General features: G+C 60.8%; 42 protein-coding genes (1 of these 42 running past the window's edge). 19 read left to right on the top strand and 23 right to left on the bottom strand.

All coding sequences use genetic code 11. From position 1 onward, the window contains the following. Positions 1-365 precede the first annotated feature (365 nt). The gene (locus OLX23_RS24385; RefSeq protein ID WP_264447944.1) at positions 366-581 is read right to left on the bottom strand and encodes a hypothetical protein; all 216 of its coding nucleotides are present in this window, start codon (positions 579-581) and stop codon (positions 366-368) included. A gap of 476 nt (positions 582-1,057) precedes the next feature. Between OLX23_RS24385 and OLX23_RS24380 the strand changes: the two genes are divergently transcribed. From OLX23_RS24380 to OLX23_RS24360, 5 genes are all read left to right on the top strand, one after another. Further along, positions 1,058-1,369 (top strand): PilZ domain-containing protein, encoded by a 312-nt coding sequence (locus OLX23_RS24380; RefSeq protein ID WP_264447943.1) that lies wholly within the window; start codon positions 1,058-1,060, stop codon positions 1,367-1,369. Further along, positions 1,366-1,557 carry a hypothetical protein gene (locus OLX23_RS24375; RefSeq protein WP_264447942.1) on the top strand — a complete coding sequence of 64 codons (192 nt, stop codon included), beginning with the start codon at positions 1,366-1,368 and terminating at the stop codon, positions 1,555-1,557. Before OLX23_RS24380 ends, OLX23_RS24375 begins: the two co-directional genes overlap by 4 nt. Positions 1,558-2,082: 525 nt before the next feature. Continuing rightward, on the top strand, positions 2,083-2,754 hold the full coding sequence (locus OLX23_RS24370; protein WP_264447941.1) for a response regulator: 672 nt from the start codon (positions 2,083-2,085) through the stop codon (positions 2,752-2,754). A gap of 168 nt (positions 2,755-2,922) precedes the next feature. After that, complete coding sequence (locus OLX23_RS24365) at positions 2,923-3,879, top strand: hypothetical protein (protein ID WP_264447940.1); 957 nt, start codon at positions 2,923-2,925, stop codon at positions 3,877-3,879. 101 nt (positions 3,880-3,980) lie between these two features. After that, positions 3,981-6,179 (top strand): sensor histidine kinase, encoded by a 2,199-nt coding sequence (locus tag OLX23_RS24360; RefSeq protein ID WP_264447938.1) that lies wholly within the window; start codon positions 3,981-3,983, stop codon positions 6,177-6,179. 67 nt (positions 6,180-6,246) lie between these two features. On the opposite strand, the gene OLX23_RS24355 is transcribed toward OLX23_RS24360, so the two are convergent. Next, complete coding sequence (locus tag OLX23_RS24355; RefSeq protein ID WP_264447937.1) at positions 6,247-7,059, bottom strand: hypothetical protein; 813 nt, start codon at positions 7,057-7,059, stop codon at positions 6,247-6,249. 186 nt (positions 7,060-7,245) lie between these two features. Continuing rightward, positions 7,246-8,043: a DUF1206 domain-containing protein gene (locus OLX23_RS24350; protein ID WP_264447935.1), complete on the bottom strand. Its 798-nt coding sequence runs from the start codon at positions 8,041-8,043 to the stop codon at positions 7,246-7,248. Positions 8,044-8,367: 324 nt separating this feature from the next. Between OLX23_RS24350 and OLX23_RS24345 the strand changes: the two genes are divergently transcribed. Next, on the top strand, positions 8,368-8,637 hold the full coding sequence (locus OLX23_RS24345) for a GlsB/YeaQ/YmgE family stress response membrane protein (RefSeq protein WP_264447934.1): 270 nt from the start codon (positions 8,368-8,370) through the stop codon (positions 8,635-8,637). 179 nt (positions 8,638-8,816) lie between these two features. Here OLX23_RS24345 and OLX23_RS24340 read toward each other — a convergent pair whose 3' ends face one another. Further along, positions 8,817-9,044, bottom strand: coding sequence for a hypothetical protein (locus OLX23_RS24340; protein WP_264447933.1), 228 nt, complete (start codon positions 9,042-9,044; stop codon positions 8,817-8,819). A gap of 304 nt (positions 9,045-9,348) precedes the next feature. Continuing rightward, complete coding sequence (locus OLX23_RS24335) at positions 9,349-9,933, bottom strand: TetR/AcrR family transcriptional regulator (protein ID WP_264447932.1); 585 nt, start codon at positions 9,931-9,933, stop codon at positions 9,349-9,351. Positions 9,934-10,075: 142 nt separating this feature from the next. Between OLX23_RS24335 and OLX23_RS24330 the strand changes: the two genes are divergently transcribed. Next, a complete protein-coding gene (locus OLX23_RS24330; RefSeq protein ID WP_264447931.1) occupies positions 10,076-11,257 on the top strand; it encodes a cytochrome P450 in 1,182 nt (393 codons plus the stop codon). Between the two features lie 223 nt (positions 11,258-11,480). On the opposite strand, the gene OLX23_RS24325 is transcribed toward OLX23_RS24330, so the two are convergent. Then, positions 11,481-13,025 carry a M48 family metalloprotease gene (locus OLX23_RS24325; protein WP_264447930.1) on the bottom strand — a complete coding sequence of 515 codons (1,545 nt, stop codon included), beginning with the start codon at positions 13,023-13,025 and terminating at the stop codon, positions 11,481-11,483. Positions 13,026-13,390: 365 nt separating this feature from the next. Between OLX23_RS24325 and OLX23_RS24320 the strand changes: the two genes are divergently transcribed. Then, complete coding sequence (locus tag OLX23_RS24320; RefSeq protein WP_264447929.1) at positions 13,391-13,621, top strand: hypothetical protein; 231 nt, start codon at positions 13,391-13,393, stop codon at positions 13,619-13,621. 6 nt (positions 13,622-13,627) lie between these two features. On the opposite strand, the gene OLX23_RS24315 is transcribed toward OLX23_RS24320, so the two are convergent. Continuing rightward, positions 13,628-15,043: a sensor histidine kinase gene (locus OLX23_RS24315; RefSeq protein WP_264447928.1), complete on the bottom strand. Its 1,416-nt coding sequence runs from the start codon at positions 15,041-15,043 to the stop codon at positions 13,628-13,630. Continuing rightward, a complete protein-coding gene (locus OLX23_RS24310; RefSeq protein ID WP_319641350.1) occupies positions 15,024-15,692 on the bottom strand; it encodes a response regulator transcription factor in 669 nt (222 codons plus the stop codon). Before OLX23_RS24310 ends, OLX23_RS24315 begins: the two co-directional genes overlap by 20 nt. A gap of 724 nt (positions 15,693-16,416) precedes the next feature. On the opposite strand from OLX23_RS24310, the gene OLX23_RS24305 reads away from it, so the two are divergent. Further along, on the top strand, positions 16,417-17,445 hold the full coding sequence (locus tag OLX23_RS24305) for a sensor histidine kinase (RefSeq protein WP_264447927.1): 1,029 nt from the start codon (positions 16,417-16,419) through the stop codon (positions 17,443-17,445). 405 nt (positions 17,446-17,850) lie between these two features. Here the strand turns inward: OLX23_RS24305 and OLX23_RS24300 are convergent, their stop codons facing one another. The 4 genes from OLX23_RS24300 to groES all read right to left on the bottom strand — a co-directional run bounded on the left by OLX23_RS24300 (position 17,851) and on the right by groES (position 20,800). Beyond that, on the bottom strand, positions 17,851-18,042 hold the full coding sequence (locus OLX23_RS24300) for a hypothetical protein (protein WP_264447925.1): 192 nt from the start codon (positions 18,040-18,042) through the stop codon (positions 17,851-17,853). A 461-nt stretch (positions 18,043-18,503) separates the two neighbouring features. Continuing rightward, complete coding sequence (locus OLX23_RS24295) at positions 18,504-18,689, bottom strand: DUF465 domain-containing protein (RefSeq protein WP_264447924.1); 186 nt, start codon at positions 18,687-18,689, stop codon at positions 18,504-18,506. 114 nt (positions 18,690-18,803) lie between these two features. After that, entirely contained in the window at positions 18,804-20,429 is a 1,626-nt protein-coding gene (groL, locus tag OLX23_RS24290) for a chaperonin GroEL (RefSeq protein WP_264447923.1), read from the bottom strand. Positions 20,430-20,485: 56 nt separating this feature from the next. Beyond that, on the bottom strand, positions 20,486-20,800 hold the full coding sequence (gene groES, locus OLX23_RS24285) for a co-chaperone GroES (protein ID WP_264447922.1): 315 nt from the start codon (positions 20,798-20,800) through the stop codon (positions 20,486-20,488). Positions 20,801-21,692: 892 nt separating this feature from the next. On the opposite strand from groES, the gene OLX23_RS24275 reads away from it, so the two are divergent. Continuing rightward, on the top strand, positions 21,693-21,905 hold the full coding sequence (locus OLX23_RS24275) for a hypothetical protein (RefSeq protein ID WP_264447920.1): 213 nt from the start codon (positions 21,693-21,695) through the stop codon (positions 21,903-21,905). Between the two features lie 452 nt (positions 21,906-22,357). Next, a complete protein-coding gene (locus OLX23_RS24270; protein ID WP_264447919.1) occupies positions 22,358-22,627 on the top strand; it encodes a hypothetical protein in 270 nt (89 codons plus the stop codon). Positions 22,628-22,819: 192 nt separating this feature from the next. On the opposite strand, the gene OLX23_RS24265 is transcribed toward OLX23_RS24270, so the two are convergent. Together OLX23_RS24265 and OLX23_RS25795 are read right to left on the bottom strand one after the other, a co-directional pair. Next, the gene (locus OLX23_RS24265; protein ID WP_264447918.1) at positions 22,820-23,269 is read right to left on the bottom strand and encodes a response regulator; all 450 of its coding nucleotides are present in this window, start codon (positions 23,267-23,269) and stop codon (positions 22,820-22,822) included. Continuing rightward, entirely contained in the window at positions 23,266-24,369 is a 1,104-nt protein-coding gene (locus OLX23_RS25795) for a PAS domain-containing protein (protein ID WP_319641349.1), read from the bottom strand. Before OLX23_RS25795 ends, OLX23_RS24265 begins: the two co-directional genes overlap by 4 nt. A 253-nt stretch (positions 24,370-24,622) precedes the next feature. On the opposite strand from OLX23_RS25795, the gene OLX23_RS24250 reads away from it, so the two are divergent. The 3 genes from OLX23_RS24250 to OLX23_RS24240 all read left to right on the top strand — a co-directional run bounded on the left by OLX23_RS24250 (position 24,623) and on the right by OLX23_RS24240 (position 28,597). Continuing rightward, on the top strand, positions 24,623-26,134 hold the full coding sequence (locus tag OLX23_RS24250) for a PAS domain-containing protein (protein ID WP_264447917.1): 1,512 nt from the start codon (positions 24,623-24,625) through the stop codon (positions 26,132-26,134). Positions 26,135-26,397: 263 nt separating this feature from the next. Continuing rightward, positions 26,398-27,231, top strand: a complete 834-nt coding sequence (locus tag OLX23_RS24245) for an outer membrane protein (RefSeq protein ID WP_264447916.1) — start codon at positions 26,398-26,400, stop codon at positions 27,229-27,231. 259 nt (positions 27,232-27,490) lie between these two features. Then, on the top strand, positions 27,491-28,597 hold the full coding sequence (locus tag OLX23_RS24240) for an AI-2E family transporter (RefSeq protein ID WP_264447947.1): 1,107 nt from the start codon (positions 27,491-27,493) through the stop codon (positions 28,595-28,597). Between the two features lie 599 nt (positions 28,598-29,196). Here the strand turns inward: OLX23_RS24240 and OLX23_RS24235 are convergent. After that, a complete protein-coding gene (locus tag OLX23_RS24235; RefSeq protein WP_264447915.1) occupies positions 29,197-31,518 on the bottom strand; it encodes a putative bifunctional diguanylate cyclase/phosphodiesterase in 2,322 nt (773 codons plus the stop codon). Between the two features lie 30 nt (positions 31,519-31,548). Further along, positions 31,549-33,213, bottom strand: coding sequence for a FecR family protein (locus tag OLX23_RS24230; protein WP_264447914.1), 1,665 nt, complete (start codon positions 33,211-33,213; stop codon positions 31,549-31,551). Positions 33,214-33,368: 155 nt separating this feature from the next. Here OLX23_RS24230 and OLX23_RS24225 point away from each other — a divergent pair, with 155 nt between their 5' ends. Continuing rightward, the gene (locus OLX23_RS24225; protein WP_264447913.1) at positions 33,369-35,054 is read left to right on the top strand and encodes a ShlB/FhaC/HecB family hemolysin secretion/activation protein; all 1,686 of its coding nucleotides are present in this window, start codon (positions 33,369-33,371) and stop codon (positions 35,052-35,054) included. A 112-nt stretch (positions 35,055-35,166) separates the two neighbouring features. Here OLX23_RS24225 and OLX23_RS24220 read toward each other — a convergent pair whose 3' ends face one another. After that, positions 35,167-37,980: a PAS domain S-box protein gene (locus OLX23_RS24220; protein WP_264447912.1), complete on the bottom strand. Its 2,814-nt coding sequence runs from the start codon at positions 37,978-37,980 to the stop codon at positions 35,167-35,169. A 732-nt stretch (positions 37,981-38,712) separates the two neighbouring features. On the opposite strand from OLX23_RS24220, the gene OLX23_RS24215 reads away from it, so the two are divergent. Continuing rightward, positions 38,713-39,579 carry a mechanosensitive ion channel family protein gene (locus OLX23_RS24215; RefSeq protein WP_264447911.1) on the top strand — a complete coding sequence of 289 codons (867 nt, stop codon included), beginning with the start codon at positions 38,713-38,715 and terminating at the stop codon, positions 39,577-39,579. A 539-nt stretch (positions 39,580-40,118) separates the two neighbouring features. Here the strand turns inward: OLX23_RS24215 and OLX23_RS24210 are convergent. The 3 genes from OLX23_RS24210 to OLX23_RS24200 all read right to left on the bottom strand — a co-directional run bounded on the left by OLX23_RS24210 (position 40,119) and on the right by OLX23_RS24200 (position 44,689). Next, the gene (locus OLX23_RS24210) at positions 40,119-41,636 is read right to left on the bottom strand and encodes an MFS transporter (RefSeq protein ID WP_264447910.1); all 1,518 of its coding nucleotides are present in this window, start codon (positions 41,634-41,636) and stop codon (positions 40,119-40,121) included. Between the two features lie 87 nt (positions 41,637-41,723). Continuing rightward, entirely contained in the window at positions 41,724-42,461 is a 738-nt protein-coding gene (locus OLX23_RS24205; RefSeq protein WP_264447909.1) for an SDR family oxidoreductase, read from the bottom strand. Between the two features lie 5 nt (positions 42,462-42,466). Further along, positions 42,467-44,689 carry a hypothetical protein gene (locus tag OLX23_RS24200; protein ID WP_264447908.1) on the bottom strand — a complete coding sequence of 741 codons (2,223 nt, stop codon included), beginning with the start codon at positions 44,687-44,689 and terminating at the stop codon, positions 42,467-42,469. Between the two features lie 426 nt (positions 44,690-45,115). On the opposite strand from OLX23_RS24200, the gene OLX23_RS24195 reads away from it, so the two are divergent. Continuing rightward, positions 45,116-46,171 (top strand): ATP-dependent DNA ligase, encoded by a 1,056-nt coding sequence (locus tag OLX23_RS24195; protein ID WP_264447907.1) that lies wholly within the window; start codon positions 45,116-45,118, stop codon positions 46,169-46,171. A gap of 2,316 nt (positions 46,172-48,487) precedes the next feature. Here the strand turns inward: OLX23_RS24195 and OLX23_RS24190 are convergent. The 3 genes from OLX23_RS24190 to OLX23_RS24180 all read right to left on the bottom strand — a co-directional run bounded on the left by OLX23_RS24190 (position 48,488) and on the right by OLX23_RS24180 (position 50,105). Continuing rightward, on the bottom strand, positions 48,488-48,640 hold the full coding sequence (locus OLX23_RS24190; RefSeq protein ID WP_264447906.1) for a hypothetical protein: 153 nt from the start codon (positions 48,638-48,640) through the stop codon (positions 48,488-48,490). Between the two features lie 176 nt (positions 48,641-48,816). Next, a complete protein-coding gene (locus tag OLX23_RS24185) occupies positions 48,817-49,572 on the bottom strand; it encodes a Crp/Fnr family transcriptional regulator (RefSeq protein WP_264447905.1) in 756 nt (251 codons plus the stop codon). A 329-nt stretch (positions 49,573-49,901) separates the two neighbouring features. Beyond that, entirely contained in the window at positions 49,902-50,105 is a 204-nt protein-coding gene (locus OLX23_RS24180) for a hypothetical protein (protein WP_264447904.1), read from the bottom strand. A gap of 1,030 nt (positions 50,106-51,135) precedes the next feature. Between OLX23_RS24180 and OLX23_RS24175 the strand changes: the two genes are divergently transcribed. Further along, positions 51,136-51,597 carry an outer membrane protein gene (locus tag OLX23_RS24175; RefSeq protein WP_264447903.1) on the top strand — a complete coding sequence of 154 codons (462 nt, stop codon included), beginning with the start codon at positions 51,136-51,138 and terminating at the stop codon, positions 51,595-51,597. A 460-nt stretch (positions 51,598-52,057) separates the two neighbouring features. Next, positions 52,058-53,075: the 5' portion of a molecular chaperone HtpG gene (htpG, locus tag OLX23_RS24170; RefSeq protein ID WP_264447902.1), read on the top strand. Its footprint extends 869 nt past the window's final position; the window shows 1,018 of its 1,887 coding nt (coding positions 1-1,018); it begins with the start codon at positions 52,058-52,060; the stop codon falls past the right edge of the window.

Genomic DNA, 53,075 nt, shown 5'->3' with positions numbered 1-53,075 from the left:
GATCCAGCACCATGCGGACTGCCCGCTCACGAACCTCCGGTGCAAACTTGTTCGTCGTCTTGCTCATCGTAGACCCTTCCTCTCAGGAGTTAGGGCCTCCGACAATCCCGGGGCGGTTCAGTCAGCCATTTAATCGCGACCGGCTTGGGCCGGTTAGGCTGAGTGAGCGAGCGCACCTCAGCAGCAACGGACATGACGTCGAACGGCTTCGAGATAAGTCCGGCTATGTTCTCCGCTTGGAATAGCGCCACATATTCCTTTCCCAGGCTAGCTGTGATCATCACGGTTGCCAAATCGGCGCAGGCCGGAAGTCGCCGCAGAGCCTTATGTAACTCTATTCCGGTCATCCCGGGAAGGCGATAGTCTTAGAGCGCAATATCGAAGGCCAGCTGCCTCTTTTCGATATCCGCCAGCGCAGCTTCTCCCGATCCATAGGAGATGAGTTGGATGTCGCTATCGAGATGCAGCGCCAAAGTCAGCACCTCACGAATGTCGTCGTCATCCTCTACCAGAAGCAGTTTGATCGCCAATTCCTCGCGCCCCTTGAGAACGACGGCTTGGCAACGCAGGTGCCAGCTCACGTTGTTTAGAACGGATCAAAAGGCAGGCAATGAAGCTGGTAAGTATCGTACCACCATTTTGGATGTAAACTTTACGCGAGAGGTCCGCCGGCGGAGAATGGGAATAGCGATCAATCTTCCTGGAGAAGGCGGAATACGAAAGCTTCGCGAAGAATGCTGCACGGGCAGTCTTCAGAAAAAATGCTGGCAAAGCGCGCGTATCGAGCCAGGCTCATGCCAGCGCGCCCTTCCTATCAACGCGGATCTGTGGAAGGCGACAGCTCGAGCCCGACGCTACAACCAATGTCTGCCGCGCTGGGTAACAGCGCCATCGCCCCACCACACAGCTTGGTCAATGCCGCTTCAAAAGTAGCACGAAGGCACCGGCAAAATAGACGAATGTCTAAGGAAACCATGGACCTATATCGCCGCGTCTTAACCGTGAGGTGGGGGCGAAGGGAGTAAGCTCTGCCCTCATCTGCTAAAGGAATTTGGGTATGCAGACATGTCTGTCCGCTATCGATGCTCGCCATGCAAATCGGCACGACGTGGAATATCAGGTGATCGCCCAACACCGCCGCCTGGGTGAATTTCCTCTCTCGATCGGCAACATCTCTGCCTCTTGTTTCTTGGGGACACACGTCCGATCACTCAGGAGAGGCGATCGGGTATCCATGAGATTGCCAGTAGTCGGTTGGATCGAGGCACACCTTGTCTGGGCATCCGACGAGCGCGCTGGCTTCCAGTTCGAGCGGCTGATCCGCATTGATGATTTTACAGACCTGCTCGCCGCTCTCGAGAACAAATGAGGGCGTCACCGATTGAAGCGCCGGGTACTCTTTTAGAGTGCATCGGCTGCGCCACAGCGCTGCTTGACGGTCTCGACCGGCTTGCGGAAACCCTCGATGGCGAACAGACCTACTACATTAAGATCGCCGCCATTCACGCGCTCCAATGTCGGGAGCTTTTGAACGACGCCGTCGAGCAAAAGCCCTGAACGTCGGTGTAAGGCGGAATGCCCCCTCGAACGCATGAACTTCCGGCAGCTTTCAGGCTTCGACATTATGCTGCGGCATGACCGCTAAGTCGGCGGTCTCGTCCAGCAGGTTGACTGCCCGTACGAACATCGCGCACGAAGATATGTAGGACGTCAGCCAGGATCGTACAGACAGTCGCGGCTGGCGAGACCGTGGAGATGAGATAATTCGGGAAAATGGCCCACCCGGCATCGCCGGGCGGGCCGTAAAGGTGGGGACCGACTAAGTCCGGCCCCTCGGGTCGCATCACTCCCTGGCGGCAGCCAAGGATCTCGTTCGAGCCGGCCATTTCGGCAAACCGGCTCTTGAAATCGACAGATCAGCCCATCCTGCAGGTCTATCCGCGCAGGAGGCGGCACTTGCCGTCCAGCTAGCGCTTTCGACAAACCCAGGCATCCCCCCGAACGGGGGAGGTCGGGACTTTGACCCCGTTCGGGGGGTGCAAGCCCACCTGCTTCGTGAGTATTGGGGAAGCAGGAGGAGCCGTGACCTTTGAAGAGCCCCAGACCTGTCATGTCCTCGTGATCGAAGACATCGCCGATACCCGCGAATGGCTGAAGTGCGTGGCCCGCGAAGCCTTTCCGGCGGCGACGATTTCGCTAGCTGCCTGTCTTGCCGATGCGATGGCCTGGTTGCGCGATCAAAAGGACTCCTCGGGCATCGTAGCCCTCGTCGATCTGCGTCTGCCGGACGGCTCGGGCATCGATTTCATCCGCGCCCTGCTTACCCGAGTGCCCCAGGCCCGCGCTATCGTCACGACCCTCTACGACGACGACGACAATCTCATTGCGGCGATGGCCGTGGGCGCACAAGGCTATCTACTAAAGGACCACGAGCCCGGCGAGATCGTGCGACGTTTGCGCGCGCTCGAGCGCGGCGAGAGCCCCCTCTCACCCGCTATGGCGGAACGCATGCTCGAACTCTTCCGCCGGCATGCACGGTTTATCCAGAGCCATGCCCCCGAACAGCATCTCACGCCGCGGGAGACGGATGTCCTGCGTCTAGTCGGCCGGGGCCTAAAGATATCCGAAGCCGCCGACACGCTCGGCCTTAGCGCCGCCACTGTCGCCGGCTATCTCAAGACGATCTACCGCAAGCTCGATATCGGCTCCCGCGCCGAAGCGGCGGTCGAAGCGGTTCGCCGCGGACTGGTCTGAGTCTTATCCCCCCGTTCGAGGGGAGTTCGGCCGGTCGGCGAACGTCTAGGAACGCCCCCTCAATAGGGGGATACTATGAAAAAGCTTTTTCACGCGGCACTGATCGCGGGCAGCCTGGCGTGCAGCACGGCCGCTGTCGCAGAGAAATATCCTAGGATCGCGGACGCGGTGGCATTCGCCCCCGAGGCCGATCACACCGCCGCTGCGACATCGCTCGTCTGGGTCAACAAGCCCGGAGCGGCCAAGGGCGTCCGCCGGGTGGTCATTCCCTTCTTCCAGGTGCAGTTCGTCGTCGATAGCGACACCAGCGCCAGCGCGGGGACGGCCTCTTCGACAATGAAAGTGCGCCTCGTCGGTCCGACATCCGAGCAAATGCAGGCCATGACCGATCGGCTCTACGACCGGCTCGTGCAGGATCTGACGGCAGCCGGGCTCGAGGTCGTTCCGACCGAACAGGCGCGCGCCTATGGCAATTTCGCCAAGCTTCAGGATGGCGGCAAGGTCAGCGGCACGCGCGTCGACGGACACCAGGGCGTCAATTCGCTATTCTTCGCCCCGCACGGCATGACCTTCTACTTTCTGCCGACGCAGGACATCGCCTATACGGGCGCCGGCTCGTTCGGCGGCTTCGGCACGGCCATGCTGCCGCCCAAGGAGCAGGGTCTGATGACGGAATCCGACGCCGCCGTCCTAGGTTTCCGCGCGGTCGTGGATTTCGCCCAGCTGTCGAACAACAACAAGGTACCCTTGCGGATGCTGCGCAGCACCGCGCGCACCAAGGCCTCGGCAACCATAGCGATCCGCCCGATTGCGACGCAGCTCTGGCTCATGACGCCGCAGGCCAAGCCCGGCGTGACCGACATGCAAAACCGCATGCGGTTCGAAGTACAGGCCCCGCTTCTCGTCGATACCGATGCGATCACGGCAATGACGGACGCCCGGACCGGTGGCGATCGTCGCTCCGAAGCGCTCGGCAATGCACTCGGCATGCTGATGGGCGGCGGCTCGTCCAAGCTGCGCAAGTACGACGTCAACGTCGATCCTGAAGTTTGGGCACGCGACGTCGAGGCGTCGCTGAACGGGGTCGAAGCCATGTTCGTCGCGCGACTGCGCGGCGAGCTCTGACGCCCGCACCGTTCCGCCGCTCGCGCGGCACAATGGCGATCACGCTGGCATAGTCTCGGCAAGTCGCGATAGAAGCCGCCCCGCGGGAACGGGGGAAGCGGATGCGCGATATTTCGGACGAAACGCAAAGTGGCAAGAGCTGGGATGGCCCTGTCATTTTGCGGCCGCATCTCCTCTTGCGGCTGTGTGCCCTGGCCATCCTCATCGCCACGCTGGTGGGGATAATCCTCATGCTGCGCGTGCCGTTCGTCTTAATCGACGCCGAACTTGGCGCTGGGAATTCCGTTGAAATAGGGGGAGGCCCTCGCCCGCTCGTCGTGCCCGACACCGCGACCGTGACATTCCGGTCAGCGCAAACCGGAGAGACCGTCCGGATCGAGGCGGCGCTGCTTCCGGGTGTCGCAGAGCCGCGCGGCACCGCGGCCGAGAACGCGCAGTATTGGCATGCGCGCGACCGTCTCGCGGCAATGCTGGCGCAGGGCCCCGTCGAAGTCGTCGCCGGCGGGCAGCACTTGACCGCGCAGGGGCGGGAACGCCATCTGGCGGATCTGACGCTCGGGTTCTGGATGTCGATGCTGGCCGGCGCCGCGGCTGCGCTCCTTGGCCTCTGGGTCTGGATCCTGCGCCCCCGCGAATGGGCGCCGTTCATGTTCGCGGCCAGCGGCCTGGGCCTGTTCGTCGGCTGCTTCACCACGGCGCTCAACATTTCGCCGGGCCTGGGCCTTACCGGCACTTTCGACCAGACGATGCTGATCGCCAACTATGCAAGCGGCGTGGTCTGTGCAGGCGCGCTTGCGGGCCTGTTCGCGCGCTTTCCGCAGCCGCTGGTGAAGCCGATCTGGTTGGTCCTGGCCGCGCTGATCAACCTCGCCGCCGCCGCCGTCGTGGCCTTCGACGCCCTGCCGGGAGCTGTCGACATCGCGATCCTCACGGTTCTCGCCGATAGCTTGGCCATCATCGGCTTGCTCTTCGTGCAGTGGTGGCGAGCGCGGCAACGGCCTGACATTCGTTCAGGCCTCCTGCCGATCGCGATCTGCACCGGTGTCTCAACCTTCCTGTTCTGTGCGCTCAGCATGATCGGCCAATTGGCCGGGGGCAAACCCCTGGTCCAGCCCGACATGACGGCGCCGTTGCTCCTGCTGATCTATCTGGGTCTCGCCGTCGCCATCACCCGTGCGCGGCTTTTCGCCCTGGGGCAGAGCGCGCTTTCGCTGCTAATGTCCGCCTGCGCGATCGTCCTGTTCTTGTTGCTCGACGCGCTGGTGCTTTCGAACCTGACCGAGCGGCGCGACCTGGCCCTCCTGATTGCCGTGCTTCTCGCCATCGCCGTCTATCTGCCGGCGCGCGAATGGCTCCTGCGCCGAGCCGAACGGCTGCACGGCAGGCAGACGAGTGATCTTCTCCTGTTGGCCAGCGACATAGCCTTGCCCGCTTCGCACGTGTCGGCCCAGGCGTCCTGGGCCCATGCCATCACCGTCATGTTTGATCCGCTCGAACGCGTCGAAGCGCCAAACAAGGGCAGCGAACCCACGATCGAGGACAACGGCCGGGCGCTCCACCTACCGTCTCCTCTCGACGGAACGACATCAATACTGCGGTACGGCGGAGGCGGCACGCGGACATTCCGATCAGACGATCTGAAAATCGCGGCGCGGTTCCTGGCGCTGATCGCGCGGCTGATCGACGCGCGCGATGCCTATCTGCGCGGGGCCGACGAGGAGCGCGGACGGATCGCTCGCGATCTCCACGACGACGTGAGCGCCCGCCTGCTGACCAGCCTCCATCGCACCGATACGCGCGCCATGCACGCCGACGTTCGCGAGGCGATCGCCGACATCCGAACGATCGTCACGGGACTGTCGGGTACCTCTCCATCCTTGGGCAGGGCTCTCGGCCATCTCCGGCACGAAAGCCAAGAGCGCCTGGAAGCGGCTGGGATCCGATTGCGCTGGCCGCTGGTCGACCTGCGCGGGGATGAGGATCCCCTGCCCTACGAAATCTATCGCAACTTGCTCTCGATCGTGCGGGAATGCGTCAGCAATATCATCCGCCATGCCGGTGCTGACCATGTCGATGTCGATATTTGCATCGAGGAAGGATTCATTGGGTTGGCGATTGTCGATGACGGCAGCGGCTTCGCGGGCGACAGTTCCATGGGGCGCGGAATTGAAAATGCCCGCCGGCGCGCGCGGCGGTTGGGTGGCAGTTTCGAATTTTCGACCGGCATCGGCGGGACGTCAGCTTATATCCGGCTGCCTTGCGACTTTGAGCGTATGAACAACAGGCAGCTATCAGGGTGATGCGAGCAATCGCTCATCGTCGGCTTAGTCGGCGATTACTGTCAGTCGCAGCGCACCGGCATGACGGCTAAGTCTCTGCTGATTGCTTGCGGCCCACGCCAGAGGCTGACCAGCCGATTATCACTGTCGCCGCGCCCGCTACGATGCCGAATGCGAGCAGCGCTCCCAATGGTCGGGTGCCCAAAGCTGTCGATACCAGTCTCCAGCCTTCACTTGTACCCCAAGTCTGAAAACCGACGATCTGGACGACGATAACGCCGAGCGCGACTGCCCAGGGACGGCCCGTTCGAGGATCGCGCCGCCAGAGCCAAAGGGCAATTGCTCCGGCAATGAAATTGGCAAGTTGAACGCCCCAACCGAAAACGGGAAAATCCTTCGGCCCTCCGATAATGAGGCCGGGCACGGTCTTGTTGATCACCCGGCCAAGCACTGGGCTCAGCAGCATCAGCACGGTGGACAGCATATAGCCGGAATGCAGCCTCACCTCGCGACGATGTCGAAGTGCCATGCCAACCGCGAAGAGCACGGCGCCAAACGCTAGCCAGTCGATGAAGGCGAGTGGCGCACCCCACAACGCGTAAAATGGATCGCCGGTCGCCGTGCCGACCGCCATCGAATGGATCACGCCCATAGATCCCGCGCTAAACAGAGGTACCGCCACGAAGGTCGCTTGTCCCAATCTGCGGTGCATGGCGATCTGACCGCGGTGTGGAGTCCTACTCTGTGCGAGAAGCAACAGCATCCACAGTGAGGCCGTGATCCCATGGATGTGAAATCCGACGGATGCCGTGGGCAATATGCTGAAGTAGCTGCGCCAGAAGGCGAAGAAGGTCGCGGTGAGCAGCGCAATGATGAATACCCAGGCGTGGCGATACGGCATGCATTCCCCCCGAAATCACACGACAACTTGAGCCTACCATCTTCTGGCAGTGCGTCTATCGGCGATCCGCATGATCCACGGACGGCGGCTTTGAGCGATTTTCGCCCAGCCTATTTAGTCAACTAAGTCGGCGATGGCGGGCACATCCCTCTATACCAGGAGTGCGAGCTCAATCCGTTCAAACTATCACTTCAACTTGGGTTTCAGATCCTTCTTTTCGACGTCGGGGATGATTCGAAATCGCGCAACTATCAGACTGAAAACGCCGAACATCAGCAGCCCCAGCGCGACGATGGTATGGAGCGCCTGGTTCTCTCTAAGACTGACAAGCGCCGTCCCGAGGCCCTTTGCCTCCGCGCCGTTGCCGAGCCAGGCAGAATGGATGAGCGACCAACCGATCACCAGAAATACGACGGCCCGCGCGGCATGCCCAATGCGGCCGATCCAACACACGGAAGTGGGCGCGCCTGCGCCCACTGTCCGCATGAAGCTTGCAGTGATCACCGTACGACACTGAACGACCGCTGTCGTAACAAACCCCAAGCCCACTACGCCAAGGACGATCGCGCCCATATCCCAGGCTAACAGGGTGCTGGCTGCACTGCTTCCGCTATCGGCGCTTGCCGACTGCTTTTCGCCGTGCGCAAACTGGAATGCGCTCCATGCCAGTACCGTGTGTGCGCAGCCGCTGGCACCGTAGCCCACACGCTCTACAATGGCCTTGGCGTCGAATCCTTTGTGTTCGAGGTCGCCGATTGCGGCGATAAGCTTGTAAAGGGCATAGGCCGCAAGGCCGACGGCCGTCACATAGAGCACCGGCGAGCCTAACGGCACGCCCTGAAGGAAATCGAACGAGGCGTTCTGCCCCCCCGACGTCTCTCCGGCAGCGGTTAGGGCCAGATAGCCCAGCAGCACATAGACTATGCCACGTGCCGCGTATCCTACGCGAACGAGTAGTGCGAACTTCTGCAATTTTTCGACCATTCGCTGCTCCTAGCTGGCGACAAAACGCGTTGATTCACGGAAAGGTGCCTTGATAGCTAGGGGCGCGGTCAGATGCTGTATAACAGAAACAGGTCGCCCGCGGTGGAACACCGCAGGCGCATAAGGGTTTGGTGAGCATACATTCCCGTTCGAAAAAACCGCACCTCCCCGAGCAAGCCGCAGCAGAAGGTAATGTCCGCCCGGCAGTACCAGTGCGATAGGTATGCCTGCACCAATGCCATTGAGGCTTTGACATTCGCGCAAGGAACGCGGCGGTCACCTCACGGGTTCTGCCAGTGTCCAAGAAAGCAGAAAGGTTACGTTATGGGTATCGTCATTCTTCTCATCGTCGGAGGGCTCATCGGTTGGGTCGCCAGCATTATCATGCGGACCGATGCTCAGCAGGGCGTCATCCTGAATGTTGTCGTCGGCATTATCGGCGCGCTGATCGCCGGCTTGGTCGTCACTCCGCTCATTGGCGGCGCGCCGATCACCAGCGGCGTGATCAGCATTCCCTCGGTGCTCGTGTCGCTGGTCGGCGCAATCCTGTTCCTCGCCATCGTCAACCTCTTCCGCCGCGGTTCGGTGCGCTAGCCCTGGGCGCCGTCGTTCGTGTGCCGAAGGAGCGATTCGGCTCCTTCGGCACGGTCGTGTTTTTTCGGCCAACTAGCGGTGAACGGTTCCTGCCGACCTATTCTCGGGCCGGTTCATGGGGCGCGCGACATTTCGCTGACAAATAACGCCATGAAGCCGAACAAGGAGATCTTGGCCTGCTATTTCGCAAGAATCGCAGTAAGTCGGCGCATGCCCTGGAGGATGCCGCTAGCCTTATCCTGTCCAGTCTGCTCATCGTGGTGTTGGTCCCCTTTGGGCAGGCCCTCCATTAGTCCGATAAGTTGCAGCTTACCGTCAATACGGCCATGACCGTCTTGAGCTTCGTCGCGCTGTTCCCGATTGACAAAAGTTAGCACCGTGACGACGAGGCGATCCAGGCCCAGCACGACGAAATCCTCCGCTCCCTAGACGCAGCGCGCGACCCGTTCGTTGGATCGAACATCCCACCGACGCTCAGGTTTGCCAGATCCACTATGTGCTGGAGAAGGATTTCGGCATGAGGATGAGGAGAGGGATCCGCGGAGGCTTCGGTCGAAAGGCTTCTTAAGCGCCGTTGATTGGCGTTTTTCCAGGTGAAGTTTCGAAATATCGAAGTCGGCATCTGCGGCGCACCACGGCGGCCTCGCCAAGTCACCTGACGTCAGGTATCAGTCCATCGATCAACGGCGGCTATACCGGCGGCATGCGCCCTCAATCTGTCCGCAGGCTTTCACGAAGCTTCTTTGTGTCCTTAAGCCATGTTTCGACCATGGCCCTCACTTCAGCGTGCCCTGCGCGTGTTCCAAGCATTTGCTCTGCCTTTAATCCTTGAGCGACACTTTGAATGATGGTGACCAGCGCCGCAGCAGAAACCTTATCGCCGATACCCTCGGCAGCGAGCCACCGCGACACGGCTTCAATCTTGAGTTCGCGAAGCTTCGAAGAATAGGCTTCGACCTCACTTTGAACGCTGGGGATGTGCTTCGCCATGGCAAGGAAGGCATAGGTGGTCGCGCTAGTGTCCGGCTCTTCGTGCCAAATCGCTTCCAGAGGATTTCCCGCTTTCATAGCTTCGCTGAGCCGTTCCGCGCTTTCATCGCCATAATAGCGGACTACGGCCAGCAGCAGATCCTCCATCGTGCGAAAATAGTAGTGCACGATCTGACGCTTCAATCCGACCTTCTCGGCCAGCACCCGCGCAGATAGCGCGGCATATCCCTCATCGTTTATGATCTGTGCCGCGGCCTGGATAAGCATGGCTCTGCTCACCTCGGCGGCACGTCTCGTGTCAGCCATCAAGATTCTCCATCGCGCCGGCTTACCATCAACTGGCAGGATTGACAGTAGCGGTTCGGCGCATCTACTAGCATGGGTGCCAGTAACGTGTCGGAGAGGCGTTATGGAGTGCCCTTCCCCGCTCATGCTGCTTGATCGCGGCGTGCTCGACGATCCCGCTTCATTCTACGCGCGACTTGTCGCGGACGCCCCCGTCTGGCGGGTCGGGGACACGGATGTCTTCACGGTCAATTCCTACGCCGCCGTGACCGAGGCCTGCAGGCGGGTCGAAGATTTCTCGTCCCGGCTCGCCTATCTGCTCTATCGCAGGCCAGATGGTTTGCCTGGCAGAAAGGCGCATGGCCGGGGCCGAGGCGAAGATTCCCAGATCCTGGCCACGGCCGATCCGCCGGCTCATGCCCGGCACAAGCGCCTCATCAGCGCCGAGTTCAGTCCAAAGCGGATTTCGTCTCTCGAAGTCCAGGTCGCAGAAATGTCGGCGCAGCGAATGGCGGCGGGCCTGGAAAGAGGCGCGATCGAATTCATGACAGAGCTCGCCAATCTGATCCCGATCGATGTCGTCACCGAACTCATCGCTTTCAGGGAGCGTAACACCGGGGCGCTCTTCGACGCGGCGATCATCCAGACCGATATGCTCGCCTCGGCCATATCCGAGGAGGAGCTCGAGCAACGGCTGAGCTTTTCCGGTGAAACCTTCGGATGGGTTTTTGCGCAATTGCAGGAAGCGATCGCAGACCCGGGAAGCGGTATCCTGGGCCTGCTGGCCAGTGCCATCAACGCCGGCGAAATCGACATTCCGCTCGCCATGGCTGTCTTGCTGACACTGTTTGCGGCGGGCGGAGAGTCTACGTCGAGCCTGATCGGAAACACCGTGCTGATACTTGCGACAGATCCCGAACTACAGCGACGGCTTCGCGAAAATTCGGCCCTCATTCCCAAGCTCATCGAAGAATCGCTTCGGCTCGAATCACCGTTCCGTCACCACATGAGGATCGCACAGCACGACGCCGACCTATTCGGCGTGAGCATCCCGAAGGGCGCGACGATGCTGATGATGTGGGGGGCGGCCAATCGCGATCCGGCAATGTTCGAGCGGCCCGCGACCATCGACCTCGACCGCCCGCGACGGCATGTCGGTTTCGGTAGTGGAATTCACGTCTGCCTGGGCAATACTCTTGCGCGCCTGGAGGCCCGCGTCGTCATCGAAGCATTGCTGGCTGCGACCCACGAATTCCACATGGACGATAAAAGCTGTGCTGCATGGATACCAAGCCTTGCTGTGCGGCGGCTAAGCAGCCTTCCCCTCATTCTCACGCCTCGATAGCGGTCTGACCACGCGCTGCCATTTCGAAACTCCGGCCCAGATCAACGAGCGTCAGCTAACAGGGCGGTAAAATTCGGCCTCGAACGGCGCCTTTGCCGGCAGTTGCCGGAGGCCATTCATTCTAGTCTGCGTGCGTGGCAGCTTGGCGACCCACTACAAAGGTTAGCGAACCGCGCCGACAGGTCTAATTGCAATAAGTGGCCACTTCACTGTAACCAACGCGCTAGTTGCCGTAGGTCACGATCTTGACGGGATCGCCGGGCTTCAACGGACGGTCCTTATATGCACCGTTCAAGAGATCGAACAGCGCGCGGGGTGACGAATCTGCCGTTCTATCAGCGAATGCACGGACCGTGTCTCCAGGCCCCGCCCACAAAGTTCGCAAAAACCGCGGGCGAAGCGTCGCGGCCTCTGACGGCGACAGGCGGCGGAAAGAGCCGAACAATTGCCTGATGGCGGCGACATGGGCATCCGAGGGGGGCGAGATCACAATGAAATGAAAGGCGTCACCGCCGCCGCCATCATAAGCGGTTATCGACAGCGGGACGGTACCGTCCTGTACTCTGACCGCGATCGCCAGGGTAATCGCCGGCACGCCGTTTATCCGTGTCGTGACCTCGTTCAGCACTTGAGCCGGCGTATCGCCGATCACCGCATCAGCCACCGCCTCGGTATAACCGCGCAAGCCATTACTAGGCAGACGACCACCTCCGAATTCTCCCGTCACACCGTCAGGACCAGCCAAGCGTACCGCTTGGGGACTGTTGGACAGCGAGAAGCCCGGGGGCGCTTCAAACGAGATCCGCATCACGGGATGAGCAAAGCGGCGGCCCAGAACGAAGCCTTGGTCGGGATCGTCGCCGTAAAGCAAGCCATCGACCTGCGCGAAATAGGCCGCCTGCTCTTCCGGAAGGGCATCGTCCTTCAAGCCGGTGTCCCGTGCTTTCTGACGCGCTCTCTTTATCCGGCTCTCCGTGAGCGGGTGGCTCAATGTCCACTCCGGAAGGCTTCTCGCCGGATCGCGGCTTTGGGTCGCCGTCATGAAGTCTTCTTGCCGTTCGAGGTCTTCGAGCATTTCGGCTGCGGCGTAGACGTCGTAGCCCGCTTTGCGCAGATAGTTTACGCTCAGGTCGTCAGCCTCGAACTCCTGCTTGCGGGAGTAGCGCAAACCAAAAAGCTGAGCTGCCCGGCCCGCGAATTCGGTGAGGCGATCAGAACCCGTGAGACTAACCGCAATGACGCCAAGAGTGCGCCATAGCGATCCGCGTTCCTGTCGCTGAGAATGACGTGCGACGATGTGGCCCAGTTCATGGCCGAGAACCGATGCGAGTTCAGCTTCGCTTCCGACCACTGCGAGCAAGCCCCTCGTGATATATATATAGCACCCGGGAACCGCGAAAGCATTCACAACGTCGCTGTTGACGAGCGTGAACGTACATTTCTCGCCGAGCCCCGCCCCCTTGGCGACGCGCTGCCCGATCGTGCGCACATAATGGCTCTGCTTCCCCTGATAGGCGCCGCCGAATTCGGCCAGCAAATGAGGGTGCTGCTCCGCGCCGTAGGCTTGATCGGCCTCACTGACCGCGACGGTCGGGTCATTGGAGGGCTCGCTCGCGCAGCCGGCAGGCGCAGCGGCCAAGCTGCATGCCGTGATCAGGTTACACAATCGCTTCATCGCCCACTCCGCATCGAAGGAACCCGCCCTTTGCGGCCCAGCGAGATCCGTTGCAATGGGAGCCCCCCCTTGGTCGATACGCTCAAAGTCCATGAGAGATCGTTTTCGAGGAACCGGCCCAAGTCGTTGAACGTCCGGAATGTTCGCGGTGCTGCTAGAATGCTGCAGCGCCTGAGAAACTGACCCGCAACGCCCCCCCCCCGCTTTTGTCTACCAAATAACCTTTCGGTTCATGCCGTTCTCCCTGACCCGCGCGACCCCACCCCGGTGCCCCCCCTTGCGGCATCATCGACCCCGGCCCTCGCAAGGGCCAAAGTTTCTTTTTCCGAGCGAAGCCGATTCCAAAAAAATCGTTTTCTGCTTCGGTCATCACCCTGCCTGCAAACATTACGATTTCACAAGGTAGCAACTTAGTGGTCAGGCGGCAGTTTGTCCGGACATCACAAGGAGATGTTGCAATGGCAAACGAACGTATCGACGTCGTCGAAACCCGCCGGGGCAGCGGCACGGCTGGCTGGATGATCGCACTTCTGCTCGTCGTCGCGCTGGTTCTGGGCGTGCTGTTCTTCAGTCGCATGACCAGTAGCGAAACAGCCAAGGACAATGCCGTCGCCAACGCGGCGCAAAGCGTAGGCTCGGCGGCCAAGGACGTCGGATCGGCTGCGAAGGACGCGGCCGACGGCAAATAAGCCTGGTCAAACGCCCGACAGATGCATCGCGGGCTGACAGGGTAGTTCGAGGATCACGGCCAGGCCGGGTGCGCGGTGGACCACGCGAACCCGGCCTCCGTGCAGGGCGGCGACGCTTTTGGTTATCGCGAGCCCCAGACCGGTTCCAGGTGTGCTGCGCGCACTGTCAAGGCGCCCGAATGGGCGCAAAATCCTCGCGACGTCCGCGGGATCGACACCGGGGCCGTCGTCCTCGACAGCGATGACGATCCACGGATGGCTGTAGCTAGCCTTAACTTGGATGACCGCGCCATCGCGGCTGTGCTTCAAAGCGTTCTCGACCAAGTTGGCGATCGCTTGGGTCAGCAAGTCTGCGTTGCCGCGAACTTGACAAGACTGATCACATTCGAAGCCCAAGCTGCGACCACTCGCCTCGATCTCGGCTCGGTAGGCATCGATCACGCGGCTGAGGACGACCCCTAGATCGACCGAGACGAAGTCCGCGCGCATCTGGCCTGAATCGATTTCCGCCAACTTCAACATTTCGTCGAACAACCGCAGGGCACGCGCTACCCCCTCCTCGGCCGCTTCCAGCGCCGCGGTTCGGCGGCCATCGTCTGCTGCATTCCGTGCGGCCTGCACGGCATGACGGACCTGGGTGAGTGGCGTGCGAAGATCATGGGCGATCTCCGCCGAGACGCGTTCGACCGTGGCCATCAGAACATCGATACGATCGAGCATGCCGTTGACCGCCACACCAAGAGAATCAACGTCGTCGCGGGGGGCTTTCGCCGCGCGGATACGGGCCGTGAAATCGCCCGTTTCAGCGGCGCGCACAACGCGCATTATATCGTTCATGCGCCGCAACGTCCGGTTGCTGCCGGCGACGATTAGCAGGACACCCAGCGCAAGGGCCGAGCCGCCGATAGGCAGCATGGCATCGAATAATGCCTCCCGCACGGCTTCGGTCGCGGTCAGATCTTCACCGACGGCGATACGTGTCCCTTCTCCGCCATATCGACAATCACGGATCACGACTTGAAGGAGAACGACATGGGTATCCTCCCGGTTCGAGACCGGAATGCCGGCATGAAGCCCGTGGCGCATCCGGAGCCGATGCCATCCTGCTTGGCGAGGGGCGGAGACAAGATCACCTATGGGTGGCTGGCCTGGCTTGTCGATCAAGTAGTGAAGCGAGCCCTGCCGGCGCGAACGCCAGGCAACTGCGGCCGCGGCTCCGCGTACCCCCTCGTCGTTGAGCTCTGCGAGCAGAGCATCCGTCTCGATGATGATCCTATCGCGTGCCGCCTGCTCGACGCTATTGCGAGTGGATAGCCAGGCGGCTGTAAATGCGCTAGCGAAGGCCAGCACAAGCAGCACGATGTTGATCAGCGAAATCCGGAAAACCGCCGAGCGGCGGATTTCAGCGAGCCAGCGCCACATAACCTTCGCCTCTCACGGTGTGGATGAGCGGCGGATCACCTCCACGATCGATCTTGCTGCGGAGGCGAGACACGTGTGCTTCAACAAGGTTCGTGCCCGGATCAAAATGGAATTCCCAGACGCGCTCGAGAAGCATGGTCCGGGTCACGACGGCGGGCGAACTTGCCATAAGCAATTCAAGCAGCTGAAATTCGCGAGGCATCAGCGCGATGCGGGTCGATCCGCGGTGGACGGTCCGCGTCAGACGGTCAAGCACGAGATCGCCAATGACCAGACGCACGGCGCTCACGCGGCGCGCGAGTGCTTCGACGCGCGCTTCCAGTTCATCGAGCGAGAATGGTTTAACGAGGTAGTCATCGGCACCGGCCTTCAGACCCTCGACACGATCGGCGATGCGGCCCATCGCAGTGAGAGCAAGAGCAGGGGTGCCGTTTTCGCGCGCGCGCAAACGCTTGATCAGTATCAGGCCATCCCCATCGGGAAGCATGCGATCGACGATGATAACGTCGAAAGGTCGAGTCTCGAGCAGGGCTCCCGCGCGCTCGACGTCCTCGGCATGCTCGACACTATGTCCGCGCTCGCGCATGCCCCGCAATACCTCGCCCGCGGTGTGCCCATCATCTTCAACGAGGAGCAGTCGCAAACCCATCGTCATCTCTCCCATCGGCTCGCGCACGCGCCAAGATTGTATTTTTGCAATGTAGGAACGCGCGAAAGCGACAAGCGGTTAACCGGGTGCCGCACGAGACCTTTTAAGGTCCTTGTCCTGGATGCGGCACTCGGTTGCCCCGGCCCTTAACGCAGGGTCGGGGCTCTGGTTACAACGGCCTGGCCAAAGGTTACCCCCGCCAGCGTTTCGTTATGAGTGGAAGGGGCGCTGCGGCTACAAACGGAGGACTCCGTTCGACCGAGCCGTGAGATTCAACGACAATACCGCGCATCAAAGATCGGTCGCCCATGCCTGCAATGACAACGAGCCTGCTCGATCCGTGCCGCAAGTTGGCAAGGATGCGGTGGTCTGCTCGCGGCGGCAGCCTTCATCGCAGGCCGACCGCGGGCCGGCAGCCTTGGCCGACAGAGCGGCTTTGCGATAGCTTGTCGCCCGACACTGCGAGGGGCAGCGCCCATTACCGCAAAATCGGCGATTCTCCCGCCACGTCGGTGGAAATGGCGGGTGCCCCTTAGTCTTGTGACTGGCAGGACACTTTTGGCCAACGGACTGCCCCACTGAGGGATCTGACCGTCAACAGGATGGTGCGACAGACGGCAGCGAGTGTAAATGTCATGTCCGTCTCCAACACCATCACGAGGCGGCATGAGAGCTGATTTTCCGAGGCGGTTTTCGAACGAGCATAGACAATGCTGGGCGAATAGTGGAACGCTCGTCCTTCCAGATGCATTCCATCTTGATGGAAAACATGCTGGTTCGCCTCCTTCCATTTAGAAGGTTCGGATTGATCCTCCGGTACGGCGCCGCCACCGGGATCATCGCGGTGACAGCTCTGGTGCGGTTTTCACTTAATGATCCGCTTCAGCACTTTCCGCTGCTTCTGTTTATTCCGGCAGTGTTTCTCTGTGCCCTGCTCTTTGATCGCGGCTCCGGTTTCTACGCTACCGTTCTCAGCGCAGCCGTCTCGGCATACGTGTTCATGGAACCCCGCTTTTCGTTCGCGGTTGGGCCACGCAATTGGTTCGCGATCGCCCTGTTCGTGGTGATCGGTTTCACGATGGCTGGCGTCACCGAACTTTTGCGCCGCACCATGATGCGCCTTCATGAAAGCGAGGCCGCTAAGGCCTTGCTGCTAGAAGAACTAGCACATCGCACAAAGAATGACCTCTCCATTATCCGCTCAGCAATCGCCCTCCAGAGCAATGCATCTGCCGATCCCGCCGTGCGACAGGCGCTGCAGGCCGCGAACGCAAGGGTGCTGGTCGTCGCGAGAGCCCAAGAGAGATTGAGAGGCGACAGCAACGGCGGGCGGGTGGAGCTCGCGTCTTACGTGCAGGGATTGTGCAATGGCTTGGGAGACCTGCTGCGAGACGTCCGGCCGATCGCCATCCGCGTAGAATGTGAATTCCTGACAGTGCCCAGTTCGGTTGCCGTCCACGTGGGACTGATCGTCAACGAGCTTGTGACCAATAGCCTGAAATATGCCTATCCCACCGAACGCGGAGGCATCATCAACGTCAAGATCGGAGCGGACGGAACCCAGCTGATCGTAGAAGTGGCGGATGACGGAGTCGGCTGCGCGACAGACGCGCCTCCAGGTCTCGGCTCGAAGCTTGTGAGGCTCATCGCGAAGCAGTTGTGCGGAACCGTAAGCAGACAGAATGCCCAACCTGGCTGCCGCGTGCGCGTTACGCTGGACGAGACAGGGCTGATGCAGGGTGATGCCGCATAAAGCTTTGACGCCCCCCTTTCCTTCTCCGTTTTGAATGAGAGTTTTTCGTCAAGCACCGACCTTGCGCAACAAGTGTTAAGGCGATGAAGCTCAAGTGGCCTTAAAGGACCGATCCAGGGGTGATTGAAAGACCAAGGTGATGACTTTGGAAGACCGAGTATATTCTATCGATCCATCACTCATTCAGCTCGAATTGAGTGAGCATCCATACGTTCCGACCATCGGGCGGGCTGCGGATCAGGCCACGCGCCAGCGCGTGATAACGTGAAGCGTTGCCAGTAAGGCGCATGTCGTCCTGAGTGATCGACCCAATGGCTTCGGGGGAGAGCGCCCGAGCGACGGGCACGTAGGGTCCTGCTGCACTCAGTTCACATCTCGATAAAGTGATTGAGATGACCCCTCCGTTCAGATGATCGTCCCTTGCAGGATAAATGCTGGAGCCTCATTCACGACAAATTGGTTAGTCTCTCCACCAGCATATGTAATGACGCTGCCCCCGCCCTTTACGCTGCCTGAAATGCTCACAACCTGATCCAGGTTTACATAAATCACATGATCGGGACTGTTTAGAGCGGTGCATTTAATCCACTTAGCCATCTCGGCTTCTCCTTGACGATATGGGCTGAGCCTCGTGCCATGTGCGAAACCCACGAAGCAGCGCTGTCTGTGTTAGCCATGTAGCGACTTCCTCTCGCGTTACGGCATCAAAGTATTCTGGCTCTTCGGTCGCATTCGTTCCCACGCCGCTGGCAACGGCATATCCGACGCCCCGCCATCCTGCGCCGTGTCGCTCAAAACGACCGAAGAATTTCGCACCTTGATCTGCACGAAATTTGTCTTGATCGATCATATTCCAGCTCGCTGTACCTTTTGATCGTCGGGCGATTGTATCTTTTTGCCGCTTCAGGTGACCGCTCCAGGCAGGCCAGCGCGAACCCGAAACCGAGCCGACTGGCCGGCCCTGCGCCCAGGCACCCCCATTGCAACGCTTCGTGGCCGCCTGGGTTTTGCGAGGTCGGTGCCTGGATCACAGAAGATCAGCCAGCAGGGCAAGCCGTCTAGGCAGCGGTGCGCGTACCTTCGTGCGGCAGGCAAGCGGCCATCTGATCCTTTAAGGCCAGCTTGAGCTTCTTGAGCCGTCGGATCAGGAATTCGCGCGGAAGAGGCCGACGTTCCTCGTCGTGGATTTCTTTCTCAAGTCGAGCGTGTTCCTTCTCGAGATATCGTAGATAATGATGGTTCATCGTCGAGTTCCTCATGTTCGATGCGATGGTAGTTCCGGCAGCGCGACGAGCGCGCTGCCGGGTTCATGTGACGAATGCGAGCTAAGTGTTCGGCACCGCCGATTCTTGTCCAGGTCAATACTCCATCTCGGGTGTCAGGCCCTTCGCGACCTTGTCGTCCTTGGGCGCTTCGGCAACCACCGCTTCGGTCGTAATGAGTAGCGAGGCAACGGATGCGGCGTCCTGTAACGCGGTGCGCACAACCTTGGCGGGATCGATCACGCCCGACTTCACCAGATCCTCGTACCCGCCGATGGCGGCGTTGAAGCCCCAGTTGTAGTCATCGCTTTCGAGGAGCTTGCCGACGATGAATGCGCCGTCCTCGCCGGCATTATCGGCGATCTGGCGCGCAGGGGCGCGCAGAGCGCGCCGCACGATATCGATGCCCGACTGTTGGTCGTCGTTGCCGACCTTGACGCCATCGAGCGCCTTCAGGCCGCGAAGCAGCGCGATGCCGCCGCCCGGAAGGATACCCTCCTCCACAGCTGCGCGGGTCGCGTGGAGCGCGTCATCGACCCGGTCCTTGCGTTCCTTGACCTCCACTTCGGTCGCGCCGCCTACGCGAATGACCGCGACGCCCCCGGCGAGTTTGGCCACACGTTCCTGGAGTTTCTCGCGGTCGTAATCGCTCGCCGTGTTATCAATCTGCGCGCGGATTTGAGCGACGCGGGCATCGATGTCCGAGCGCGCGCCGGCACCATCGACGATGGTCGTGTTGTCCTTGTCGATGATGACCTTCTTGGCACGGCCGAGCATGCCGAGCGTGACGCTCTCAAGCTTGGTACCCAGTTCCTCGCTGACGACGTTGCCTGCGGTGAGCACCGCGATGTCCTCAAGCATCGCCTTGCGGCGGTCGCCGAAGCCCGGCGCCTTGACCGCCGCCACCTTAAGACCGCCACGCAGTTTGTTGACGACCAGCGTCGCGAGCGCCTCGCCTTCGACATCTTCGGCGATGATGAGCAGCGGCCGACCCGATTGCACGACCTGCTCGAGCAGCGGGATCAGCGCCTGCAGGTTCGAGAGCTTCTTCTCGTGGATGAGGATGTAGGGATCCTCGAATTCGACCTTGAGCTTTTCGGCATTGGTCACGAAATAGGGCGAAAGATAGCCGCGGTCGAATTGCATGCCCTCGACCGTCTCGAGTTCGGTCGCCAGGCTTTTCGCCTCCTCGACGGTGATGACGCCTTCGTTGCCGACCTTGTCCATCGCCTCGGCGAGTATACGGCCGACCTCCTCGTCGCCGTTGGCGGAAATGGTCGCGACCTGAGCGATCTCGCTGTTGGCGCTGACTTTCCGGGCATGCGCCTCGAGGTCCTGGACCACGGCATTGACCGCGATGTCGATACCGCGCTTCAGGTCCATCGGGTTCATGCCGGCAGCGACCGCCTTCGAGCCTTCGCGCACGATCGCCTGGGCGAGCACGGTTGCCGTCGTGGTTCCATCGCCGGCCTTGTCATTCTGCTTGCTCGCCACCTCGCGCAGCATTTGCGCGCCCATGTTCTCGAACTTGTCCTTAAGCTCGATTTCCTTGGCGACCGTGACGCCGTCCTTGGTAATGCGAGGAGCGCCGAAAGACTTTTCAATGACGACGTTGCGGCCCTTGGGTCCCAGCGTCACTTTCACTGCGTTTGCAAGCGTATCCACGCCCCGCAGCATGCGATCACGCGCCTCGGACGCAAACTTCACTTCCTTGGCAGCCATTGCCAAAACTCCTTTCTCGATTTCCTTCCTGAATGTTCAAGTGATGGCAGTCGCGCCTATGCGGCCTGCTTGAGCTCGACCGGCGCCTCGATCACGCCGAGGACATCCGTTTCTTTCATGATGAGCAGGTCCTCGCCGTCGATCTTGACTTCCGTGCCCGACCATTTGCCGAAAAGAACCCGATCACCCGTTTTCAGCGTGAGCTCGACGAGCTGACCAGCATCGTCACGCGCGCCTGGGCCGACGGCGACCACTTCGCCTTCCTGCGGCTTTTCCTTGGCGGTGTCGGGGATGATGATGCCGCCCGAGGTCTTTTCCTCGGCTTCAATGCGACGGACGACCACACGGTCGTGCAAGGGGCGGAAATGCATGCATAACCTCCAGATGCAAAACATGATGTGATGATCTCCTCGCCATGTCAGCGAGGAGCGCGGCAAAAATATGAAAACCGATTTTGGTGATCAAGAGGGTGAGTGAAAAAAATTGGCACTCGCTGCGAGCGAGTGCCAAGTCCCTCCTTATCAGTGGGTTAGGACGCAAGAATCCTCTTGACGCGACTCAAAGTCCAACCAAAATCTGGACCCGCACGGACTAAGCCCCGCGCATGACTGGAGCGACATAAGGAAGGAGGCACGGCCATGTCGCAGCCATTTTCCCGTTTTCTTCATCCCTTCGATGGTGCGCGAAACCCCAGCCTAGAGCCGGAAGTGATGCGCGCCATTCTCGCATCCTGGGCGCCCAATCGATCCGAGAGGCGCGACCAGCCGGCGCTGAGAAAGCCGCGTGGCGCGAAGCGCGCGGTTCCGGTCGACGAGATTCCGACGGCAATACGTGACCTCGATGGAGGTCGAGACACCTCAGAGGGCCCGCCATAACCTTCCGATACGTCATCGTCACAATTGCCACGACCTGAGAACCGTGGAGATCCAAATCTTCCCGAACAACGTACCGCCACTCCGCTGCGGTTCAGCTGGCAGGGCTACGGTCTCGCGCGTGGCTTGCAGTGACATTGGTATTTCTGGGCCACGGCGGCGCGAAAATCTCGCCGCATTCCGATCCGTCCAGATTTCTGACGATCAACTGGCCTGCGTCTACAGTGCCGCGCCTGTTATCCGACGCCCCTATCCACCCGCGGCCACTTCGGCGCAATCTAAATCTTGCGCCTCTAATTTATTAATTCCGCTAAGACTTTCTCTAATATCAGCGCCGCCGCTTTTAAGTAGTATATTCAAAACATCAAAATCATAGATGGAGTATTCACCAATGCGCTACATTTTACGTGATAAAGATGGCGTGGTTGCGGCGCGTGCTGATGACATCAAGACGGAATTTTCAGCTTTCAATTGGGCAAGAGATTGGCTTGCACGCCATGCTGATCAGGATCGCTACCGGCTGGAGACCGAAACCGGCGGTCGTGCCAATTCTCTGATCCGTACGATTAGTGGGCAATGGTATGTGATTCCCGAGGCAACGTGACGGCGCTCAACCTAAGAGCCTCAACGGTCAAACCCGGCGATTGACAGCATCCCCCAGCCCCCCGCCGAACGACGACTGCTGATAAGGCTCTGGTCGCGGGGCGGCCTTAGGGTCGCTTTGTCGGAGCGGCGCGCGCCCGCGACACCGCGTGCCGCACCAGAAGTCGTTGCCATCGCTCGGTTCCCATTGTGAGCCGACATGACGAATATATCCATATTCGAGGTAATCGGCCGTGGCTCGTTACCTAACCTAGGTTAGCTTTCATTTGGGGACTTACGAGGCAGGATATGGACGCCATTCGAGCTGAACTAGATGACATCCAGACTGGAGCTTCCTCAGACTGCAATTCAGCACCAGGGAGGCAGACAATCGCCCTAGCCTGGACCGCAGCCCGTCGCGCTCGGGATCGCGTGTTTGCGTCTCCACTTTTTCATAATCCTGCGTGGGACATTTTGCTGGAGCTCTACATCCAACGTCACGCCAGCGAGACCTGTGTTTTCCAGGTGTGCGCCATCTCCAGCTCACCGCCGACCACCGTGCTTCGGTGGATCGGAGTTCTGGAAGCCGAAGGTCTGATCGAACGCCGCCGCGACAAGAAAGATCGGCGTCGACGTATCCTCAGCCTGACAACGCAGGGATTGAGCAAAATGGAAGAGGCATTGGATGCGGCAACCGAGAGCGACAAACGTCTTGGGCTCGCACGCCTGCGTCTCGTGGAGTGAGTCATAAACGGGCGGGCTCTGCCTCGCCTGCCATAGTCGGCCGACCGTGACGTGCCCCCTGCTTTTCGGCCAAATGTGACGAGGCCTGATTGATCATTGAACGGCTCCCTGATCTCGGATCAGAGGCGCTCGCATGGCTGGCGCCCCTCACTCGGAGCGCATGGGTAGCCATACTTGAAACTGCCCTTCCCCTCACGCCCAGGAGGCCGCAAAAGCTGGCGAGGCGACGAAGCTCGCCGGCGCGGGAGAAGTCGGGGGAGGATCGCAGACCCCTTCCTCGATATATCGCATCGCGCTGAGCAAGCCATTGCGCGAAAATGGCTTGGGGATCACACCGTGAGCTCCGCAGAAGTCCTCTGGAATCTTCTTTGGATTCGCCGTCACGAACACGACGAACGTTTTTGGCCAGCGCGTGCGGATCAAGCGGCAGACGTCCAGGCCGCTTGTACCACGAGCAAGCTGAAGATCGACGAAAGCCAGGTCCGGGTCCAAATCGTCCGGCAGCGCCTCGACGTCATAGAGCGAGGCGCCGTCCGAGACGACATTGTGTCCGGCGTCCGAAATCATGTCCTCGATGTCCATGACGAGGAGCGCCTCGTCTTCGACGATCAGGACGTCGAGTGGCGCTTGGGGCCTCTTCATAGCGCATCGATCCGCGCGACGACCGTCGCTAGCGTGCCCGGCCTCGCATCAGCCCATGTTACTGTGGCATGCAACTGCTTGGCGAGCCTTTCGACGACTGCCGTTCCCAGGCCTCCACTCGGCGCCTGTCCATCTGGCAAACCTGGACCATCGTCTTGGACGCGAACGATCACGTCGTCACTCTTTCGCTTGACCTTGACTGTGAGCTTTCCTTGGCGGCCGTTGGAGTATGCGTGCTTGATGGCGTTGGTGAGCAACTCGTTGAGCACCAACCCCATCGGCGCGGCCGCCGACGAGGGAATTTCCACCGCTTCTATATCGGTTTCGAGAGCGAGGTCGTCGCGACCGCTTGCGCCCAGAACGTCCGATAGAAGGTTCTCGGCGAAGGCGCCGAGATCGAAATGCGTGATGTCGTTGGACTGGTACAATCGCCGATGGACTGTCGCGAGCGCGTCGACCCGCTCGAGCATCGCCTGGAGCTTTGCGGCGGTGTCAGGTTCCTTGATGGTCCTGGCCTGAAGGCGCAGCAACGACCCAATCATTGTCAGGTTGTTCTTTACCCGGTGATCGACCTCATGAAGCAGCATGGTCTTTGCTTCGAGAGCGGCCTGGAGATCTGCGGTCCGCCGTTCGACCTCGCGTTCCACCTCCGCCTTCTGCCGAGCCATGGCCGAATTCTCGTTGACCCGGTCGGTGACATCGAGCTGCGATGCGAAAAAGAAATCGATGTCTCCGCGATCATTGCGCACGGGGCTGAGGTACAGCGCGTTCCAGAAGGTCGATCCATCTTTTCGATAATTGAGGAGCTCGATAGCGATATCTTGCCCTCCCTCGATCGCCTGTCGGATTTGGCAAACCGCAGTGGGGTCAGTGTCGGGGCCTTGCAGGAAGCGGCAATTACGTCCGACGATCTCCTCGCGCGAATAGCCGGTCAGCTGCTGGAAGGCTTCGTTGCAAAAGACGATCGGGTTGTCCGGCAAAGAAGGATTGGTGATCACCATCGGCATCCGCGTCGCGCGGACGGCCGCGGCAAAGGGGTCGCCCGGTCCCGCCTCGTGCTGGATGTCGTCCGTCAGATGCCAGTCGTCGCGTTCGCGCATTGTCCAAATCCTTGCGCCCTCGCGGCGGCAGGGTGTTGAACTCGTCAGCCTCGACCGCGTTCCGCTTTATTTGACGATCCAGTGGGACCATGCTTGAGTTCGCAATCGCCGATGGCGCTGGGTGATGGATCGTAGTAGCGCTGGACGCGATTTGCAGGACGCTCCTGCAAACGTTCCGCCGGTTCTGGCGGATTAGGATCCCTGATATGAACGGATTGCCATTCCTGCTGCCATCGCGGCGGATGCTTCCTTGATGGCCGCCAGCAACGAGGAAGGCGCCTCCACGTCTCCTGAATCCTCGGAAAAAAAACGCGGCCAGGCGATCGCGGCCTATGGATTCGACGATCTCATCGACGATCCTGAGCTGGCGCGGATAACCGCTTTTGCTTCGGGTTTGTGCGATTGTCCGATTGCGCTTGTCAGCATCGTCGAAGCGGCTCGCCAGCGCTTCATCGCGCGGACGGGTTTGCAGGCTACCGAAACCCCAAGAAGCATGTCGTTTTGCGCTCATGCCATGGTCGGGCAGCAGGTCATGGAAGTGCCGAACGCAGCGGCCGACGATCGCTTTTTTGACAACCCCCTCGTGACGGGCGAACCGCATATTCGCTTTTACGCTGGCGCTCCCCTCGTATCGTCGTCGGGGGAAGCGTTGGGTTCGCTTTGCGTGATCTCCCCGCTTCCCAGATCCTCGCTGACGCCGTTGCAGAAGGAGGGCTTGATCGTCCTCGCCCAAGCCGTCATGCGCCGCCTCGAGGAGCGGCGTTCAACGCTTCGGCACGAAGCCTGGGAAGGCGCCGTGCAAGCCGATCTTGCAGCGAGCGAGGAGCGGTTTCGTGTGCTGGCCGACACGATGCCTCAAATGGTCTGGTCGACCCGACCAGACGGTTACCACGACTATTACAATGCGCGTTGGTACGAATTCACCGGGGCTGTTGTCGGGGAAACGGACGGCTCGGGCTGGAACGGTCAGTTTCATCCAGAGGATCAGGCGCGAGCATGGGAGACCTGGCGGCATTCCCTCGAAACCGGCGATCCCTATGAGATCGAATATCGCTTGAGGCGCCATGATGGCGAATTTCGCTGGACGCTCGGGCGGGCGCTGCCAATCCGCAATTCTGGTGGAGACATCGTCCGCTGGTTCGGGACCTGTACCGATATCCACGACCAGCGCCTCCTCCAGGACCAGAAGGATCTTCTGTCCCGGGAACTCGGCCATCGGATCAAGAACATTTTCATGGTGGTCGCGTCGCTCGTGCGGTTGTCAGCCAGAGAGGAAGCCGACCTTAAGCCTTTCGGCGAGAAGATGAGCGCGCAGATCGCCGCACTAGGCCGGGCGTACGATTACATGCGCCCCCAGGAAGGCGTCACGCAATTCTCCCTCCAGGGAATGCTCAATGAGTTGTTCGCAGCTTACACACGCGAGGGCGATGTCCGGATCCGGATCCGGGGTGACGATCTGTCTCTTCCCGAGCGCTACATGACACCGCTGGCGCTCACGTTCCACGAGTTGGCGACTAATGCAGTCAAATACGGGGCCCTCTCCGATAACGCCGGACATGTCGACCTCGAGATCACCCGTCGCCATGACGAGGTCGAACTCGCCTGGGCCGAAATCGGCGGACCTCGCTATGAACCGAGCGAGAGGCGCGGCTTTGGCTCCACTTTAGTCGAGACGAGCATAAAGCGGCAGTTGAGAGGTGACTTCGTTCAGCACTGGCTTCCCTCGGGCCTCAAGGCCATTTCCGTCGTGCCTCTAGATTTCTGATCGGTGGCCAAGTCGCACTTCCTGCCGATCGGGGGGCGATCCGAACTGTGCTCGACGACGGACCTAGGTTCAGCCGCGCAAGCTGAGCCTTGTCACCGGTTTGAAATTTGCAGACCTTGATGGGAGCCATATCTGTCCGCCACCTGTGGCCATGAGGACACAGAATCGCAAAATTAACATAGATTAGAAACTGTTGGGGGAGTTCGGAATTCTGTCATCGACGCGGCGGTCGGTCCGGCGTGTCGATAAGGACTTCCAACTTCATGAAATTCAATCATCTGATTTCCGCGGCGGTTGCCGTGGCGGCTTCGGCTACGCCCGTTTTTGCGCAAGACCGCGAAAGCCATTTCGATGGCCTCTACATTTCGGGCGTCGCCGGCATCGCAGCGCAGGGCAACGACCGCGCCGATACGCTCGTCTTCGACACCAATCGCGACGGCACCTACGGTGACACGGTCGCGACCGCAGCGGGCGCCAATGCCTTCGCATCCGGGTTCTGCAATGGCGCCGCGAATGGGTCGATCCCTGCCGGCGGCTGCGCGAAGGATCGTGACCGGGTCGAGTACGGCGGGCGCATCGGATACGACATGCGCAATGGCGACTTCGTCGTCGGCGGCCTGTTCGAAGTGACCCGCAACAACTCCCGCGACTTCACCTCAGGGTTCAGCACGACGCCTGCCAGCTATACGATCGGTCGGCGCCTCGACCATGCCTTTGCCCTGCGAGCACGCGCTGGCTTCACTCCGGGCGGCGGGGCGCTGTTCTACGCCACGGGCGGCGGCAGCTATGCCAAGATCGATCACAGCTTCGGCACGACCAACACCGCCAACAGCTTCGCCGAGGTCAATGACGGCAAGTACGTCTGGGGCTGGCAGGCCGGCGGCGGCGCCGAGATCATGCTGACGGACAATATCAGCCTTGGTCTCGAATATCTCTACAACCGTCACCGCGACAACAAGTATAGCGTCGCGGTTGGCCAGGGCACTGCGCCCGCGACGAACCCGTTCCTCATCCAGTCGGGCGGCACGAACATTCGTCCCTCCGACACCGATTTCGACTACCACTCGCTGCGGGCCTCGGTGAGCCTGCAATTCTAATCAGCTCTGACTGATTTTCCGTCGAGGCACGTAGGGGAAGCGAAGCTCGGCGGATGCGAGGGAGTGGCGTAATCCCGCCGCTCCCTCGCCCTATACCTGCCACTCTTGAAGCTGGCGCCGACCCAGCCCCGTCACGGCAGGAGTTCGCGCGGCGCGGGTATCAGCCTCCCCTCGATGGCAGAGGTGTCGACGCACTGCCGCGAGCGCGCGGTTGGCAATCTCTGACCGCCAGCTTCGCCAAAAAAGGATTTCACCGATGATGCCTTCCAAGGCCGGACTTGAACGCGGCGGGATGACCGTGTTCCTCACGCTGATCACCGCCGGGCTTATTGTCATCGTATCGGGATTTCTTGGCGCGCTGCTATGGGCGACGCTCACAGCGATCTTGTTTCAACCGATATTCGATCGGCTGCTGCGCAGATGGCCCGAGCGGGAGAGTCTGGCCGCTGGTCTGACGATGCTGATCCTGACGGTGGCCGTCGTCATTCCGCTACTCGTAATCGCCAGCATGGTCGTCGACCAGGCCGCCGGCGTCTATCAGCAGTTGCGCTCCGGTCAGATCGATTTTGGCCAGTATTTCCGCCAGGTGCACGATGCGCTGCCCGATCGTCTGCGTCAGCTCGTCAACACTTGGGGCTTTGGCAGCTTCGAGCGGGCTCAACAACGTTTATCGCAGGCGCTCACCCAAAGCGTTAGCGTGATCGCCCGCCACGCCTTGTCGATTGGGGCCAATGCAGCCGGCTTCTTGCTGACTTTTGGCGTCGGCCTATATGTGACCTTCTTCTTGCTGCGCGACGGTCGCAAGATCGGCCCCGCGGTTGTCGCAGCCCTACCGCTCGACGAAAGGGTATCGGAGCTTCTCGCGGATCGATTCGTCACGGTTGCCCGCGCAACGATTAAGGGATCAGGACTGGTCGCTGCGGCGCAGGGCGCACTTGGCGCCGTCACCTTCGCGATCGTGGGACTTCCAGCCGCGTTGCTCTGGGGTGTGCTGATGGCGATCGCCGCCCTCTTGCCCGCGATTGGTCCCACCATCGTGTGGGGCCCCGTCGCGCTCTACCTGCTTGCGACGGATGCCTATTGGCAGGCCGCCGTCGTGGTTGCCTCGGGTGTTATCGTTATCGGGCTTGCCGACAACATCCTGCGACCACTCCTCGTCGGGCGAGAGACGGGCGTGCCCGACTGGCTCGTCCTCGTGACGACGCTTGGAGGGATCGAGGCGATGGGCCTGAGCGGCATCGTCGTTGGCCCCATGGCGGCCGCGCTGTTTCTCGCGGGCTGGCAGGCAATGACCGAGGCAAGAGCCGCGCGTGGCAACCCAAGCCTGCGACCCGGGGGTCCAGAGCCGATCGGCCAAGACGCCTGAGGCCAAGCTACACCTCTCCACCACTCGCTGGCTCTTGTTGAGCAGGTTGCAAACCAATGATGCGGCCTACTCGATGATAATTGATTGAGTGACAGCGGCTTGGGCGACGGCGCCGTTTTAGGAGGACCGAAGACACTTTGGCTATATACGCCAGCATGAACCTTGCTGATGAACGCCAATAGAATGCCAGCAAGCATGAAGAACGGGGCGATCTACATCGCAATACAAACCAAACAAAAAAATATAGCGTCGAGCTTCTGCAGGATCGCTTCCGAATTATGGCCGATCTCTCGTTTGCGTGTCGCCAGGCAAACAACCTGTTTGTCGGCGTCAAAGGCGATCAGAGGACGGCACATGAGTTGGACCTCACGCGCCCGATGAAGATCTGCATGCAATCGAGGCGGCGCCTTATGCTCGGACGGGCGGGTCAGGCGGGTCTCTGGGGACTAAGTTGGGGACACGTCAGGCTACCGGGGTAACGGAACCTGAGAGCGCCCCCAACCAAGCGTACGTATCATACCCGATATCATCGAAGTCAGTATAAAACTGCACACAGTCGATTTCTTCGGACAACGAGCACATGTGCGCGGCATGCATTATCACGCGGCTACGGCTACGGCTACGGGTCGCTCCAGCAAGGCCGAAAGCTCTCTTGCCGGAACCGCCTTGCTGATCAGATAGCCCTGGATCATGTCGCAACCCGCTGCGCGCAGGAATGCCATGCACTCAGGATCTTCGACACCTTCCGCCACGACCTTGAGGCCGAGTTCGTGCGCGAGATTGATCGTCGACTGGACCAGAACTCCGTCGCTGCGATTCTGATGTGCGAACTGAACGAAGCTGCGATCGATCTTCAGCTCGTCGAGCGGAAGCTGCTTGAGGTAGCTCAGCGTCGACTGGCCGGTGCCGTAATCATCGATCGAGATGGCGATGCCCATCGCCTGGAACGATTCCAGCGCCGCGGCGGCTTCAGTCGCATCGCTCATCGCCGCCGATTCCGTGACCTCGAAGGTAAGAACGTGAGGGGCGATGCCGCTGGTTTCTATGAGGTGACGAAGATCGGCGAGGAACGTTGCGGAATTGAGCAGTTTGGCTGAAAGGTTGACGGCTGCCGTCATCGCATGCCCCTGCTCATTCCAGGCATGCAGATCGCTGATGGTGCGCTCGAGCACATGGAGCGTCAGCCCGGCGATGCGACCATTGCGCTCCGCCAGAGGAACGAACAGGTCTGGGCGAAGCGGGCCGCGAGTGGGGTGATTCCAACGCACCAGCGCCTCGACGCTGGTGATCAGGTTGGTCTTGAGGCACAGCTTGGGCTGATAGTATACGTCAAGTTCGTGATTGGCGATTGCCTCGTCGAGCTCGCCAAGCAGCGAGAGCTCGCGATCGACGGTTTCGTCGTCCTCCGCGTGGTGCACCTGCCAGTTCTGCCCGAGAGCAAGGGCCTGGTCCGCGGCCAGCAACGCACGGGCAATCGTGCCATCGGCGTCCTCGTTCGCCCGGGCAGGCGAGAACCCATAGACGAGCGAGACGTCAACGCGGCGGCCGGCGACCTCCACCGGGCTGAGCATCAAAGCACGAAGCGTCGACAGTGCGATCTCGAGCTGCTCGGCATCATCGCACTGCCAGGCCAGCACGCGGTGCTCCACCCGGAAGACGGTCGCCCCGCAGGTTATCATGGCTATGCGCTCGCACACGCGATGGATCAAGTCCACGGTCGCCCGATCGCCGAGTGCGCTGGCGACCTTGTCATATTCGGCGAAGCGCGCCGCGACGACGCCCAATCCCGCGTTCGCCCGTACAGCGCCCCGCATCGCATGACGGTTCGGCAGACCGGTGGCGGGGTCTTCGAAGCGGCGTTTGCGCGCCCCCACAAGGATGCGCATGATATAGGCGGCCGCACTCAGGCTCGTCAGCGCGACAAGGCCTGGTACGACCGGAAATCGGCTCGCGAGAAGCGCACGTGCAATGACCGACAGGCCGAACAGGGCCAGCGGTGCTGTGACGACCGCGACGAATAGGGCCTCGCTCCGGCGCAGATGGAGAATTCCCCAGCCGCAAAGGAGCGCGAAGAGCAGAGGCAGTACCCAGCCGCCTTCCCGCGGGACGCCAGCGCGCAAAGTCTCCGCCGCAATCGCCTGGATTACCACACCGGGAATCACGCCGTAATTGGGCACGGCATAGCGGTCTCCCATCTCGATCGCCGTCGCACCGATCAAGATCCGCTTGCCAGCGATTGCCGCCGGATCGAATTGCCCGTCGCGAATGTCGATGAAAGAGTGCCGGGGGATCGTTGCGGGATCGATCGCATAATCGACCGGAAAGTTGCTATCCGCCGCGCCGCCCGAAATTCCCGCGATCATCGCCGAAAGAGAAGGGCGCGGCAGACCGTCGGTCATGGTGGCAATCGGCGCACGGCGGACGGCACCGTCGGCATCGGGTAGGATCGATACGGCGGCAAGCGCGGCATGTTCGCGAAGCGCCGGGATCGGTAGCGAGTCGGTCCAGCCCGCGCGCCCGCCGCCGGCTTTCTGACCGAACGTCGGCAGGATGACGGGGATGCCCGGACGCGCCAGTGCAGCGGCGAAAGCGGCATCGTCTTGCGGATCGGAATGCGAAGAGAAGTCCACGTCGAAGGCGATCGACGCGGCGCCCGCGCGGCGCAAGCGATCGACTAACGCGGCATAGTTGCGGCGCGGCCAAGGCCAGCGATCGATCGCCGCGATACTGCGGGCATCGATCTCGACGATCTGGACATCGCCGCTGGCCGGGTGGCGACGCAATTGCGCACTGGCGGCCGACAACGTCTGCTCGGGCGACCGAGCAAAGCCTGAAAGCGCGGCGAAAACGCCGAACGCGGCGCTGAGAGCCAGAGCGACGAGACGCCAATGTCGCGCTAGGGGACGCAGCGCGTCCGTCACCCGAACGCGCCCCACGGGCGATGCCTGCACTTACTTGCCATTGCCGTTACCTTGGCCGTTTCCCTTGCCAGAGCTGCCGAGCCCCAGGCCAAGTCCCAGCCCATTCCCGCCAACGCTTACGCCCACGCCAAGGGTCAGATCGGTGCTCCCGCTCGAGCTGCCATTTCCGTTGTTCTGGCCATTGGCGTTGCCATTGCCATTGTTGCCGCTGTTGCCGTTGCCCGAGTTCGTATTGCCGTTGCCCGAATTGCCGAGCCCCACCTCGACACCGGTGTTCCCCACGCCAATCCCCAGTCCCAGACCGTTGTTGCCGGAATTGCCGCCATTGCCGTTATCCTGGCCGTTGGCATTGCCGTTGCCATTATTACCGCTGACACCGTCGCCCGACTTCGTGTTGCCGTTGCCGGAATTGCCAAGCCCGACCTCCACACCGGCGTTCCCTACGCCGAGCCCCAGTCCGAGGCCGTTGTTACCGGAATTGCCACCATTGCCATTGTTCTGGCCATTGCCATTGTTCTGGCCGTTGGCGTTGCCGTTCCCGTTGTTGCCGCTGCCGCCATTGCCCGAGTTCGTGTTGCCGTTGCCGGAATTGCCAAGCCCGACCTCGACACCGGCGTTCCCCACGCCGAGCCCCAGTCCGAGACCGTTGTTACCGGAATTGCCACCATTGCCATTGTTCTGGCCATTGCCATTGTTCTGGCCGTTGGCGTTGTCGTTATTGCCGCCGTTGCCAATGCCCTGTCCGGGCGTCGCGCCGACGGAAGCTCCAGGAGCACCCTGGCCGGCATCGGCGATCGCGAGCTGCGGATTTCCAACCGAAGGGCTATCCAGAGCGCGATCCTCTCCCCGCCCGAGATCCCGAACCGCGACGGCATCGACGCTCGCGAGCTGAACGACGGCATTGCCGCCGACGAGGCCGCCGGTCGCCTGACCGAGATCCACTGGCTTGGCGACTATCGGGCTCGAAATCACCTGGCTGTCGTAGACCTCGCCGCTCCCGATCTCCCGCAGACCGCCGTCCGTCAAACCGGTATCGGCCGCATTGGCCTGGGGCTCTGCCGCTTGCGCGGCTGCTGGCGCGGCGTCGACCGCAGGCGGCATGTCGCGCTGCGGCGAATCGATCTGACGCGTTTCCTGCCCCTGCACGGTCAGACGGAACAGATCCGAGCTGCCGACGCTGGCCACCATGCCTGGGCGGATAATTTCGCTGGCGCCGCCGTCGAGCGTCGATGTCTCGACCGCGCCTTCGACGACCTGCAGCGAAGTCCCCTCGCCCGTAACGGTGATCGAGAAGGTCGTGCCTTTGACCACGGCCGCGAGATAGGGGGTCTGCACGCCGAAATGCGGTGCGCCCTGTTTCTCGATCTGGAAGATCGCGTTGCCCCATTCCTGAATGACCTGGAACAAGCCGCGGCGCTCGGCGATGGCCGGAACGCGCACGCGGCTACCCGGCGAGACCGTGACGAAATCGCGACCGTGAACGATCACCGCTCGCCCCCCCGGAGCGGTCGAAACCGTCGCGCCCGGCGCGATCCGCGAACCCCGAACTGCCGGCTGAGTTCGACCCTGCTGTGTAATCGTGACCGAACCGCTGGCTTCACTGACAAGCCAATCGGGCGAGGCGGCATCGGCCCATGCTGTTTGCGCGAAGCAAAGCGCCAAAAGAATGGCAAACGATTTCAACAATGCGCGCATTACGGACCCTCATCTAGAGACTAACCGTATCCCAACGGTCTCTTCCCATTGCGCCGATTGCTAGGCCTGCCACCATTGCATCGTCGTTTGCGCATATGGTTAATTTGGAGAAATTTTGACGAATTCGTAACAGCTTACCCACTAGGTCCATGGCGATGAAACGCCCCGAGAGCCTGCGCCGGATTGCTACACAGACCGCCTTGCTGGGTGTACTCTTGCTATGCACCGTGCCAGCTGAGGCTCAGGCCCAGGGCAATGACGCCGCGGGCCGCGCGGACTCGACTCTGATCGCCACCGACCGCCAGCGCATCAGCGAGATCGAGCCCGCGCCGCAGGCCTCTGTCGCCATCGAGGCGCCCGAGGCACAGATGGCCGCGACTGGACACACCGCGATCTTGGTCGGCGCGATTTCGCTGTCGGGCCTCCAATCTCTCTCTCCCGCCGACTTCTCCGACATCGTCGCGGCGCGGATCGGTCGGACCTTATCGCCCGCCGAACTGAAGGAGCTGACCGAGGCCATCGCCGCACGTCTGCGCGCTAAAGGTTTCGCCTTCGCTTCAGCCTGGATTGAGCCGCAACGGCTGACCACGGGTATCCTCGTCGTCAAAGTCGATGAGGGTCGCATTGACGAGGTACGCTTCACCCGGACTGCTCCGGCCGCCGTGCGCCGTGCGCTGGCGGCGCTGATCGACGGCAAGCCAGCACGGCTGGCTGAGGTAGAACGCCGCCTGCTCATCGCCAGCGACATCGACGGCGTACGCATAGGTGGCAGCCGCTACCTGCGCGAAGGCGGCAAGGGCGTATTGCTGGTCGACGCCAGGCATGACCGCTTCCAGGCCCGTCTCGCGTTCTCGAACCAAGGCACCCGGCCGATCGGGCGTGAACAGGTGCGGATCGAGGCCGACTTCAACGGCCTTTTCGCGTCCGACGATTCGCTGACGCTATCCTATTCGACCGCGCCCGCGCAGCCTCGCGAACTCCAGTTCGGCTACGCGCGCTATGCCAAACGGATCAGCGCCGCAGGCACCGAACTGGCCGTGTCCGGCGCGATCTCGACTACCCGTCCCGCCGCCTATCTCGCCCCCTTCGATCTGCGCAACCGTTCGTGGTACGTGGCCGGCAGCCTGCTGCAGCCGCTGCTCCGCCGGCGCCGCGCGAGCTTCTGGCTCGAGGGCGAGCTCGGCTTCCGCGAGCTATCGCAATGGCGTAGCGGCCTGCTGATCCGCAACGACAAGGTCGCGACCGCGCGGATGACCATCTACGGCAATAGCGCGCTGGCAGGAGGTCGTCTGCGCGTCAGCACGACCCTCACCCAAGGCATGGGCTTGCTCGGCGCCACTCGGCCCGGCGATCCCCTCGCCTCTCGCCGCGATGCTGACGGCACCTTCACCACCTTGTCTGCCTGGAGCGACTGGACCACCGATCTGGGTGGGAAGTTCAGCCTGAGGCTGGCAGCTGCCGGCCAGGTCGCGTCGCAGCCCCTGCTGATCAGCGAGGAAACGAGCCTTGGCGGCACAGCCTTCCTGCGCGGTTACGACTGGGGCGAGCGCACGGGGGATGAAGGCGTGATGGGGCTCGCCGAACTGCGCTATTTGATCGACCATCCTCTGGGTCTGGCAAAGCGCGCGCAGATTTATGCCTTCATCGACGGCGGCAGCCTCTCCAATCAGCAACGAGGCGCGGGTGCAGGCTCATTGGCTTCAGCCGGCGGCGGCTTCCGGATGGATGTGACCCGTAACTTCGGCGCTACTTTCGAACTCGCCGTGCCGCTCACTGGCCCTCGCTACGACACTGGAGATGATCGCCCGAAGCTGAACTTCGGACTGGTTAGAAGCTTTTGACCGAGCGCATTGGACTTGGCGGTGCAGATGAACAACGACCACTTTGGAAAAAAGTGATCGAAGCGGTGGGCGTCCGGTCTGTCGGCGAAGGGGCCACAATTCGCTCTCATGCCTAGCCATGACGTGTCACATTGCTCCCAACGGCTTCAATCACTGCATCGGCCAACTGTGACTGATTGAACGGCTTTCCGAGCCTTACAACCTCCCGACCTGGAACCTCGACGCCTTCGCCATATCCGCTAGCGATGATGGCGGGGGTGCCAGGCCGAATGGCGTCGATTGCCTCGATGAGTTCCACACCGGTCATCATGGGCATAGCCTGGTCGGTAATCAGCATATCGATGTCGTGCTGGCCCGCGAAAACCTCCAAAGCCTGCCGTCCCGAACTGGCCTCGATAACGTCGTGCCCCAAGTCCTCCAGCAAGGCGACCGTATTCATCAGGACAAGCGCGTCATCGTCCACCGCGAGAATTGTCAAGCTCCGGGTGCCCCGCCTGTCTGTCTGAACGGGGCTGTCATCAGCCGGCTCAGCCTCCGCGTTCGCGACAGGCAACCAGATCACTGCGCTCGTGCCTCTACCTACCTCACTGAGGAGCTGGAACGTACCACCGATCTGCCGGGCCATTCCGTGTACCATCGGCAGCCCGAGTCCGGTGCCTTTGCCGACGCCCTTCGTTGTGAAGAATGGCTCTGTCGCGCGCTGTAGCGTATCGGCGTCCATGCCGATCCCGTTGTCTTTGACGCCCATCCGCACGTAGCTGCCCGCAGACAGATCATCGATCATACCGTCCGCAACATCTTCGCAGGCCGCCGAAATCAGAATAGCGCCGCCGCCCGGGCTGGCGTCACGGGCATTCACGATCAGGTTGAGTAGCGCCATCTCGAGCTGGTTAGCATCCGCGCACACTTGCGGGAGCTTGAGCGGGAAACTCGTAGAAATCGGCCATTCGGGCCCTATCGAGCGCTGAACGAGATCGTTCATGCCCGACAGCAACTGCGAGAGATCGATCCGGTCGACCTGCAAATCCTGCCTGCGCGCGAAAGCCAGCATGCGCTGCGTCAAGGTCGCCCCGCGCTTCGCGCCCTCCACAGCGTTGTCGAACAGGCGTTTCGTAAGTGGGTCCGCCGGGAGCCGCTTGCCGAGGAGCTCGAGGCTGCTCATCACCGCCATCAGCAGGTTATTGAAATCGTGCGCGACACCCCCTGTCAGTTGTCCGATCGCATCCATCTTTTGCGATTGAAACAGTGTCTCGCGGGCAACCTCAAGTTCGCGCTGCGTCCGCTCGCGCTCCGTCACGTCGCGGGTAATCTTGGCGAAGCCGATCGCGCGCCCTCTGTCGTCGCGCACGGCATCGATTACGACGCTTGCGCGGAAGCGCTCGCCATCCTTGCGAACCCGCCAGCCTTCGGCGAGGAACCTGCCCTCGTTACGGGCTGTTTCCAAAGCACGTTGAGGCTCGCCGATCGCCCGATCTACTTCGGTGTAGAACCGCGAGAAATGTTCGCCGATGATCTCGTCAGGCTCGTACCCTTTGATCCGCCGTGCGCCCTCGTTCCAGCTCGAGACGTAGCCATCGAGATCGATCATATAGATTGCATAGTCGGTGACCGACTGGACGAGGTGACGGAATTGCTCTTCGCTTTCGCTCAGGGCCTCTTCGACCTGCCGGCTTTCCGTAACGTCACGGCCGTAGGCATAGACGAAGCCATTTTCGGACGTCGTGTGCCACTGGAAGCTCCGATAAAATCCCTCGTCGGTGCGAAAGCGGTTCTCGTAGTTCGACAATTCTTCAGAACCCAAAGCACGTTCCAGCGCCACTTTGCTGTGGGCGATGTCGGCAGGGTGCATGAAATCGCTGAATGGCTTGCCCACGACCTCTTCGATAGGGTGCCCCAGGATTCGCGTCCAAGCCGGGCTGACCGAGCGAAATATACCCTTCTCATCGACCACAACGATGAGGTCGCGAGAAATGGTCCATATGCGGTCCGCCCTGCGTCGTTCGCCATCGATCGCCATCACTTTGGCGAGCGCACTGCCGATCTGGGCTGCAGCGAGCTGAGCAATGTCCAAGACGTTGTCGCCATGAGCGCGATATGGATTGAGCCCAAGGACGATGGTCCCGAGAGCCGCCTCGCCGCCGTGTCCCGGAATCGCCAAGACCAGCGCATCGCGGGGCTCCCGCTTCCAGTCGCCGGAGGGCCACCCTAAACTGGGAAGCGAAATGATCGTGGCGCCATCGTTCACGCCGCTTGCCAGCTCCGCGGCAATCTTCTCGAAGACCTCGTCATCGCCATCTGGCTCAACCAGATCATCGATCGCGACGGCAATGAAGGGAAAATCTCGGCGATTTGTCTCGAACGCCGAGTGAACTGCGGCGCGAACCGACGATTTCGTCGTAGCCCCTGAAAGCTCCGTGCCGAGCCGGCTCAGCGTCTCCAGCCGGCGCACGCTAATGATGCGGGCCGTGTCCTCGCTCACGACGCAGAGCAGCCCGCCCACGCCACCGTCGGCCTCGTAGAGTGGGCTGTAGGAGAAGCTGTGGTAGGTCTCCTCGGTGTATCCGCTGCGCTCGAGCAGAAGCAACAGAGACCTGTTCCAGGTCGCCTGGCCTGCTTGCACTCGCTCGACCTGGTCGGCTACCTCATCATAGACCTCCGACCACACCTCCCGAAACGGCCGGCCGAGCATACTCGGGTGCTTGATCCCGAGCGTCGGAATGTAGGCGTCGTTGTAGAAAAAGCAGAGGTCTGGACCCCAGCCCAGCCACATTTCGAAGCGCGAGGTGAGTAGCATGCGCAGCGGTATCTTGAGCGCGTCTGGCCAGCCGCGCGGATCTCCTAGCGCGGTCTCGGCCCAGGCGTGGTTTCGCATGACCCCCGCCATCTCGCTGTTGCCGACGAATATTTCGGACAGGTCGTCATTCATCTGGCCGTGCGCCCCTTCCCCTTTACTGTCTTGCCTAAACGCCGAACGACTCGATTGGATGCGAAAGGGGCCAGGCTGTTCCTCTGAGCATCGCGTCATGTAATCTCGCGCGGACTGATGGGATAAGCCTTTTGCGGTCTGATCTCGGATTGCGGATCGGCGGTCTTCTCCACGAGCAAGACCAAAGCCCTCGGAGGGACATTCCCCCTGCCATATCCGGACCGTCAGGGACTCTCTTAGGTCGCAGCGCCGTTGCCCTTGAAACAATCCCCATTCGGGAGCGATGTATCACTTGCCAGTCTGGAAGGTCGACCACTCAACGAGCGAACCATTGACCTTCCTTTGCACCGGAAACGGAAACCTGAGATCGTGTGATCAACGAGTTGTCGTGGCCCTTGGAAAGCGGAGCACGTGGCGGCGAGCCAGACCAGCTGTGCAAATCAGTCATGGTGCAGGCGAAGCGTGAGTGCCAACGACAAGCTCTGCAGGGTCGCGTCCTTGCTGGTCAGCACGCTAAAGAATTGCACCACTTTGAGCACCGATTTCGAAAACTCGCCAACATAGGTTTGTCTGCCGCGCGTGGACTGGAACACTTCTGGTGAGTGAATGTTGTGAACCAGCGCGGCTGCGCTGCCCTCTTACGCTCGAGCTACAGTGCCCCAACCTTCAAACATAGCAAGCGACGCGACAGTCCCGCACCAAGCGCCGTTTTCCGACCAAATGGATCACGTTATGGCGGAAGCGTCGATCTGGTTGAGCTCGCATTGGCTGGAGATAGCCATCGCCATCGCCGCGGGGTCCGTCATCTTCGTGGCGCTCAATTTCCTTCGGCGCTGGGGAATGCGGCTTTGCAGGCAAGGAGCGGGAGTAAGGACGTGGTACAGCATGGGCGGCCGTGCCTTGGCTCGTACCAGCCAATTTTTCATCGTTGCTTGCGTGGCCCGTCTCGTCGCAGGTTATGCTGGCGCACCGCCGTTGATCTTTATCACGATCACTTATCTGTTCACTATCGCAGCTGTATTTCAGGCAGCGATCTGGGCCCGCGAACTGATTTTCGGCGCCGTGGAACATCGGACGCGCGACGAGAGCTTCCACGGTCAGGGGCTGGCCAGCGCGCTTGGGATCATCAGGCTGCTCGTGACCATAGCCTTGTTCGCCATCGCGACAATCGTGGTTCTCAGCAATCTTGGCGTGAATGTCACGGGCCTGCTTGCAGGGTTGGGGGTCGGCGGCATCGCCATCGGTCTGGCCGCACAAGGTGTCTTCGGCGACTTGTTTGCGGCGTTGGCTATCATCTTCGACAAGCCTTTCCGTCTTGGCGACTTCATCTCGTACGACAAAGGTTCTGGCTCCGGCACGGTTGAGGCAATCGGCCTCAAGTCGACCCGCCTTCGAGGCGCGAATGGCGAGCAGCGAATTATTGCGAACCGCAAATTGCTCGATTTCGAAATTCTCAATACGACGCGTCGCGCCCGCAATCGGTTCAAGTTCGAGTTTCGCCTGGGCTACTCCACGCCTTCGGAACAGGTGAGACACTTCCAGCTTTGCTGCGCGAGGCTGTTGAAAGCGAAGGCTACGCTTTCGTCCACGGCGGAGTAACCGGTTTCGCGGAAAATGGGCTTAGCTACGATCTCGAATTTGAATCGGTCGACGCAGATTTTGCAGCCGAAGCTCGCGACAACGTAGCAGCGGCTGTCCTGACGAGATTACGGGAAAATCATGTGAGCTTCGCTTATCCGACAATGGTCAATCTGGTTGCCGAGACGACCAAGCCCGCGGTGCCGACAAAGTCCGTGGATCAAGGATCGGAACTGTGACGTGAAGCTGTCGTCATGTGCAACTGAATGTCGAGTACCGCCAGTTTGAACTCCACTTTCGCGGCGCGAATTGCAGGAGCGCGTCCATGAACTGCAGACCGAGGTTCCAGCCACCGAAGGGAGATCCTTGCAGCACTGTACCCGATGAGACGAAGGGGGAAAACAAATTGAGGTGCGGTCGAAGCAGCCGCAGACCATCCCGCCCCCCCAAAAAAGGTTGCGGGAAAAACCGAAGTAGGGCTGGCCATCCGGGAGGAGGCTGGCGGTAGATCGGCGGGCCGTTGCTGAGGTCTCTTCGGACGCCTCCGATAATGTGCCCTGCTACGAGGGGCCGCGCACGGCTTTGCGGGCCTGCATTCTCACCACACGAAGCCGGACACGTGCGTCGCGTAGCAACGACGCCGGAACAGCCGTCGCGCCGCGCAGTCCCGCTACGCTCGATATGTTGCGAATATTGCGCCGCGTCTCGTTCAAGACCTCGCCGACCATTTCGCGGGCATTGATCTCGCCCGCCTCCGACACCAGCGAAAGGCGATGAATGGCGTAAAGTCCGAGCAGCCCCGCAAGGAGAAAATAGAAATCCCAACTTGTAAGGACGAGCGGCAGATCCAGCGCGTCGTGCGGCCCTGACCAACGCGCAATGAGCTCGAGCTTTCTGCGGGCAAAGTAATCAGCGAGAAAGCCGCCCAGGATCGGCGCAAGGCCTGCCGCAGTGGCGGTGACCATGGCACTGGAAGCGACGTAAGCGGTAGCGCTACCTCGTGGCGACAATTTGAGGGCGATGTTCGTCGAGGCAAGAGTGACTCCCGCCACAGAAGCCCCCATGAAAAGATGCAGCACGAGCAACCAGATCTTTATCATGTCTCGGTCGCCGAGCTGCGAGGCGCCGATCATCGCGACGATAGAGACGATGTAGACAGGCGCGCAAATCGCCAAAACAGACTTGTTCGCGAACCGATCACTAAGCACGCCCCAGGACTTGAGGGCCAAGAGGTTGGCGACCTGACTAGCGACGCTGAGCAGAAGTACGAAGCTGACGTCGAACCTCAATTGTCGAACGATGAAAACCGTGAAAAAGGGTGTCGCGAGGTTGACCGCGAATTGCCAGCTGCCGACGAAGACAAGCAGACGGCTGAAATTCGCGTCGCGCAAAGGCTGCGCGAGAAGCTCGAGCAGCCTGATGGGACCCGAGGGCGGCGGCATGACGGGTTCGGGCATGGCTGCCACGATCCGCGCGCTGATGAGGCCGGTGATGCAGCCCAAGGCGAACATGCCGGCAAACACGAGGTCACGGGCGGTCGATCCCTCTGCCGTCTGATCTAGCGCGATGGCCGCCCCAAGGCCGAGGGTCAGATTGATCGCAGTGAGCCAGATCGTTCTTCGCGCGAAGACATGGCCTAGCCGACTTTCGGGCGCCAGATCACGGAGCCACGCATTCCATGCGCAGGTGCCGACGGCACCAAGACCACAGAGCACGAACTGCGCGCCGAGAAAAACCATGAGCGGCGTCCAGCCGTTGAAAAGCGCGGTCCCCGCCATCACTGCCAGCATCAAACGCCCCAGGATACTGGTCACAACGGCGATACGCTTACGCTGACGCAGGCGCTCGACGAGTATGATCCCTGGGAGCTGGAGAAGCTGCGCGAGGAAAGGGGCACTTGCCAGCACGCCGACCATGAAGTTTGACGCGCCCAGGTGGAGCGCGAAAGCCGTGAGAATGACCCCCGTCGTGAGCGCGGCAGCGCCGCCGGAGAACGCCGCCTCGACAACCAGAAGGTGAAGACCGCGGGCGCCTTCGTCGTCGCTGATGTGTTCCTGCGGCAACAGGGAGGGAATCATGTTGCTGCTCCGTCAGCGAGACCTGATTGCAGTTGCCGCAAGCAGGTTCGGACTTCGGACGAGTCACGCGAGCTACACTGCACCCCATCAACTCGACTTCTGGATGCGGGGCTCGATGCGCAGGTTGACGACGTCGGCCTCGGCCGGACGCGTGAGGACGAATAAAATGGCTTGTGCTACTTGTTCCGCCTCGAGCATTCGGGCCTCCTCGACTGCCTCACGCTTTTCGTTTTCGGAGCACTCCTGCATTGGCGCCGAGACGGAACCGGGCTGAACAACGCTGACCCTGACGCCTTTCTCCGCAACTTCCTTTCTCAGCGTCTCGGCGAAGGCCTGCACTCCAGCTTTGGTCGCAGCGTAGACGCTCTCGCCAACGGCTTTGATCTCGGTCGCGATTGATCCCACGAAAAGAATGTGGCCGCCGCCGGCCGCGATCATGCGCAGGAGCGCGGGCCGAGCGCTCGCCAGGCATCCGACGAAATTGACGTCAACGAGATAGCGCCAAGCCTCGTCGCTCATCTCGTGGATCGGCTGGGCGCCCAGCGCCGCATTGGCAACCAGTATGTCGATCCCGCCGAGATCGGCATCAACAGCGGCAAAGACATCCGCGATACCATCCTGGCTCGCCGCGTCCGCGACGAGACCGCGGATGCTTCCGTCGGCGCCGTCCGCCAGCGCGAGCACTTCGTCCAATTCTTCCCTGTGCCGGCCGAAGGTGAGAACGTCAGCTCCATGAGCCAAGAGCAGCACGATCGTCGCGCGTCCGATACCCGTGGTGCCACCCGTTACGAGCACGCGTTTTCCGCGAAGATCGACCAAGCCCATCGCGCTCAATCCCAGGTCAAAATGAAGCGGCCATTGGCTGGTACGCGAAAATCGACCCGATCGTCCGAAGCATGATGCGCGCGCACTCCGTCCCCGCCAGCAGTCGAAATCGAAGACTTGGTGAGCTTTCTACGCTTAGCACGCACGAGACTGACGCGGGCGAAACACGTTTCGCCGCCGTCGAGTGTGACGGACAATGACCGATCACCCGTTCGCTCCATGGAACGAACGAAGTGGTCGCAGAAGAGAAGAAAGGGCGCGCCCTCGACCGAGTGGAATGCTCGCGTCGCGAAGATCAGAGCAGCACCGGCCCCATAGATTTCCTGACCGACCTGGCCCGCCGGCTGGCCATCCGCATAGAGGTCCTCGAGCGGGAACGAGAGCGTGGGGTCGATGTGGCCATTGCTCTCGCGCTGCTTCTGAGCCAGCGCTTCTGCCGGCAAGGCATCGGGATAGTAATACCAGGCGCGGTCAAGCGCATACTTGCAGTACTCGGCGATCAGCATCCGCGCCGCCGGTTCGAGGTCGGGGCCACTGTCATCGAGATAGCGTTCGAAGGCCGTGAAGGAATCGAAGCACTCGTAGATTGCCATATAAGGCGCGTCCTGCAGGCAGGTGACACCGAGAAAATTGCTGTAGTGTCGGGCAAGGCCGATCTCGCTCTCCCAAATTTCACAATTGTGGAAGAAGCTGCCGAGATAAACGTAGCTCTGCTCGAGGTAGACTTTCTCGTTGGTGATCCGCCACAGCCGCATGCAGGCGGCGGCGCCCCAGGCGGTGAGGTTCGCTTGATAGTTGATGTTGAACCGAAGGCCCATCGCCGCGTCGATCGCTGCGCGTGCCTCGTCGAGAAACCGCTTGTCGTCGGTGAGTTCGAACGCCTGGAGCATGACCCAGGCATAGATGCCGCCGACGTCCGTCTGCCCCCGGCCATCGACTTCGGCGACCTCGGTGATGATCGCGAAGTCGGTGATCTTGTATTGAACCGGCCAGCGGTAATCGAAGTGATGCGCGGCCTTGATCCCGTAGTCGATCGATTTGAGGAGCAGGTCTCGCGCAGGCTCGTCCCCGTCCAGTGCCAACAGGCCGAGGTTGAGCATGGGATGATAGAGATACCAGCTATCGACCGCGTCCGCATCCTTGTCATCGCCGACATTGGGAAGATAGCGGCGCAGGGTCCTCAGTTCGGGATCATAGAATTTATCGAGACCCGCCTTGAGTTCCGTCTCGAGCGGATGCGGCTCGCCGCGCCATTTACCCCAGGAATGAATAGCTGCGATGAGCGACATCTGGACCATGATGTCGGGATATTCGGCCGCCGTGTAGGGATGGACATAGCGGCGGCCGTAATGCCGGATGGTCGCCTCGGGCGCCTCATCAAGGTCGCGCAAGGTGCGCTCGCTGCGTTCGACCCAATTACGGTATTCCGAATGTGGGAGGTCGAGCTGCTTGTATGCGACGCCCAGCATTTGCAGGAACTGGCGTGCGGATTCCCTTTCGTGTGGGGGAGCCTCGTGTCGAAACACCAGGATCGCGTCTGAGAGCGTAACCTCGTTCGTGACCGCTGCATCTGCGAGACTTGGGCTGTCCAGATCCGGGATCGGCAGCAAGTGCCCGAGTTCGGGCCAAACACCGCCGACCGAGGATTCCGGGGTGGTCTCGGTCGCCAGATAGTAACCGTTCAACGACGTGAAATTCTGGAAGTAGAGCACGTTCCCGAAAGCGGGCTCTTCGACGCGGAAATAAACAAGACCGCTATTGAGCCCGCGCTGCACGGCTTCGACCGTGCCGGCTGCGCCCAGCGGATCGTCCGAAGCGTCGAGCGGATAGAGGTCGCGTGGCTGAAACGGAATGAGTGCAGACCGCGCGGGCTTGAAGGTCACCGTCGCGCGCAGGAATTCAAGCGCGTCACCCCCTGAAGACAGCTTGACCCCATGATCGCCCAAGGCGCTTTTTATAGAAATCCGCATGGACGTCGCCGAACGTGTTTCGGCTTTCACATCTGTAAAACCGCCTGGCGCGTAAACGAGGCGGTGGGCCAATCCACCCTTCTTGCCACGTCGGATCAAGGCCCAGAGCGAACCCATGCTCGCTGCCAGGTCCATTGTCAGTGCGCCGTCTGCGAACTGCGCTATCTTTTTCATGCCTTTGGCCTGCAGCGCTTCGCGCAGAGCAAGCGCATAGGGGCTTACGGGTCCGTCGGCGCCACAAGATCGCACATCACTCACAGCGGCAAGCTTCCTGCAACATTAATTGCATGCGTTCTGAAGGTCGATCGCCCTGCCGGATCCCGAGGTCCCGCCGGTAACAATGTCCTTGCGCCCGCACTGGTCGGGCTGCTGGGTATGGCAATCTGAGAAAATGCGGGCGTGGGCTTCGGCCATCTTCATCCGTTCTCTCTCTCGTCCCGACAACCTCCTCTTGCGGACTTCGTTCCGGCATCGCGCAATCTTAGAGACGAGTTGAGATCCGAGCTGGTCGAAGGCTCGCATTTCGCTAAGCCGAAGCGGTCCATGACGAGACAAGCGCCGCAGGGGCGGAACGAAAGCAATCGGCATCGATGAGGCGGCGCTCTGCGCTCGACCGATAGTCGAGGTCCCCTATGCCTCCTCTCGCCTGGTGAAACCTCCGACAGCGCCAAGGGTTGTCTGGCTATGGCACGTGGGCCCTCTCCTCCGTCTTCTAATGCGCAGCGTGCAAGTCCGCTACGGCCGATGGAAGCTCTGCTGGTCGATGAACTACCCGAGCCGCCCGGGTGGCAGTATGAACCCAAATGGGATGGATTCCGCGCCATCATCGACAAAGAAGGCGACGATATCGAGATCTGGTCCAAGTCGGGCAAACGTCTCGGCCGTTTTTTCCCGGAGATGATCGAGCAGATCCGCGAGATGTCGGAAAAACGACTGATGTTGGATGGCGAACTGGTGATCCCCATCGGGGACCGCCTCTCGTTCGCAGCGTTGCAAGCTCGCTTGCATCCGGCGGCCTCGCGAATTGCAAAGCTCTCCCGCGAGACGCCGTCGCGATTGATTCTGTTCGATGCCCTCAGCATCGGCCCCCAGGATCTGCGCCACCAGCCGCTAAGCCATCGCCGCGAAGCGCTGCGAAATCTGCGAAGCTCCATGACCGGCTCCTCGCTGATGCTTTCGCCAGCTTCGCTTTCGCTGGAGCAGGCCAAGTCCTGGCTGACCGAAACGGGGGGCGCGCTCGACGGCGTGATCGCCAAGCCAGTCGATGAGCCTTATCGAGCCGGTGAGCGGGCGATGCGCAAGGTCAAGCAGTTGCGCACGGCCGATTGTGTGGTCGGCGGCTATCGCAAATCCAACGGCGGCGGGGTCGCCTCGCTCCTGCTTGGGCTTTACAATGCGGCAGGGCAACTTGATCTGGTTGGCTTCTGCTCGGGCCTCGACGGTGGCGCGCGCAAGGACCTCCTACAAGTTCTCGAGCCTTTCCGTGGCGGTCCTGGATTTACCGGGAAGGCACCGGGGGGACCTAGCCGTTGGGCCCCGGACAAGAGCGGGGACTACATTCCCCTCACCCACGACCTGGTCGCAGAGGTGATATACGATCAGGTCACCGCGCACCGCTTCCGCCATGGGACGCGGTTTCATCGTTGGCGCCCTGACAAGGATCCTGAGCAGTGCACGTTGGACCAACTGGTGCGCGAGATTCAGCCCAAAGAGCTCATTCAGCTGATGGGCAAGGGGTAGGACCGAGCACAGGGTGAGCCCCACGAAATACTGGCCAAATCATTCCTTGTGCCGGCGGCGCGATGGCACCACGGGCTGCGCAAATGGCTGGGGCTCGTGCCCTCGCATGACCTGCTGGGAGAATGCACGGCCTGGTGGAAGAAATGAGCCCGGCAACTCTCGCAGGGCCGCTAAGGTGCTGCCGCGACGCTGCCACCGGCTAGTTATGTGAGCTTGGGGCCATGCTCAAAATCTATCACGGTCCGGCAACCGGCAAAACGGGGCGTCAAAAGTCGATCGGCGGGCGGCCGATCAGACATGGCCACACGGTAACGAGCCAGTTGGCAACGGGATACTCAAGCCAAGCGAAAACGCGAACTCTGCTATGTGTCCGACACCGCAAATCGGGGCAGCCAGAATGGCGATTGACCGAACCCGAGAGGTTTCTTGGCTATCAGCAGGAACGAAGAGTTCGATTGCGGCATTGCCACTGGACACGGCGGCATACCCCCTGGTCGTCGCTAGTAAAATTCAGGGGTGAGCCTTTGAGCGCAGGAGCGAGGCGATGGGACAAATTTTGGACACCGCGCAAGAACGAGAGCAGCGTGATCCCGAGGCGAAAGTACCCGCGTCACCCGAAGTCAGTACGCCGAAAACTACCGAAAGCGTAAACGACACGGGCGCGGGCGAACCCGCGAACGACGCCTCCCATATCAAGGTCTCCGATAGCGTGAGCCACGAAGGCACGAGTGGTCATGGCCATGGCGAGCCGGTTCCCAAGAGCACGAACATACCCGATCCCGCGCCCGACCACTCGCGAGGAGCGGACGAGGGGAATGGTCCGGCTCCCCTCGGCAGCTAGTTTGCCGCAACCCAACTCAGCCAAAACGAACAGGATCGTATAAAATGCCCAGCGCGTCACGACATTCTGCCCCGCCCCACTCCGCCCTAACGCGGAGCACGTCTGAGGGAGTCGATGCTCAGGCGCCGGAGGATCTTAATCCAGGCGCAGGGCGTTCGGCAGATGAGCAAAGCGCGACGCAAAGGCCAGGGAGTTCGAGGAAGGATGCGACATGGGACAATGCTCATGAAGCCTCGTCATCCGAACCTGCTGACGATCAAAACGCAGCCGATCCGAATGGAAGGGAAGATCTCAAAAGAGAGATAGCCCGGCCCGGCACTCATGGCGGCGCCGGCTCACCGGGTCGAAAGCCGGGGTGATGATCTCGTGGCCAGAATTGCACCTCACCTATACCTGCAAAAGGGCGGGTCTTAAGCGGCCTCCCAGGCGAAAAGGCCAGCGCTCGCACCGTAAGATTATGACCGCAGCCTTTCCTCGCGAGGGAAGTCGAGGACTTTCCGGCGCAGGCGGGCACGATAGCCGACTCTTAGACGCTGCGGTTGAGATCGATTAGTATCATCTTTCGCAAAAACACTTGTCCAACTTAACCAGTGTTAATGCAGGTGCTTTCCCGTGCGGCAGACTTATCGGCATCACGAAAGGATGGGAACAAGCACGTGATGACCCCGGAAGACAGAGCTTACTACATTAGTCGGCGCGACGAATGGTTGGCACGCGCTCGGAAAGCCGGAGACCCCCGGGCCACTAAAGAATATGCCTATATGGCGGAAAGGTACGATCGGCTCGCAAATTCCGGCCAGGATCTCGGTCATCCGATCTGATCGCTTTCCTCGAAAATCGTGAATTCTAACAGCGAACGCTGCCCGATCGGACCGTTCGAGGAGCTGCGTCGAGCAGCACCGGCCGTGGGTTCCTCCTCTAGACTAATGGGACAACTGCCAGACAACCCGAAGGGGGTGCGCTAATTGCACGCCTATAGGGAGCCCCCGGTTCGACGCCTGTTGCAATGCAAAGCTCTGAATCGAAGCGCACTGCTCCCACCAAACGATGCTGGCTGGATCAAGCCGTCTGCACGAGTGACCGATTTGAAGGACCCCAAGACGCCCCTCCACACCGTCGGCTATTTTCGGCGAGTATCGAAGTTCGCCCCGACATTCCTCCCGGGAACGGTGCGATTTCGCCGTACCTCATTCGCTGTGGGGCTTGGGATTAGTGTCGCGTCCGCGCTCTACGAAAAATTGTCCAGAAACTTGGATCGGACCTCCGCTGGCGCAAAGTGAACAGGTACCGATTTTCTTGCCAGAGGTCTGCCTCGATCATTTGTGCTCTGAGGGCGGCATCGATTGCGCCACCGGCATCGACGTCATAGAACTCGACGGCGAACGCCTCGGGATGATGAGCTGAAATGAGCCTGAATAGCGGCATGGGGTCCAACGCCTAGCTGAGGACGAAATGCAGCGGATAGCTCGTCACCATCAATGCCCGGTGTGCGGATCATGAAATTGAGCGAGCCGATCGCGCTTTCGTTTCAGCAACCCCTCAAGCACGGCTTTCTGAGCGGCCGCCGGCGAGTCCGACAAGGAGCGTTGAAGCCGGTAGATGTCCGCCTCGATGATCCACTTGTCCATCGCGAGGTCCTCCTTTCCAAGTGCGAGACCAACGAACCTTTTGAAGCACATTCACATTGGCGGCGTTTTGCCCTAGGTTATCTGCCAGCTCGCCTCGTCGATATAATTGCACATGCTGCGCCTGTTGGCTCTGAGCGCTCACCCCGGGCGGCGGTACTCATCGCTGAGATGGTTCGTCAGCTTGCGAGAGCTCGAGGCCCCTCTGGATGGAGATAGAGCGGCTGAAACTGGGCGAAGTGCGCCAAGGCGTCCCAGTCCGGTATGACGACACGGGTTCTGTCGAGATGCAGTAAGCCCATTTCTCGCAGCCATTTCAGGCTCCGACATACGTGTACCACCGTGAGACCAAGGGCGTCCGCCAGATCAAGTTGTGTCATCGGCAGTCGATATTCGCTACGGGGACTGAGCCCGGCTGCTTCGGATTTGTAGCCTAGTTCCAACAGAAGATGACCGGTCCGCTCACGAGCGCTTCGCCGACCAAGGTTGAGGCTCCACTCGCGGAATATCGAGGCGTCAACCATAGTGTCGAACCAGAATGATCGACCAATTTCCGGAAAGTCTTCCGCGACTTTCAGGATGGCACGCTCACTGACCTTCACCACGAATGACGGTTCATGGGTGCGCAGCGTGTGATCGGCCACGATCAGAAGCGCCGATTGCAGATCGACGAGATCTCCCGCGATATGGAAAGACACGATCTGTCGCCCGCCGCTCGGCAAGAGCTTGGAGCGACTGACCGTGCCGCTCTCGATGAAGCTGCAACCTCTTGTCCTTTCGCCTTCCCGGACGATGTCGGTACGGGTCTCGATCGCTTGTCTTTGATAAGGCATTGCGAGAAACGCTTTGCGGGCCTCGGATGAAAATCGCCCTCGGCGCTCCAATTTTGCCAGCGGTGGACTGAGACAGTGACTGGTCGCAAGAGAATTGGACATATCGGCTCCCTGCGGGTCGGGAGCACGGTAGTCTCTCAGCCGCCGACAGACCGAGGATATTGTCCGGCGATATTAGTTAATGCAGGGCGATGATCTATCGTTCCAACTCGGATCAGCTCTCGGCGAGTGCGGATATCTAAGGTGCGAGGAATGCTACGCAATAAATTCCATCGAGCATGAACGCGAGCCAGCGATATACCCGAAAAGGTCGACAGCTATCAGGGCGGACGATCTGGACGGTGAAAGGCCGGTTCGTCGGCGCTCGCCAACCAGCTTCAAACCCATCGAAAGCACGCGCGGCGAATGGCTACCGTGTTGGGAACCGCTTTCTAATGAAGTGATCCAAGCTTTATCGCCTGGACCACTTCGGCCGCTATCTCCAGCTGATCTTCCGAGGTCAGCTCGTTACCATCGATGAAATTCAGCTCGTAGCCCTGCCCGACGATCACCTGGAAACCAACGATGATGTCGTCGGCCCAGGCCAGCTGAGACTCACGGAATATGACCCATTTCCGGCGAGGATCGAAGTGCATGCAAAAGCGCGTAGGCGCGAACGATGAAGTCTAAGTTTACTTACCCTGAGCACGCCCTCGGCGAACCCCTCGCGGTCGCTGTAAAAGGGTGGCAGCGACACTGCGGGGAACCAAGGGCATCCTGCACTCGACGGATTCAGATCTAAGCTTTCGATCGTTTCCCAGATCGAACCGCTTTCCGCTGGCGGCTGGCACCTTCGTCCTGCGGATCATGGCTGCTAACCCAACTTTCAACCTCCGCCCTGCTCCACCGTCCTCGCGAGCCTTCCCGACGCGGCGGAAACAGCCCAGCGCGCATAAGCATCGAAAGGCGAGCAGGACCTATGCCGGTGAGCCCGACGACCTGAAATATCCCGATCAATTCCTTCTGCGCTTCGGTCATGGCTTCAAGATAGGTGCGGAATTCGTCTAGCGCGAGCCCAAGCTCAAAATTCCCCATAGGATGTCACTCAAGCCTCGATCCACACGACTGGAAGCGGCCGAGCCCGACGAAAGAGTGCGCTTCGGCAGCTGAGTTTGATGGATCGTTCGACTGCGACAGGTTCCACCCCCCATCGAGGCGCATGACGTCGCCCATCGATTTTCGCACTTGCAAAAAGCTAACCTAGGTGAGAAAGGGCCATCGCCATTCAGGCATCATCTCCCATAACTAATGTGGCTCGGTCTCTTGGCCGGGCCTCTTTTTCAAATAGAGCTTAGCTCTAACGACGAGCCAGCCAGGTCAGATTGGTAGAGCCCTGAGACCCCGGCAATGTCATCGACAGATTTCTCGCTTGAGATGCGGTTTTCTTAATCCACTCGCGCAGACCTGCGTCTGAAACATGGCTCGCCCCCCCGCTCCATACGATAATTCGGACGTCTGTGCTTAACGACCGACACGGGACGCCGATCGGTTACTGTTGCCGCACCGCAACATTCATCCTCAAATTTTGAGGAGACGAGCAGCGCCCTGTTGCCCCAGGAAACATGGCCGCCTAGCCGGCAGCCGCCCCCGCTACGAAGAAGGGGCACGTTTTCAGGAGTTTATGTAATGCGTACTGCTGTTCTTTCGCTGCTCGCTTCGCTTGCCGTGGCTTCGCCCGCTCTCGCCAACGAGGCGCGTGTCGAGGCCCGTGGCGGCATCATCTGGGACCAGGGTGACGAAGAAGCCATCGCTGGCATCGCTGCGGGCTACGACTGGGATCTGGGTGGCAGCACCTTCTTCGGCGTCGAGGCCTCGGCCGACAAGATCCTGACGGACAACACGCGCGTTGCCTTCGGCTTCGGTGGCCGCCTCGGCGCCAGGGTCGGCGAGGCCGGCAAGGTCTATGTCGCATCGAGCTACAATACGAAGCCCTGCCGCCTGTGCGAGGATTCGGTCAGCCTGGGTGCCGGCTACCAACACAGCTTCGGCCAGAGCCTCTATGGCAAGGTAGAATATCGTCACTTCTTCGTCGGCAACGGCTTCAGCGATCCTGATGCCGTCGTCGCCGGTCTCGGCGTGAAGTTCTGATACTTCACGTTCGAGTATCGATGGAGCGTCCGGGGGGAACGCTCCAGACGGGACGGGCCTCTTCCGCAAGGAAGAGGCCTTTCTTGTGGGAATTTGCGAGCCGTTCCAGTCTGCGGTGCATACCGCAATGATCGGTGGAACGGCCACCAGGGAACCCCGCAAGTCTGTCCCATTCCCTTATTACCGCGCGGCCGCTCGGCAGGCGACGCTCGTTCGCTCCATACGGCGGCATCGTTCGCGAAAACTGACCCTATCACCCCCACAAATTCCATTCCTGAGCATTCATCCATGCGATCTTCCCCGTTATCGGGGAACGGCAGTCCAGAGCCATGCCGTTTGACCGAATTCCCGACGCGACCTGAGAAGGTCCACCTTCGGATGACATCGCGCTGCACCCAACCTTGAAATGGGAAACGGCGCCAACCAAATGCGCGCGCGAACCACAGGAGAGCGATTACCTATGACGACGATGAGCGATGCCGCGCCCGAAACCCGTTCCTTCGAAGCCGATGTCTCCAAGCTGCTCCACCTCATGGTGCACTCGGTCTATTCGGACAAAGACGTCTTCCTTCGCGAGCTCGTCTCGAACGCGGCCGACGCCTGCGAGAAGCTGCGCTACGAGGCAATCGCCAAGCCTGAACTGTTCGGCGACGATCCGCAGCCGCGCATCACCGTCACGCTCGATCCGGACCAGCGGCAGCTAACGATCGAGGACAACGGCATCGGAATGAGCGTGGAAGAGATGAGCGAGGCTCTCGGTACGATCGCGCGATCGGGCACCAAGGCGTTCATGGATCAGATCGCGGCCGGAAAGGACCGCGAGGGGAGCCAGCTCATCGGGCAATTTGGGGTCGGTTTCTATTCCGCGTTCATGGTCGCCGATAAGGTCGACGTAACGTCCCGCCGCGCCGGTACCGAGAGTTCGGCCATGTGGTCGTCTGATGGCCTTGGCACTTATACGATCAGTGAGGCCGAGCCAGATGCGGCGCCGGTGCGCGGAACACGGGTCTTGCTCCATCTCAAGGAAGATGCTGCCGACTACGCCCAGCGCCTCACTGTTGAGCACAAGATCAAGGCGCAATCAGGCCATGTCCCCGTACCCATTTTCCTGCGCGAGAAGGGCGATGCCGAGCCCGATCAGATCGCCGACGGCGCGGCCCTCTGGACCCGCTCCAAGTCCGAGATCAGCGAAGAGGAATACGCCGACTTCTATCGTACAAATGCCGGACAGTTCGATGCGCCGGCGCTGATCCTGCATTACCGCGCTGAAGGCACTCACGAATACAACGTCCTGGCCTTCGTACCCGAGTCCAAGCCTTTCGACCTTTTCGACCCTGACCGCGCCGGGCGTATGAAACTCTATGTTCGCCGTGTCTTCATCACAGGCGAGGCACAAATACTGCCCCGCTATCTGCGGTTCGTGCGCGGGCTCGTCGATTCCCAGGATCTGCCGCTCAACGTATCGCGCGAGATGATCC

This window comes from Novosphingobium sp. JCM 18896 (assembly GCF_025938095.1).
Lineage (GTDB): Bacteria > Pseudomonadota > Alphaproteobacteria > Sphingomonadales > Sphingomonadaceae > Novosphingobium.
Note: the sequence above shows the minus strand (reverse complement) of the source record. Positions and strands in the feature narration are given on the sequence as shown.

Coding starts and splice junctions, on each gene's coding strand:
- groES (WP_264447922.1), bottom strand. CDS start 20,800: ATGCATTTCCGCCCCTTGCACGACCGTGTGGTCGTCCGTCGCATTGAA.
- OLX23_RS24240 (WP_264447947.1), top strand. CDS start 27,491: ATGCCTTCCAAGGCCGGACTTGAACGCGGCGGGATGACCGTGTTCCTC.
- OLX23_RS24225 (WP_264447913.1), top strand. CDS start 33,369: ATGAAACGCCCCGAGAGCCTGCGCCGGATTGCTACACAGACCGCCTTG.
- OLX23_RS24320 (WP_264447929.1), top strand. CDS start 13,391: ATGGCAAACGAACGTATCGACGTCGTCGAAACCCGCCGGGGCAGCGGC.
- OLX23_RS24205 (WP_264447909.1), bottom strand. CDS start 42,461: ATGGGCTTGGTCGATCTTCGCGGAAAACGCGTGCTCGTAACGGGTGGC.
- OLX23_RS24360 (WP_264447938.1), top strand. CDS start 3,981: ATGCGCGATATTTCGGACGAAACGCAAAGTGGCAAGAGCTGGGATGGC.
- OLX23_RS24245 (WP_264447916.1), top strand. CDS start 26,398: ATGAAATTCAATCATCTGATTTCCGCGGCGGTTGCCGTGGCGGCTTCG.
- OLX23_RS24195 (WP_264447907.1), top strand. CDS start 45,116: ATGGCACGTGGGCCCTCTCCTCCGTCTTCTAATGCGCAGCGTGCAAGT.
- OLX23_RS24275 (WP_264447920.1), top strand. CDS start 21,693: ATGCGCTACATTTTACGTGATAAAGATGGCGTGGTTGCGGCGCGTGCT.
- OLX23_RS24190 (WP_264447906.1), bottom strand. CDS start 48,640: ATGGACAAGTGGATCATCGAGGCGGACATCTACCGGCTTCAACGCTCC.
- OLX23_RS24335 (WP_264447932.1), bottom strand. CDS start 9,933: ATGGCTGACACGAGACGTGCCGCCGAGGTGAGCAGAGCCATGCTTATC.
- OLX23_RS24210 (WP_264447910.1), bottom strand. CDS start 41,636: ATGATTCCCTCCCTGTTGCCGCAGGAACACATCAGCGACGACGAAGGC.
- OLX23_RS25795 (WP_319641349.1), bottom strand. CDS start 24,369: ATGCGCGAACGCGACGACTGGCATCTGACGGACGACATCCAGCACGAG.
- OLX23_RS24350 (WP_264447935.1), bottom strand. CDS start 8,043: ATGGTCGAAAAATTGCAGAAGTTCGCACTACTCGTTCGCGTAGGATAC.
- OLX23_RS24310 (WP_319641350.1), bottom strand. CDS start 15,692: ATGGGTTTGCGACTGCTCCTCGTTGAAGATGATGGGCACACCGCGGGC.
- OLX23_RS24230 (WP_264447914.1), bottom strand. CDS start 33,213: ATGCGCGCATTGTTGAAATCGTTTGCCATTCTTTTGGCGCTTTGCTTC.
- OLX23_RS24380 (WP_264447943.1), top strand. CDS start 1,058: ATGCAGACATGTCTGTCCGCTATCGATGCTCGCCATGCAAATCGGCAC.
- OLX23_RS24300 (WP_264447925.1), bottom strand. CDS start 18,042: ATGGCTAAGTGGATTAAATGCACCGCTCTAAACAGTCCCGATCATGTG.
- OLX23_RS24345 (WP_264447934.1), top strand. CDS start 8,368: ATGGGTATCGTCATTCTTCTCATCGTCGGAGGGCTCATCGGTTGGGTC.
- OLX23_RS24220 (WP_264447912.1), bottom strand. CDS start 37,980: ATGAATGACGACCTGTCCGAAATATTCGTCGGCAACAGCGAGATGGCG.
- OLX23_RS24295 (WP_264447924.1), bottom strand. CDS start 18,689: ATGAACCATCATTATCTACGATATCTCGAGAAGGAACACGCTCGACTT.
- OLX23_RS24355 (WP_264447937.1), bottom strand. CDS start 7,059: ATGCCGTATCGCCACGCCTGGGTATTCATCATTGCGCTGCTCACCGCG.
- OLX23_RS24180 (WP_264447904.1), bottom strand. CDS start 50,105: ATGCACTTCGATCCTCGCCGGAAATGGGTCATATTCCGTGAGTCTCAG.
- OLX23_RS24175 (WP_264447903.1), top strand. CDS start 51,136: ATGCGTACTGCTGTTCTTTCGCTGCTCGCTTCGCTTGCCGTGGCTTCG.
- OLX23_RS24315 (WP_264447928.1), bottom strand. CDS start 15,043: ATGTGGCGCTGGCTCGCTGAAATCCGCCGCTCGGCGGTTTTCCGGATT.
- OLX23_RS24185 (WP_264447905.1), bottom strand. CDS start 49,572: ATGTCCAATTCTCTTGCGACCAGTCACTGTCTCAGTCCACCGCTGGCA.
- groL (WP_264447923.1), bottom strand. CDS start 20,429: ATGGCTGCCAAGGAAGTGAAGTTTGCGTCCGAGGCGCGTGATCGCATG.
- OLX23_RS24265 (WP_264447918.1), bottom strand. CDS start 23,269: ATGAAGAGGCCCCAAGCGCCACTCGACGTCCTGATCGTCGAAGACGAG.
- OLX23_RS24375 (WP_264447942.1), top strand. CDS start 1,366: ATGAGGGCGTCACCGATTGAAGCGCCGGGTACTCTTTTAGAGTGCATC.
- OLX23_RS24325 (WP_264447930.1), bottom strand. CDS start 13,025: ATGGACTTTGAGCGTATCGACCAAGGGGGGGCTCCCATTGCAACGGAT.
- OLX23_RS24250 (WP_264447917.1), top strand. CDS start 24,623: ATGGCCGCCAGCAACGAGGAAGGCGCCTCCACGTCTCCTGAATCCTCG.
- OLX23_RS24215 (WP_264447911.1), top strand. CDS start 38,713: ATGGCGGAAGCGTCGATCTGGTTGAGCTCGCATTGGCTGGAGATAGCC.